The sequence below is a fragment of the Pyrinomonadaceae bacterium genome, from assembly GCA_036277115.1.
Taxonomy (GTDB): Bacteria; Acidobacteriota; Blastocatellia; order Pyrinomonadales; family Pyrinomonadaceae; genus UBA11740.
The window spans coordinates 1-57,671 of sequence record DASUNM010000024.1 but is presented as its reverse complement, the minus strand read 5'-3'; the positions used below and the strand labels follow the sequence as shown (position 1 = coordinate 57,671).

Below are 57,671 nucleotides of genomic sequence, written 5' to 3'. Positions count from 1 at the left end.
CTCGGTGACGTCGGGATAGTAAACAGGTACCGGAATGATTTTGAAGCCGGCATTCTGCATGTACTTCGGAACGTAAAAGGCGGGTTGATCGGAGTGTGCTTCGGTCTTGATCCCGAGGACCGCGATGCTCTTAGTTTCCAGGAGCAGTTCGCGCATTCCGTTTGCGTCGTTGATGAGGTTGTCGCGCCAGTTTGAAGTCATCGACAGCAGATTAACGCAGCTAGTTGCGGATCATCAAAACGTCGTGCCTCGTCTTGCCCGCGCTAGGCACGCCGTTAGCTCGGCAGTCTGTGTGAAGCCGCACTCTCCGTTCCGCTGACGCTCACAGGTCGCCTTTTGATAACAGGCGAACTCCGGACGGAAGATGCAGGGACTAACGCGGTCGCCATCTGCACAGATCTCGCTGGAACAACCCGTTTTGATACAACGCCCGGCGCCCGGCGTGGGGCCACCTACTTCCGATCCCAGACGCATATAGAACTTTGTTGCTTTGAGTGTCTGGGCGCGGCCCGCGGGTCCGCGAACCGGAGAGAAATAACCGGCCACTATTACGCCGCCTGGATTAGTCATCGCCGCTGCCGCTTCAGAACCGTCGGCGTCAGTCGCCGACAGGTCGACTCCGGCGACGTTCGTGGTGACATTAAAATTCAATCGTGTCGCCGAGTGTGAAAGACAGGGGTGAGTAATGCATCGCACGCCGCGATCGCGTGCGCGGTAAAGCGTGCCGGTTGCAGCTTTATCACTCGGGCTTTGCCATGATTCACTAACGCGCAATGCGCCCAGGTTGCCGAACCTTGGGAAACTCCGCGCGATGATGTCGCCGCGCACCAGCGCCTTGCCTGGATCGACTTCCGGCTGACCGCTCCAATCGATCTCAGCGACATAGCACTCAGACATCCAGCGACCGTTCGCGCAACGCGTCCGCGATTGATTGACGCGCTTGACGAAATACCCGCCGCAAAGCGGAGAGATACAACGCCGCCTATCTTGCCGGACGAGGAAATAGTCTAACGACTCTGGCACGAGGGATTTTGTTTCGTGATTGTTTGCTGAGAGCCGCTCTGGCTCGGGCTGATGTGACGAGCCGGAGGTTGGCGGCCACATACCGACGGCGAAACTCAGAATCGCAATTACGGCAATGAAACTAACTTTCTGAACGTGACTCGTCGTAATCATTTCGATAATGCCTCCATGACGAATGTGAGCCGCCCGCGTTAATTCGAATCAAGTTTAGCCGCCGTGGGATGCCTTGGCTGATAAAGGCCGAGCTTGCCTCCGCCCGGCAAAGTTATTTTCGTGAGCAAACCCCACGGCGGTTCCTGCACTTCGGAACACCGAACGCCCTTCGCGGCCAGCGCCGACATCGTGGCCTTTAGATCTTCACACATCAAGTAGAGCTCGTGCTGATCGTTCTGCTCGCCCGGATGGCACGCGACTTCCGCCGGCGGCAAGGCGAAGATCAGCCAGCCACCACCCGCGTCAACCGAATGAAAACCGAGGACGTCTTTGAAAAACGAGCGATCGGCTTCCGCATCCTGACTGTAGATGATGACATGCGCGCCATTGATCATGACCTGGAATCCTTATCCTCATTTGGTCTTTGCACTTGTATCCGCCGCATAACGATCGTGCAAATGCACCGGGTCACGCTTCCGGTGAATACGGATGTTGAGCATCTCGACGAATACCGAGAAGCCCATGGCAAAGTAGATGTAACCCTTCGGCACGTGAACGTCGAAAGCTTCGACGATCAGGTTCAAGCCGATGAGCAGGAGAAAACTCAACGCCAGCATCTTGATCGTCGGATGTTTAGACACGAAGCGGCTCACCGGCGAAGCGAACCACATCATGAAAGCGATCGACACCACCACCGCGCCAATCATGATCCCGATGTGATCAACCATACCGACCGCAGTGATCACCGAGTCCAGGGAAAACACCGCGTCAATAATCAGGATCTGAATGACCACACTGAGGAACGTGGCGCTGACCTTGGCCGTTGCATGCCCATGAGGCGCCTCGAGGCTTTCGTGAATCTCGAAAGTCGCTTTGCCAAGCAGGAACAAACCTCCAACCAGGAGAATCAGGTCACGACCCGAGATCGCCTGTCCCAAAACTGTGAAGAGCGGCGCCGTCAAGCCGATTACCCATGAAAGGGAAAACAGTAACGCCACCCGTATCACCAGTGCCAGACTAAGCCCGATGAGCCGCGCGCGCTTTTGATCTTCAGCGGGCAGTTTACCCGCGAGGATCGAAATGAAGATGATGTTATCGATGCCGAGAACTATTTCCAGCGCGACCAGCGTTAAGAAAGCGACCCACGAAGAAGGGTCGGAGAGCCATTCCATAGAATTCTGTTCCCCTTTCGGCTGACATATTACCACTCAGCCAACTGGTTTAGTTTTTCGAAGCTGTGGAATTTCAGGCTGTGACGCAACAAGCTGCGGAGCAGCACAGATAGTTAAGCCCAGGACGAGGTTTTGCCTCGCTTTGGACTTAGCTAAGACCGCTGCTTCGCAGCTCGAGCCGCTACCAGGCCACCGCGTATCTTCCCCGGCGTGGATCGGCGCCGCCGGAAATCACGCCCGACTTCACGTCGTAGACAATGACCGTCGGCGCTGAGCCGGTCCCCCAGGCTGATTGCATGTTTATCTTGTGGCCGCGCGAGCTGAGCGCGGACGACACCTCCGCCGGTATCCGCGCCTCGAGGTTCAGCAGGCCGGCGCGAAACTCATGATTGTCGAACGAGCTGATGTAGTGCTGCGTGTCGAAGCGCGGCGCTTCGACGGCCTCCTGCGGACTCATCCCGAATTCGACGATGTTCAAAAGCACTTGCAGCAAAGCCTGATCCTGATTGTCGCCGCCGGGCGTGGAAAGAACCATGAACGGCTGGCCATCTTTCAGAATGAGCGTCGGCGTAAGCGTGATGCGCGGACGTTTGCCCGGCGCGACGACGTTGGGACTGTTCGGATCGATCAAAGCGGATTGCAGTCGCTGGCCCATCAACACGCCGGTGTCGCCGGCCACGACCGCCGGCAGCCAGGCGCCGCTCGGCGTCGCGCTGAACATGTTGCCGTCCTTATCGATGACGTTGACGCAGGTTGTGTCATTCGCTTTCAACAGCTCGGGTACGGGCGCAGCGTTGTGGGAAATTGTCGTCGCCGACGCCAGCAACGGCCTCATGTTTTCAGGGTCCCCCGGCCGCTGGGCTAATGATGCTGTTTCCTTCTCGATCAAATTGCGCCGCATCGCGGCGTAACTTTTTGAGAGAAGTTGTTCCGTGGGAATCTTCACAAACTTCGGATCGCCATAGAACCTATCGCGATCAGCAAAGCCAAGCTTCAAAGCTTCGGTGACCGTGTGAATGTATTCAGGCGAGTTGTGCCCGAGCTTTTTCAGGTCATAACCCTCGAGCAGGTTCAGCACTTCAATCAGCATCGGACCCGCGGCCCAGAAGCCGGTTTTGAAAATCTGGTAACCGCGATAGTCGCCGCGTGTCGGGGCGCCGACGGTGGCGCGCCAACCAGCCAAATCCGACGCGGCGATCAAGCCGCCGTTTGCCTGCATGTAGTCGCCGATGCGCTTTCCGATTGGCCCGCGGTAAAAATGATCACGCGCGGCCATCAACGCGGCGTGCCGGCCCTTGCCTGCATGGCGTTTCTCAGCTGCAATGATCGCGCGCAGCGTTCGCGCCAGGTCGGCCTGCACAAACACGTCGCCAACTTTCGGTATCTGGCCGTGCGGCATGAAGATTCGCTTCGCGTCCGGCCACTGCGACAAAACGGGGCCGCGCGTCTTGATGTAGTCCACGCGCAACTCATCCAATGGAAAACCGTCGGCAAGTTCAATTGCGGGCTGCATCACTTCCGCTAAAGACTTTGTCCCGAACTGATCCAAAGCGACTACGCAGGCATCAAGCACTGCGGGTACAGTCGCGGACAAAGGTCCGGTTGACGGAATTACTCCGGATCCGCCCCCCGGCATCGTCGGTCGGTCCGACGCCTTCGCTTCCTTACTCCGATTAGCGAAAAATTCGCGCGTGGCTTTCGCGGGCGCAGTGCCCATGCCTTCGATTACTACGACTTCGGATTTGTTGACGCCCCGAGATGCGGGGGTGGCGCCACGCATTTTGATCAGAATGGGAACTTCGCCTCCGAACGAGAAGTGCGAGAATTCGATCACCGAGGCCGCCAAAATAGTGGCGACGCCGGCATCCACCGCGTTGCCGCCGCGTTGGAGCATGCGCATGCCGGCTTCCACTGCGAGTGGATGGCCGCCCGCAACCACTCCGCGTCGGCCGCGCGCCACGGGCCGGAAGGTTTGTGCAGTGGGGCGCGGCAGGCCGGTCAGTAATGTGGCAAACAGAGCAAACAGTGTCAGAGCAACGAGTCTCGACCGATTCTTCATTAAGGCACCCCCAATTTCGGGAAGATTCTTATGCTTCTCACCACATCCAGTCAACAGCGCAAATTGTTTTTAGAACATACGTTCACAAGTTCTTCGCAATATTTCTGCAACCCTTGGCATTTAGAAAGGGTTTAGCATCCGTTCATTCATTGATTCTCCTTGTGAGAACTGAGACTGAAGGGTAGGGCGCCAACTTTGGGGGAGGTTGGCGCCCTTGCTTTTTTGCGTTGGCCACTCTTGCAGTTTTTTTCGTTCCGGCCATAATCCGTCTTTCCGGCTGGCCACATAACATCATGGAAACTGCTCCTTACGGATCATGGGAATCGCCCATTACTTCCGATCTTATCGTTCAAGGGTCAATCGGTTTGTCTCAGGTCAGACTCGACGGCGATGACATCTATTGGATCGAACTGCGACCGTCAGAAGGCGGGCGGCAGGTCATCGTGCGACGGACGCCTGACGGGCATAACCATGATCTGACGCCCCGCGAGATGAATGCCCGCACGCGTGTGCACGAATATGGCGGCGGTGAGTACCTGATCCACAAAGGCGACGCCTTCTTTTCAAACTTCACTGACCAGCAGCTTTACCACCAGCCCGCAGGCAACGCGCCGCGGATGATTACGAGCGACAGTGCGGGCGATGCTATGCGTTACGCGGACAGCGTCTTTGACGAAAAGCGCAAGCGCTTGATTTGCGTACGCGAAGATCACACCGCGAAAGATCGCGAGGCCGCCAGCACAATCGTCGCGGTGTCGCTCGCCGGCAACGACCCAGGCCGGGTGCTGATTTCCGGGAATGATTTCTATTCCAGCCCGCGCATCAGTCCTGACGGGTCAAAACTGGCGTGGCTAACATGGCACCATCCGAACCTGCCCTGGGACGGCTCAGAAGTTTGGGTCGGCGAGTTCGCCGCGGATGGCAGCATCCGCAATCAGCGTCGCGTGGCGGGCGTAGCGGATGAATCGATCTTCCAGCCCGAATGGTCGCCGGACGGGAGGCTCCATTTCGTTTCAGATGTATCGGGCTGGTGGAACATCTATCGCGCGAATGACGACGGCTCAGTGGAGTCTATCTGCGAAATCGAAGCCGAGTTCGGCGCGCCCCAATGGATCTTTGGCCTCTCAACCTACGCCTTCGAATCTGCTGATCGAATCGTGTGCGCGTTCTGTGAACGCGGTATTTGGAAGCTTGGTCTACTCGACACCAGCACTGGAAAACTCGAGCGCCTCGAAACGCCTTACACGGAAATCTCTTTTGTCTGCGCCGCTCCCGGCCGCGTTGTTTTCCGGGCTGGTTCACCGACTGAGCCTTTCGCGATCCTCGAGATGGATCTCGCGACGCGACAGGTAAAGGTGCTCCAGCGTGCTAACAAGATCGAGATTGATCCGGGCTATATCGCCGTTGCCGAACCGGTTGAGTTTCCGACTGAGAATGGCCAGACCGCGCATGCTTTCTACTACGCGCCGACGAACAAAGATTTTGCAGCGCCAGCCGGCGAACGGCCGCCGCTATTGGTGAAGAGTCACGGCGGACCAACATCCGCCGCGATCGCGGTGCTCGCCCTCGGCATTCAATACTGGACCAGCCGGGGGATCGCGGTGCTGGATGTGAATTACGGCGGCAGCACCGGCTATGGCAGCGCGTACCGCCGGCGACTGAACGGCAGTTGGGGCATCGTTGACGTCGATGATTGCGTGAACGGTGCGCAATTCCTGGCCAATGCCGGACGGGTTGACGGCAATCGTTTGATGATTGACGGCGGCAGCGCAGGCGGTTACACGACTCTGTGTGCGCTGACGTTTCGCGACGTCTTTAAAGCGGGCGCCAGTTACTACGGTGTCAGCGACCTGGAGGCCCTGGAGCTGGACACGCACAAGTTCGAGTCACGCTATTCACGCTCATTGATCGGCCCGTATCCCGAGCGCCGTGATCTTTACCTCGAGCGCTCACCGGTGCATTTCGCGGATCAACTTTCCTGCCCGGTGATTTTCTTCCAGGGTTTAGAGGACAAGGTGGTGCCCCCCGAACAGTCGGTAATGATGGTCGAAGCGCTTCGGAAGAAGAAGGTCCCCGTCGCCTACATCGCGTTCGAGGGAGAGCAGCACGGTTTTCGCCGCGCTGAAAACATTAAGAGATCGCTGGACGGCGAGTTGTACTTTTACTCACGCGTATTTGGATTTGAACTAGCGGAAGAAGTCGAACCGGTGGAGATCGAAAATCTGTCAGCACCGTCGCCTTCTCACGCACCAAAACTATGACTCTCATTCACACCTCCCTTCAGCGAGCTGGCGAGGATGGCAGGTGCAACGAACTCAGCAGCCGGGCGCGGCTTCCCACAAACCGTTAAAACAGTTTCGGGCACGGCAAACGAGCCTCTCACACCTCGCTGAAGCGAGGTGAATAACACCCGTCGCGTGTGCTATGAATCTCTGACTTGCAAAAAACCGCAGGGGACTCTGACCCACAAAGAAATAGGCCGCGTGGAGAGCGAATCTTCACGCGGCCTTGTTATTGGCAGTGATTGCTCACTGCCGGTTGTTTAGCGCCAGCCGCTACGGAAGCGCTTCTACGATGATGAAGAAGCGGAACGAACCGGTCTTTTCGACACCGAGCCTGAAGTTAATCAGTATCGAACTGCCGTTAGTCAGCGGCGTGCCGGTGGTGATCGTGCCCGACGACAGCGTCGAGTTGTATCCACCGCCGATGGCTTGCGCCGGAGGCGTCTCCAGCGTGGTTGCCTGCACTGCCACCGTGCACGGAGGCGAGCCTGCCCCGGCCGCGGTACACGTTGCCGAGTCGTTAACCGGACCGATGGTGGACTCAATGACCGAGGTCAACGCCCGCAAATCGGCAGTGGGACCGACCGGCGCTAGCGCCGTACTCATGTCCACGATCCGGTAACGCAAGCGCGTCACGTTACCGCCGGTGTTGTTCACCACGCGATGCCTGATGACCATCGTGCCGAAGGTGCCTTCCGGAGCCGAGCCGTTGCGGGTCCGGTTTGGTTCCGCCGCGGTGCCGACCGTGCCATCCAGCCGGAACACGTCAATGCCGCCGGTACCCGGATTGTTTGCGTTGTCACGGCGAATCGGTGACGCAATGTTCTCCGGTCCCGGAGCCCCCAGCCGCTGCTGACCCGGAGCAAAGTTGGTCGCCGCCGTATCCGCCAGCCAAAAGTCAGCCAGGTTGTTGTTGGTGTCCTTCGGAACTCCGGGCACCGTGCAACCCAGACCCTGTTGCCAGTCGCACATCTTACGGAAGAAGCTGTGCTCGGTCGTGGCATTGCCGGCAACCGACGGTAGCGTATCGGCTTCGCGCAACAGGTTGCAAACATTGCCTGTATTTAGACCGAAGCCCACCGCATCCAGCCGGTTCGCTGAAGAGATGCCGGCCAAATCCGAAGTCGAGAACAACCCGACATTAGCGTCAGTCTCGATATCGGCCGTCATCGTGAGATTGCCGGCGGCAGCGCCTGTCCCACCATAGTTGGTCAGCGTGTAAGCCGAGCCGACAAGCAGGTAATGGCCACGCGCCGGGATGATGGTGCCATTCGGAATGACGCCGAGGAGGACAGGTGTGGCGTTGCAGTCCGCACCCATCTTGTACACGCCGTAACCCGCCGACGAGTCAGTAGCGGCCACCGTCAGCGGCGAGTTCGAGTTGTTGTAGATCTCCACGAAGTCGTCGGCCGAGCCGCCCGGTCCGGACGTGCGCAGCTCAGATATCAGAACTGCACCCGCCGTATTCGCCGACTTGATTGTACCGGTGGCGTTGCCGTCGATGAGCGTGCCGCCCGTTTCACCGGAGAGCAGGACCCTGAAGGTCTCGTCCGGCTCAGACACAGCATCCGAGCAGATTGGGACGTTAATCGCCTTAACCTGCTGGCCGGCCGTGAAGGTCACCGTCCCGTTAGTCGCGACGTAGTCTCCGCCGCTGCCGCAGGTGCCGGCGACGGCCTTACCTACTCCCGCCGGTTCGTCCTGCGTAGTGAAGTTCACCGACACGGTGCCGACCGCTGGGGAATTCAGGCTCACCGTGAACACCATGTCGATCGTGTTCGGGCTCGCCGGTTCAATCGAGCTTCCATCGTTGATCCTGATCTCGGTCGCCACCTGAATGTTGACCACATCAGTGTCGCTCAGCGCACCACCGCTGCCGGTGTTGCCAAGGTCGTTGGAAGTGATCGTCAACGTAGCCGGACCGCTGAAGCTCACGTTCGGAGTGTATGTCAACCCGTTCAGCGCCGCGTTGATGTCGGTCAGCGTGCCCTGGAAGGTCATCGTCGCGTCCGCCGTGCCATCGCCCGCACAACCACCGCAACCGAAGTTAAGTCCGGTGGTGCCGTTGAGGGTCAACGTGCCGTTGGTGGCCGTCAGAGTTACCTGGACCGTGCTCGTTCCCGCATCGGCATCGGCTACCGAGATCTGGTTGCCGTTGCCGATCGAGAAGATTAGCGGCGTGTTCGACGCCGTGCCCTGCGGGCCCGGCACCGTGTTGACCGGCGCGTCGTTCGCCGCGCTCACCGTAATCGTGAACGATTGCGGCGCGCTTTGATTGACGTTGGGCGGCGTATTGCTGCCCGTGTCCGTAGCCACCACATCGAACGTCGCCGTACCGGAGGTGTTGCCGGTCGCGGTGTAAGTCAGCGTGCCGGCATTGTCGATGGCCGGTGTGCCGCTGAACGTGAGGCCGCCCGTCGAGCCGGTTTGCGTCAACGCGTATCCGACTAATGTCTGGGTGCTCTCGTCAGTCGCCGTCGCCGGACCAGGTTGGAAGTTGCTCGCGAAGCTGGGCACGCTTTGCGCGCCGGCATCCTCGGCCACTGTCGGACCTGCCGCGAGGGTAAAGGTCGGCGCATCGTCCACCGCGTTCACCGTTATCGTGAACGTCTGCGGCGCGGACGTGTCCGTGCCACCGCCGTTGTCACTCAAGGTCACGCTGAAGCTCGCCGTGCCGTTAGTGTCGGCGTTGGTCGTGTAGGTGAGATTGCCGGTGGACGTATCGATTGCCGGGCCGCTCGCGAACGAGAGATTGCCCGTCGTCCCCGTCGGCGTAATGTTAAAGGTCAACGTCTGCGTTTCGCCCGGCCCAGCCGAGATGCTGGTGGCAAAGCTGTTGACCGTCTGCGCTCCGGCGTCTTCATTAACCGCCGGTGGATCAGCCGCGATCGTGAATGACGGCGGATCGTTGACTGCCGTCACGTTGAAGCTGACGGTGGCGTTGCCGGTCTTCGGATCTGACACGAGGTTAGTCGTGCCGTCATCGGTGACCGTGTAAGTAAAGCCGGCCGGGCCGGAGTAATCCGCTGTCGGCGTGAACTCCACGTTGGTGCCGTTGATGGCTACCCCACCACCCGTCGGACTGCTCACCGCGGTGATGTTCAGCGTTTGACCGCTTTCATTCGCCGCCCCCTTGTTCGTGTCATTGCTGAGCAGGGTCGCGAACGGAATCACATACGTGCCCGAGTCTTCCGCGACATCCGAAACCGTGTCGTTTGTCGGGACCGGCGCATCGTTGACCTCCGTCACCGTCACCACAAACGTGTCCACCGCGGTCCGGCCATTCGTCGCCGTCACGGTCACCGTGATGGTGGCCGTCCCGTCCGCCGGACTATTGGCATCTGCCGCCGGCGTGATATCCAGCGTGCGCGTTGAGCCCGATCCGCCGACCAAAATGTTGGCGTTCGGAACGAGAGTCGTATTGCCGGAAGTTGCCGTCACCGTGCTGATTAACGCGCCCGTCCCATCACCCAGATTGAAGGTGATCTGCGGCACCGCCGTGTCTTCAGCCGTCGTCTTGTCGGTAATGTCTTCCACCGATGGATGCAGCTCGAATGCGCCGATGTCCACCGTTTGGGTCGTGTTCGCATCAGCCGAATCAGCCGTGCGCGGATAACCCACGCCCCGCTGATCGACCGGCAGAGTTTCGGCAACGTTCGCATCGCCGTCGAGGTCGAACGTGTCCGTCGGCAGGTTGGCGTTACTGCCTGCCTCAACTGCGGGGCCATTGGCCACTAAGGCGTGCGTCGCCGTTAGGCCGCCGTTGGTCGCGAGCATGGTATTGAGCACGGTCGTGATAACAATCGTGCCAACGCCTGCGTTGCCCACGATGTTACCGTTTGTGCCGTGCGTCAGGCCGCCGGACGTCGCGGCATCACCAACCAGGTTGTTGGAACCCGTGACCACGCCCTCTATATCGTTGGGCGTAGTCGTGCCGCTGCCCTTGAAGTTGCCTGCCACAATCGTGTTGTGCAGCGTGACTGTCCCGCCCTGCTGGCGTACCCCACCGGCGCCGCCAAGCGTGGTGTCGTCATTGTCCCCGTGGTTGCCGGTGATGGTGCTGTTGATGATCGTCGCCGTGCCACCCAGCACATCCACGCCACCACCAAAGCCGTTGGCGTTGTTGCTGCTGACCGTCGTATTGATCAGCGTCAGGCTAGTGGCTGTCGCGGTGTTTTGGATACCACCACCGTCCGAAGTCGCTGTGTTGCTAAAGATGGTGGAGTTGACGATGCTCAGCGTACCGTTGTTGAGCACACCGGCGCCGTTCGCGGCACTGCCCCCGGTAATACTGAGACCAATGATGCTTACGGTCTTGCCCGCGCTGATATCGAACACCCCACTCGTGCCGCCACCGCTCACGGTGATGCTTTCACCGCTACTGTTCCTGATGTTGGCATTCTTGGCGGCCACCAACGCACCTGTCGTTAGGGTGATAGTGTGCGGGCCCGTCCCTGGATCGATGTTGAAGGTGATGTTGTTGTTCGGTGCACTGCAAACCGTCGCGATCGCTTCACGCAATGAGCAGTTCGCGTCGCAAACGCCGTCGTTTGTATCGGCAATCGTAGTGACCACCGGGTTAATGGCGCACGCGTTGACCACCTGCGCAAGCGGGGCTGACGTCGAGCCTTCGAAATTCCCGTCGCCGGAATAGACAGCCTCAATGTTGTGAGTACTGCCGGCCGACAAATTGGAAACCGCGCATGGCGCGGAGCCACCGCTTAGCGCCACGTCGTTACAAATGACCGCGTTGCCGTTGGAGGTGTCAATAAAGTCCACCGTTCCGGTCGGATTAGGTGTTTGCGCCGGTGTCTCAACTACCGTTGCCGTGAAGGTGACCGTATCACCGTCATTCGACGGATTAACATCCGAGACCAGGTTCGTGTCGGTATCGAACAGATCAATCTGCGTCGCTGTCTTGTCTGCTGCGCCGCCGACGTTCGGATCGTCAGTAAGCACGCTCGCAAAGTTGCTGCCGGAGACTGTGCCCTGGTTCTCAACCCGCGGCGGATTAAGCAGGGTCAGGTTCGGCGGATTCTCCACCGTGACCTGGAAGGTGATGGTCACACTACCGCCCGCGGGCAACGTGCCTATGTTCGCCATGACTGTTTCGCCCGCCATCGGCGCAGGCGCCGCGGTCGCGTTTCGAGTCGCGAGTTTCGAGAGCGTTGCATAGTGGGCTCTAAGGCCCGTTCCTTCGTCACGCGTCGTGTTTCGAGTTTCGAGCTTCGAACTTGCCGCGTGATGAGTTCTAACCTCTGACCTCTGATCTCTGCTGCCCTCTGAGGCCGCATGTTGAGTTCTGACTTCTGATGCAGATTCGGACGTAAGCTTCGCCATAGCAACCGGAACGGCAACCTCGGCAATTCGTCCAAGCGAAGTAACCGTTGAACTAACCAGGCTGCTTGCATCCAGCCGCGCCGCGACCGATGTTTCAGTTGTTGGCGAGTCGATCTTAGCTACTTCGTAGCCTCGATTCAGGTTTGCCGGCTTGAACATCGCCACGGTACTGATTGGTCCCGCGATTAGGGCAACGCCTGCGCTGGCACCCGCGCTCCCGGTGTTGTTGTGTGCCGGGTTAGTGTGCGCCTCCGTCAGCTCGGTGGTTGCGTTGGCGCTAGCCGGCGAGTTGTCAACTAATTGATGTGTCGAGGCCCCGGTTTCTAAAAGTGTGATGTGGAAATTTTGTAGCTCGCCATTCGGCGGAGCCGCCGGAACGGTATTTCCTCGGATGTCGGCGCGCAGTGTGTTGCAAACCGCCAGACAGTTTGACTGCAGGAAGATCGCCGCCAGCGAGAATCCTGCGTTCTCAGGCGTGACTCTAAAGTTGATGTCGACGTTGTTGTTGGTAAGCGTTGCGTCGAGTCCACCGGTGCCGTTACGCGAAATAATTTCCATGCCTCGCCCGTTCGGCGTTTGCCGAATGGTGTTGTTGTGAATGGTCACCGTGGAGTCGGCTCCGCCATTGATGTTTACGCGGAGACCGTTACCGATGCGCGAACCAGAGTCGTTAATCGCGGCAGTGCCGATCGCGTTACCTTCGAACCTTCCGTTCAAAGTTCCACCGGTCGTGGGCGCCTGCACTGCAGAACTGAAGAAGTTAATGGCGTGGCTTTCGTGGTTCCTGAACGTATTATTGATGACCCGGTAAGTGACGTTCGCGGTACCGTCGTGGTTAAGATCCAAACCAAGATTATTGTCCTGAAAAGTGTTGTTCTGAATATTCGCCACGGTAATGGTGGCAGTCGCGCTCGCGTTTGGCTGCATCTGCATGCCGTCCGCGAACTGATTCCGAAGGACGCATCCGTCCATGGTGAAGCTGCTGAGGGTCGACGAGCCGCGGATCTCAAAATTAAAACCACTATTTAACTGCGAGTCATCAAAAACGACCCCGGTTACGTTCCAGGTGGACGTGCCGCTGCTGATCGTGGCGCCGAAGTTGTCGTGCGGAGTCGGTCCGATAAATGAGTTGGTAAAGCTGATCGTGCCATTTACAGCGGTGCCAGAGGCGAAGTTGATGTCAACACCCTTGTCTCCAGCTGCGCCGGCACTGTCGCTAATATATGACTTATTTAATGTGAACCCACTGATTGTATTGATGTCCAGGCCATCGGTGGCCGGATTGAGAATTCGGAGACGGGAAAGCGAAATGTTCGTCGCGTTGTTAATCAGAACCCCTGCCCCCGTTGAGGTTTGAATTGTGCCGCCCGTGCACTCGGCGATGACGGGTGCTGTGACTGTGGCCGGTGTGCCGACGGCGTTGACGGTAACCAAACCGCCGCACCGGTCAGAACCGGTTACTGTGCCCGCCAAGGTGAAGCTACCGTTCGTATCCAGAATCGCAATTCCATTTGTACCGGCGCTCGAATTCACCGTGGTAAGCGTCATCCCAAGCGTTGTCAGTCCGCCGGGACCGTCTATGTTAATGGCGCGGTTATTGGTGGTGTCGACAGTGCCTGACGTGTTGTTGATTGTGCCATCGGCGCCGGTGGCGACAATGCCTGGGGCGCCGTTTGTGAAAATGCTGACTGCGCCCAGGTTGTAAGTGCCTGTTCCGTTAGCAATCGTTAGCGCCTGATTAGTCATCCTCGAGCCACTCGTGCCGAGAATCATGCCATTCGAAAACGTAACATTGCCGTTAGCGTTGTTGATGTTGATGCCCGTGCTCGATGCGCCGCCCGTGATCGTTCCGGTTTGAAAGGTGATCGTGTTGCCCGTAGTCCCATCGATATTGATAACTCGCTGCGCATTGTTTTGGGTTATCGAACCGCTATAAGTAACTGTAGGATTGCCCGGCGTAGTACCGACGTTGAACGCAGGGCCGGCGGTGGGGCTCGTGATTGTTGTACCGGTTCCGAAGTTGAAGCTTCCTGCCGAAAGATTCAGGATGTCGATTCCTGCGTCGCCGCCGGCAAGCGTGGTCGTGCCCGTGAAGTTGTAGCCGCCCCCGCCGCCGCCGGTGCTGTTGGCGTTGTTGAATTGGAGGCCTTGACCAAGCGACGCGTTGAGCGTGCCGCTAAAGGTAACTGGACCGGTACTCGAGTGACCGCCCGAGATCGTCACCATTGGCGCGGCGGCGGCCTGGGTGATGTTGCCGCTGTAAGTAACCGAAATGCTGCCACCGTTAATCTGGAAGGTCGAGCCCCCGCTAGTTCCAGTAAGCTGACCGCCTCCGAGATTTGACGTACCCGTTACAGTGGTCAAACTGACTCCATTGGCGCCCGCCGTTGAATTGATCTGCGAAAAGTTCGCGTTGAGCGCGATGTTGGCCGCGATAATCGCTGGGCCGCCCGCGGTCGTATTGGTGATAGAGCCGGTCGCGGTCGTAACGTTGATGGTTCCGTTACCGCTGGCATTCAAGGCTGTGCCGTTATTTCGTGTGATGCTTAACGAATTAAACGTCATGCTCGCGTTTGCCGCGGCGACCCAATTTACTGCGGTAGCGCCTGCGCCTGTGGACGTAGCACTGGTCGCAGCCTGAAAATTGATAGCATTCGTGGCCGCGGGGGCGCTGACACTAATAGCGCTGCCAGCGCTGCTTAAAGTCGCCGCGCCCGTGACCGTTACGTTGCCGCCTCCGGCCCCGTGCAGGAAAGCTTCGTTGGCGCTTCCTGAGATTCCCAGTGTTCCAAACGTCCGGGTACCTCCCGAATTGTTCTGGAACGAAACGCCATTTGTTCCTCCCGTGACGGAGGTAGCACCGAAGTTGAGATCAGCCGGCGTAGTGCCGATGAGAATGCCCTGAGTTGTGCTGCCTGAAACCGTGGTGGATCCGAACGAGAACGAGCCGGCTCCTGCGCCGTCTGAATCGGTGACGCCGGACAGACTAATGCCCTGGGTGGCGCTCGATGTTGAGGTGACACTTATGAACCCGCCGGTGTTTGAGAGCACGCCCGTCGTCAGACTTAGAGCTTGCCCTGTACCATGCAGCAATACGTCCGGCGAACCACTGTTGCCTACCACTAGTGTGCCGAAACTCGATCCGGAGATTTTGGTTCCGGTACCGACATTACCAACCCTAAAACCGCGCAGTGTGTTACCCGAATTCAGGTTGATCCCGTTGACGTTTGCTCCAGTAATATTGACGAAGACGCCGTTGCCGGAATTCATTACCGGCAGCTGATCCGTGCCGCTCGCCGCAGGGAAGCCAGTCAACGTCGCCAGGCTCGCCGTCGCATCCTGCCCGATGAACTTCTGACCGAGGCGGAGAGTAGCCGGACCCGCATAGTCCGTCGCACTCTCATAGATGAAAATCCAGTCGTTGTCTCCGGGCTGTCCCGCTCCACCCAGGTTCGCCGCAGTGAAAGCTGCGAGTGATACGAACGGATGGGACAAACGTCCGTCGCACGGCGCGCCGGGACAAGCTCCCGCATTGTTGTTGATGAACCAGATCTCGTTAGCGACCGTGATCGTTACGGTTTCAGTCGCCGTTCCGGGGCCTACAGTTGAATGCGCGGTGTAAGTGAACGTGTCCGTTCCCGAGAAGCCGACGGGCGGGTCGTAGGTAAAGCTGCCGTCAGCAGCAATGGTGACGTTGTTAGTGCAACCACCAGTACACTGGGTGCTGGATTTGGTCTCAGCGGTAACCGTCATCCCCGAGTTGTTCCCGGTGTCAGGATCGATGTCGTTAGCGAGCAAGTCGGTTGAGCCATCAGGAATTGAAAGCCGTACGTTCCCGATCGCGTTGTACCTGTCACTAACAGCGGCGACGGCCGAACCGACTACGAGGGTCGTATGCGCGTCGATAATGTCGGTGAACGTGACCCCGGTCGCATCGTCCGTGGGGCTCACTGTTCCGTTGTTCTTGATATTGACCGAGTAATTGATCGTTCCGCCCGGCGCGACTGTGGTTGCCGTTGCCAGTCCGTCATCCTTGGTCGCGACAATCACTGGCGCGAGCGCTGGCGCTTCCGGCGCGGGTTTCGGAACCGGGGCATTGGCGAAGACATTTTCCGGCGCCGCCGCCGTCTGTTCGCGATTGTCTGTTGCCTGCCGAGCAGTTTCCGGCCCCCGGCTATTTGGTGCTGACTCGCGTCGCGAAGCGGCCGCTAGCTGCACAAACGGCATCATGATCAAGAGCGCCGAAAGTAGGGCAGCGTTGAATACTCTGAGACCGCTATTTCTGGTCGGAAGGGACGGTTGCGTCATTGGATTTAACTCCTGGTGGCAAAAAGGTAATATGGCAGGCAAACGAATCGGGAAAATCCGAATCGCAAGAGTATTACAAGCTAATCATTTGGTCAATAACATAGTCGAAAAGTTTGCTAATAAGTCTGTTGACGGGTGCGGTGGGCCAATTTGCCCTTGAGGGTGGAAATCTGCCTGGTGGGAGACTCACCGCGCTGATGGTCGATAGTTGACCACGGCTTACTGCTTACTGCTTACTGCCTTCTGCTCACTGCTCACTGCTCGCGCCTACTAGTTTCCCGGTGTCGGACTTGCTTGCTCTTGCGCCTTCTTCATGCGCTCTTTAAGTTTTTTATCGGCTTCCAGGTCTTGCATCTCCATATGATTGAGGCTTCCGCCCGGGCCACCGCTAAACACGCGAATTGAGAAATCAACGCAAGTGAGCGCTTTCTGGTTGTCAAAACCGGCGTACGTTTCCCACTGATCGACAGCAGGAAGATTCTTCCCCTCCACAAACTTTTCTACAAATTTGTCGACGTGGGGCCACTCTGGGCCATTGTAACTAACGTAAAATTTTGAGACGCGTCCATCGAACAGCGAGAAAGTAATCTGACTGATCCCGGCGAACTCAGCCTTGGTTTCGTACTTCTCCGGTCGGACAAGCAAACTGTTAGTGTTGAATTGGTTAGGCGGGCGCGATAGCCGCGCGCTTACGGCAGGATCATCTTTGCTGCCGGGGAACAACGCCAGCACTTCATCCGGTGTCATACCGAGGCGTATGCCGTTCACGCTTGGCGCTGCGGAAAGAGTGAGCGTACACGGCGGTTTGTCTTGAGTGATTGAACTGCTCGGAGACGTTAACGGCTGACTGATTGATACGTTGGCCGCATTAGCCGCAGGTGAATCGGCTGACTTCGACGCGGAGCATGCAATCGAGATCGCAATCAAAGCGATCGAGGTCAGTAACACCTGCGATCGCAGGTGAGTAATCCGTAATTTCATGGTTCGTATGATGCCATGATCGGGAAAACAGCACCACCGACGTGTTGTTTATGGAGTGCGGCGACTGGTCCCCGCTTTCGCGGGGTCCCCGCTTTTGGTGCCGATAGCGCTGACAAGTCAGCGCACTCCAAAATAAAACCGCCGGGCGATCTTTCGATCGCACCGACGGATTTTTCTTTGCTCCCTACTGCTTTCTGCCGTCTGCTACCGCTGGTCTATCCTCGCGGTGGAAATACTCCTTGCAACGCGATGCAAAAATAGAAAGTCAGGTAGGGCTGCAAATTGTTGTGTGGCTGATCGCCACCGGCCGGCGCCAGCGCATTAGGCGCCATCGAGATCAAGGGCGCGCCGGCGGGCGGCAGGTAAGGCGTTGCGCCCACCGTCCGCGCAAAAACGTTGCCTCCCGGCAAATTTGTATCCCCGACCGGAGCTTGGGCATTGATCGCATGCGTGTGCGCAGGTATCTCAGACTCAAGCAACGTCACGGTCTCGCTGCCCCCAGTCTCCCCCAGGTCGTGCAGCGAGAGTCCTGGTCCCTGTCCGGGATGCATCGGCGCGCGACCCTGCAAATCCGGAAGGGCAAAATTGGACTTACCGTTCCCGCCGTAGGTTGTGCCGAGCAACGAAAAAAGCGCGGTGTTCTGTGAGAGCGGCAACAATTGCCCATCGCACCAAGCCCAGCCTTTGGGCGCGAAGTTAAAGGGAAAGATTCTGATTTCTGCTACAAAAGGATCTGCCATGACAAGTCTCCTTAATCTGCACGAACTGTAGAATGACTCTGCACGCCTGCCTCATCAAAAAATCATGTTGGCGACGGGAAAATCCCGAACAGCGAAATGATGAAGTCAACACACAAGTACGGCTGAAAATTAGTGTGCGGCTGACTGCCACCAACGGGACCAACCGACTGCGGCGCCATCGGCGAGCCTCCCGCAGTGCTTTGATACATGTCGAAAGTGTTGGTCTGGGCCGTGACATTGTTACCCGGATTCGCATCGTTAGAGATACTGGTCGTGCCGAGCAGCGAATGTGAATGCGCCGGTATTTGATTGACGGTGAGGGTAATCTCCTCAGCCCCGCCTGTCTCGGCCAGGATAAAACCATTCCCCTGATGGATCGGGATTCGGCCGCGCAAATCGGGCAAAGCAAACGTTGACTCGCCGTCGCCGCCGTAGGTCGTACCGATTAACTGGAACAACGTTTCGTTCTCAGAGATGGGCAGCAGTTGGCCTTCGCAAAACATCCAGCCGGCCGGGGCGAAGTTGCCCGCAAACATTCTGATTTCACCGACGTATGGTTGTGCCATCTTTGTTCTCCTTTAGTTGGGCGACGGGAAGATCCCTTGTAACGCTATACAAAAAGACAAGGTCAGGAACGGCTGCATATTCAAGTGGGCCTGGCTACCACCGACGTTCGATACGGCCTGAGGCGCAAAAGCAACCAATGAACCGTCGGGAGCGTGATACGCCTGGTTTGGCGTTGGCGCTAACAAATTACCCACTGGGATTAGTGCCGTGCCATTAGTGCTGGTACCACTCAACACGTGCGTATGGGTCGGCAACTCAGAAATGCTGAGCGTGTGCGCCGGCTCGCCACCTTTTTCACCCAGCGTATGACCGCTGCCCACATGGATCGGTGTGCGACCGCGCAAATCGGGAAGCGCAAAGTTGACACGTCCATCGCCACCAAAGGTCGTGCCCAGCAAACTGAAGAGCCCCTGGTTCTGATTAATGGGCAGGAGCTGGCCGTTACATAACGCCCAACCCTTCGGCGCAAACACGAAGCTCATGATGCGAATTTCAGAGAGAAATGGTTCTGCCATATTTTTCTACTCCCATCGAGTAAGTCGGAATTATTCCACACGAGGCTGGAAAGACAGGCCGTTCGGGGGAAAAAGCCGCGAAACTCGGAAAGATCAAAGCCGGAAAATGCTGTTGAAATCTGAAGCGGCGCGCATTCTATGCGCAAGCTTTAAAGATTGCAAGCACATTTTTAGCAGGCCAGAAGAAATCCGCGGATTAAGTCGCGAAGTTGTTCAAGGGAGTTCCTCTCATTTGATAAAACAGAACCGACTCTTGAGAGGAAGGTCTTCATGGGGCGCGGGTATGGCGCATTCTCAGTGTCGCATTCTCACGTCGAACAAGTGGCCGCTTATATCGCAAGCCAGGAGGCGCACATCAAAAGACGTCCTTCGGTTACGAACTCGAGCAGTTTGTGAAAAAATACGGTTTGCACTGGCGCGAGGATTGAGATCGATATTAACGGTTGCGGAATTCTTGGCTGACTCGTTAACTCCCGGCTGAAGCCAGATGCCAATAAGAAGGACCGACTCTAAATCCGATGATGACTAATGACACCCAAATAGCTTTGCCACGCGGCGGAGCCTTAACCCTTCGTCGTGTAACGGCTGACGACGACGCTTTCCTGCTCTCGGTTTACGACAGCACGCGCGCTGAAGAACTGGCGCAGGCCGAATGGGCTGAAGGACAACGCGAAGCATTTCTCAAGTGGCAGTTCGACATGCAACGGCGCGAGTACGAAGCGCGCTTTCCTGACGCGGAGTACAACGTGATTCTGATCGATGATCAGCCTGCAGGACGTATCTGGATCGGCCGGAGAGAGGAAGAGATTCGCTTATTGGACATCGCCATACTTACGCCGTTTCAAAACCGCGGCGCCGGAACCATTCTGCTGCGAAAACTAATGGATGAAGCAATGGTGACCGGCAAGCGTCTACGTCACATGGTCTTCGTGCTGAACAATGACGCCCATCGGTTTTACGAGCGCCTGGGATTCGCGGTGATTGACGATTTGGGTGGGTACAAACACATGGAATGGAAGAAGTGATGAGTGATGAGTCACGAGATTGCGAGCTACAACCCGAAGGGTTGAAAGATAGTAGCCGGAGGTCGAAGCGCAGCGAAGACCTCCGGGAATGAAATAATCCTCTTAGCACCTCGAAGAGGTGCCAGACATCAGCCAGGCTACAAGAGATATTTCTGCTCCACCATTCATTCCCCGAATAACGCCACCGAGGTACGAGTCAGGCGCGGCCGCTATTCAGTCTTGATCAGGGGTAATCTTTCTTTTGTTGAGGAGACGATGTGGTGGTGCAAATTAAAAACGTTGAGCCCATGGGAGTCTCCGTCTGGCACCCTTTCAGGGTGTTTGCGTGTGGGATAGTTTTCCGGTGGTCTTCGACCACCGGCTACTTGCTCTCAAGCCCTCCAGGCTGAAGCCCGCCCGCTACCGCAGGCGGCTCTGACTAGGTGCGGTAGTAATTGAATACCGCCTCGTAGCGGAAACGCTTGCTGTCGCCCGCGATTGGGGTGAGAAAAATATCGAACTCACCCATCTGCTCGTGTCGCAGTTGATAGGTTCGCTGCTGAAGTAACAAGTCCGGCGGGCCGTCGAAGAACGCTGAAAAGCGCTCCATTCCCGGTTGCTCACCCTCCAGCGGCGTGTAGGCTTTGACTTCCGCGAGGGTGAGACTGAGTTCGCCCTGGGTTAACGCCACCGTGAATTGCGTGCCGACGTGTGTCGAGAATTCTCGTTCCGTTAGGTTTGTTGACATTGATCGTGGAGGGAAACCGTTGAAACGGTTTCATGAAATTTCTCTATGCCTTGTCCCAGCTCGCTGAAAGCGAGGTGTTAATGAAAGAGCTTACCGTCTACTGCCCACTGCCCACTGCCCACTGCTCACCGCTTACCGCTCACTGCTCCACCGGCTTATCGGCGACAGTGGCCGGGCCCCCACCCTTATCGTCACCGCGCACGACGCCGGATTGATCGATGAAGAAGGAACGCTTGCCGGATTTGCCGTACTCAACCGGCGTCGCCACAGCTTCAAAGCCGTGCGCATTTGTCGAGATGACGAACCGGTAGCCGTATTTGTCTAACATTTCCTTCCCTAACATCTTGTGCTCGACGAGCTCGTCGATGTTGCCATAGCTTCCGTTGCCCGCAGTCTTTTTGTAATTCTCTTCTCCGTTGGCAATCAGGTGCAGAACGCTGATGGCTATCATCTCGTTCATTTCCGGCGAGCCTTCCTTCATCGCCGACATCGCCGCGCTGGTCCCGGCGACCATCGCCAGAATCAGGTTCTTCGGCAGATGCAGCTCATGGAGTGAGCCCAGCCCTTCGTGCGAAAGCGTGTAGGTGATCGCACTCGCCTTTGGAGTCAGCTTCATCAGAAAGTCACGCATCGTCTGATCCATCGACGCCGCCTGCTTCCCGATTTGCTCCTGATATCCCTCCATCAGCACAGGCGAAACATAAACTTCACCCAGAGTCTGCCGCGACTGCCAGTGCCGGGCGCTGCGGAACGTATTGTTTGCACCCAAAGTAGTGCCGTTCATGTTCGCATCCACAACCTTACGCACGGTCTCTGAATCCGAAAGCACCAGGAAGTTGCCGACGAACGCGTAAGAGAAGATACCGGCATAGTTGACAATCTCACTGTCGCCGCGGCGTTCGTTCTGCGCCAAAAAGTTTGCTTCGCCGATACCCAGACCTTCGAACACGCGCGGCATCATGCGCCGCGCCGCATCTCGATTCTTAATGCCGATTAGAACGATCGGCATTGGTTCTGGCTTGTTCTTATCTTTCGGATCGCTGGAACTCTTCGCTGGCGGTGTCGGCACGCCCATCACGTTTGCCATGTTGGCCTGCTTCAGAGACGTTCCGATCGCCAACTCGTTTCCGAGGACCGGCAACAGCTCTTCAGTGATCTTGAAGTTTGCCTTCTTCTCGAATTGCGCGAATGCGTCCATGGCATTCTCAGCCGTGACGGATGCGTTCAGCAGTCTTGATTGCTTCAGATTCGCTTCGGCCTGTTTCTTCATTTCACGATACGTGCTGCCGAAATCGATCGAGGCCGTGACGAACACTTCAGTGTCGTCGGGAAGAATCGACGCGGCTTCGGACGTCACGGCCGGTCCCGAGATCAGTTGCGGCACGAACGGCAGCGGCAGCATTTTCGCGCCATCCTTTTCAATCAGGATCGCGCGCACCGCATATTCATCGTTGTTGAGCGCCAGCGCGACGCCGATCGCCTCAGGCCATTGTGGCTGTCCCTGGCCCAGCATGCTCAACATGCTGCCGATCTGGTTCGAAGCCACAGTTTGCGCTTCCTGTTCTTTTGTCGGCGTCGGCGTTGGTGAAGCCGCAGGACCGGCTGAGAGCACTGCCGTGACCTTCGGTCCTTGTGCGGTGACCTCCACCGCTACGCCCTCGGCAGTGGTCTGCGGTGAAGGGCTCGCCTCTTCGGCGAGTCTTTCCATCTTCTCTTGTTCGAGGGCGATGCGCTCGCGTTCTTCGTCCGAAATTACCGGCGTCGGTGAGGACTTCGGCGCGTTTCGGTCTTCCAAAGCGACATTGAAAAAAAGAAACAGCGGCTCGGCCGCGAACCGATCGCGCGCTACACGGAAGTTCTTATCTTCGGAAAGCAGCGCCGTGTCAGGCGGATGCAGTTTCTCGATCTTGAAAGCCCGGTCGCTGATTAAAACCAGCGAGCCCGCTTGCGTGAGCACAAACGGTGAGCGCATCTCGCGCGGCACTGGAGAGGCCTTGGGTTTCGCTGCTACCGCCGGCGCGGGTTTAGGGTTCGCCTCAATCGATTTAGCAGGATTTTCCGGTTTCGCTTCAGCTTGCGGAGAACTCTCGGGCGTAGGGTCGTCAACCGGGACAGGCGGCAGGACCGTCGGCAAAAAAGTCTCGAGCTTCGGCGCGAACTTCGCGGCTTCGTCCGCCGATGCGAATTCCAGCGCGGCCATGGTCGAAGGAATGTCAGTGCGCACCGGCCACGTCGCCATCATCAATCGCGAACCCGCCAATGGTTCGGCATTGTCTCTGAGAAACTTGACCAGCGATCTTAATTGCGGCCCCGGATCAGCAAGCTTGACGATCGGGTCGATGATCTCGCCTGCGCCTCCAGTCGTCAGCAGCGTCCCGACGTTGCGCACTTCGACATACATTTTGTAACTGTCTGTCGACAACAATGTGTCGAATGTTGGCTCTGGTTTGGTCCTGGCCTCCGGCTGCGGCGGTGGGGCTGCTGGTTGCTGCTGCGCCCGAACGGGTGCGGTAAAAATGGCGAGGAGCAGTGTGAAAGAAACGATCCTTGAAGCACGGCGACGGAAGGAGGAGGATTTCATGAGCGGAACCTCGCGAACGAACATTCGGGCGCACGGAGCATATCAGATCGCCGGACGGCGCGGAATAAGTTCAGTCACTAGTCGTTGCCGTAGCGAATCTCCATCCGGCGAATGCGCGTGCCGGCGGCAATCAGAACCAGCGCAGTGACAATCAGCAGTCCCGGAACAGAGATATAAGCGGGCGTCGGCTCAACGATGACGGCGAACGGTCCTTCAGAGACCGGCACCGGCACCAGCGAGTTCAAATAATGAATGACGCTGACTTTCTTCAGGACTGGGGGCAGCAGAAAGTTGATCCATTCCCAGCCGTACAGCATCAGTGACGGAATGATTGGGTTTCGAAAGAACAAACCGACGACGATGAAAAAGGCGCCGTAGCCGATGCATGCGAGCAGAGTGATTCCGGCGTACGTCAACAACTGCGACATCCCTCCGCCTTCAAAGAAGAAGCGCATGCTGGCGGAGTAGAAATGCGGGAAGAACATCAGCAGCATCGATATCACGGTAACGCCAACAAACAACACCGCCGAGGTCACTAATCCCGAAATGTACTTGCCGGTGATGAGAACTTCGCGATGGACTGACGAAAGAAAATAATAGTGCAGGCTGCGATCGACGATTTCGCCGCGGAACAGGTTCATAAAGATCCAGGCGCAGCCGAAAAAGACAACCGTGCGCAAAATGAAGCCGTTGTAGAAAACTGAGAAGACCGTTGGATACTGTGAAAAGTCGAGCCATTGACGCGATAAACCGTCCCCTGTCAGCACCGCGGCGCGCAGGATCGCGATTAGGCTGAGAAGTCCGATCGGCATCAATGCCAGCAGGTAAACCAGCACGGCGCGTTTGCCGAAGAAGTTCTTCTTCAGCTCGAGCCGCATAATGGCCGCGATTTGCCGCAACCAGAGGCGCAGAGGAGCCCGCTCCGTTGTCTTAGTGATAGTTGCTTCGGCTGAACTCATAATTAAGCGGCACAGACTTCAGTGCGATCCAATCAAGTATTCGTAAACCGCGCTCAGATCATCATCGGCCGGCGCGACAGATTCGATCTCAACTTCACCTTCCGCGACGACTTCATTTAGCAATAAATAGAACTTGTCTGGGTCGCGCGTCTTCACGAACAACCCGTGCCGATCATCGTGCACGCGCGCTTCGACCAAATGGTTGCTGCTGAACATGCGCGCGGCGAGCACCGCCGGTTTATCGCAGCGAATCAGGACCTGCATCGGATGTTCAGTGTCCATCTCATCGCGCACGCCGTGAATCCCGCCCTCAGCCACAACGTAGCCGTTGTTCAGCAAAACAACGCGGTCCGACATCATGTCCACTTCGTGCAGAATGTGACTGGAGATGATTAAGTGCAGGCCTTCCGCCGCTAGTTGCTTGAACAGCGCAATCGTTTCCGCGCGCACCATCGGGTCGAGACCGTTCAACGGCTCGTCCAGGATCAGGACGGATGGCTGATGCGCGATCGATTGCGCCAGGCGCACGCGCTGACGCATGCCTTTGCTGTACCCGCCAATCTTTCGATTCCCGGCCGGCATGAGATCGACGCGCTCCAAAGCTTTATTGGTCAAGTCTTCAGCTTCCGCTTTTGTATAACCAGAGACGAGCAGAAACGAGCGGATGAACTCGCGGCCCGTCAGTCCGCGGGGAAACGAATCGAATTGCGAGCAGTAACCAAGCTTCCGAAACAACTGCTCAGGCCTATCTGTCGGGATGCCCAACACGTTGACCGAGCCGCGCGTCGGCCGCAACAAGCCCGTCATCAGATTCATCAGCGTCGTCTTCCCGGCGCCGTTCGGCCCGACGAGACTGGTAATGCCGGGCGGAATCGAAAGCGTCACGCGATTCACGCCGAGTATCTCGCCGTAAAACTTCGAGACGTTGTTGAAGACAATTTCGGAATTCGAGTTCATTTCACGACTTCGTACGCTTTAACTTTTCGCGAGAGCAGTGCCAGACATGCCGCGCAAATCAAAAACAGCACCAGCCACGATGCCCACAGCGGCGGTTCAGTCACCAATATCTGTGAGTCACGGCCGCCGAACTGGACCGTCTGCCGTTGAAATGTCCCAAACAGACCCGCCCAAACGTTCCAAATCAACGCCTGCAGGGAAAAGATATTGGCCCAACTGGTTTGAAAGATCTCATTAACAATCGCCGCGAACGTGGACGGAATGAAGAACGCAGCGAGCAGCGCCGCACGCGACGCGACGCGCCAACGCACCCAGGCGGAAATTGCCTGCGTCAACAACGCCAGTAAAAGAATCCATACGAAGCTGCCCATGAAAATCGCGCTCGCGATCGGGATGTTCTGTATAAACCACGTCCAGCCCTCGAGATAGCTCTGCAGCAGAAACAGGAGCAGCCCGGGAATCCAGCTCATCAAAGACAGCAGAATAATGACGATGGCCATTTTGCCCACGACGTATTCAGTGCGGGTAAATGGCCGGCAAAGATAGAGCGGCAGGGCGTTGTTCGTTAGATCGCGCGAGACCTGTGACGGCCCGATCAGCATCGCCAGGAAAAATCCGAGATAGCCCTGCGGGACAACCACCCAATATTGAAAAAAGGCCGCATCGATCGGCAGCAGGTCGCGAACGTTGATTTGCCACATCGCCAGCACATTCGCGTTGTGGTGCAGGTAAATCAAAATCGCGCACACCAGCGGCCACACAAACGACAGCAGGAAGATGCCGGTGAAGATCTTTGAACGAAACACGTCGCGAAACGCGTGACGCGTAATGATCAGAAAGCGGCTCCACTCAGGCGACGTCACGCCTGTATATCGTTTGTATGTACGTTCGATTACCGCCATGGCTGTTTCGATTGACTCATTGATTCACTGATTCAATTAACCGATGTATCAACTGTTTCCGTTCTCCATCGCTTTCAGGAAGATGTCTTCGAGCGAATCACGCTTGTAGCTCAGCCGCCGAATCTGCAAATTTGTTTTCGCGGCGAGCCGATACAGATCGCGAACCTCTGTGTCGTCCTGAAGGATCAACTTCACGCGATGATCGCCCGTCACGGCATACTCGCAGCCAATCTCGCTTACCGCCGCGACAAACGGCTTTAAGTCGCCGCGCGTCTCGAGCATCAGGAACTTCTTGTTCGCGCGCCGCTCTTCTTCCAGGTTGCAATAGACGACCAGTCGTCCGTCTTTCAGGATCAAAATCTCTTCGCAGCACTCTTCAACGTCACGCAGCAGATGCGACGACAGAACGATGTTGGCCTGACCGCTGTCGCGAATCTCGCGAATCATCTTGATCATGCGCAGGCGCGCCGGCGGATCGAGACCGTTCGTCGGCTCGTCGAGAAAAATTAGTTTCGGTCCGTGTACGATCGCCTGCGCCAGTTTCGCCAACTGCTTCATGCCGAGCGAAAACGTATCGACATTGCGATAGCGCGCCTCGCCCAGGCCGACAAAGAAGAGCGCTTCATGCGCGCGTTCGAGGGCGGCGGCCGGCGGCAACCCGGACAACTCAGCCATGAACCGGACGAAGTGGACGCACGACATCTTCGCGATGAACGAGTCGCGCTCAGGCATGTATCCGATCAGGCTTTTTATTTGATTGGCATCGGCGCGGATGTCGCGCCCGAAGATGTGCGCCGTTCCCGAAGAGGGCTCGTGAAACCCGAGCAGGGTGTGAATCAGCGTCGTCTTGCCGGCGCCGTTTGGCCCCAGCAGGCCGATGGCGCGCCCGCGCAGCTCACCGTTCAGTTCGCGCAGGATGGGCCGCCCGCCGAACGTCACCGACAACCTCTGCAGATCAATAACCGGAGGTTCGGCGTTCGTAGTTTGCAAAGCTGGGTTTGATGCGACTTCGTCTGCCATTCGTTTTGAGTGTCCGCAATGCGCGGACAAGACCGGGACCGTTCAGGAAAAGTAAGAACGAAGTCCAGAATAACCCTACGAACAGCCGGACGAAAAGGTTTCCCCAAGTATCGAGGGCGAAGATCGAGATTCCGAGCGCGATCAGTGTCAGTCCGTTAATGAGAACTTTCCGATCGGGAACGGATCGCGAAGGTATAGTGATCGGCATGATTGGCTCCGTGAACTGAAATGCCAGAAGCCCGAGGAGTTGGAAAACTCCTCGGACCTCGTGACGCGATTAAAGTGTTACTTCCCGGTTCCCTTTTCGAGCACGCTCTGCAGTTCGAACGCGCTGGGCATTCCGAGCAGCGTCGCCGGGCTCAAGCCAAACGGTCCGCCATTGGTGTTCGCAGCGACTTCGATGTGATCGCCATACGCGTAGGCGTAAAGCAGCGTTGGCTCCATCGTCGCGGCCATGGCGAGCGCCTTGCTCGGGCCGGAGGGCAAGTTCCCTCCTGCCTTAGCGAAAGGCTGCACCAGCGGCGCCAGGTTCTGATAGACAAACGCCGAGAAGTTCACGTTGCCGTCGGCCGGCAGGCCCGCGGTGAACTTCGCCGAATTCTTCAGCGTCGATCCTGAGTCGTGATACCGCAGCGCCTGTTCGATCAGCGCGCGCGTCGGGCCCGCAATCATGTAGCCGTTCACGAACACGTAGTTCGCTTCGACTCCGAAGTCCTGCGACTTAAGGGTGTAGAACGTGCGGCCACCGCTGTCTGCGCGATCCCAGGCCAGACCTTTCTTGCCTTCCCTCGCGGCCTCTTTGTTGATTTCCACCACGACACGCTCGAGTGTCTGTTGCAGGCGGGCCGGGTCGTTAACCTGGATTACCAGCTTCCACGAAGGCGTCGGCAGAATTGGGCCGTCAATCGCGAAGGCGTACTCACCACCCAGGGGCGCCGCGAAATCGCTGCGCACGTTCAGGCCGTGCTCACGCTCCAACTTGTCGAGATGCGTTTTGACGTCGGGCGAGCCCAGGTTGATCACCCGCAGCAAGTCATCAACCACCGCGGTCGGATTCTTGATGACAAAGCCGGCCACCAGATTCGCGTCGGGCGAGATGTAATCGAGCGAACCCATCGGGCCAGGTTGCGCCAGCCACGAAGTGATGCCGCGGTCGGTCTGGTCGTAGGAAAGCATGGCGCGCGTGTGCGTCTTGCCGTTCGTCACTTTCTGATCGAGCACGAACGAATTCAGATTCATAACGCCAAGTTCGTTGAGCGCCTGATCGTGCTTGACTGCGTTGTCCGAACTCTTGGACTTCGTACTGTGAAGCGGGCCAACTCGCGCGACGACCTTCTCAAGGTCCGCCGCCACGACAATGCCGGCGCCTTCGCGATAGACATCCGCAATGCGGTTGCGGAAAGCGCTGGACATGAACGAGGTCTGCGGCGTCGTCGCAACCCGCTGCAACTGATCGAGCTTAGGAGAGCCGACCAGCACGTCGCCGTTGATCCAAACGTAGATTTCTTTGCCAATTTTGTTGGCCGGGTTGTTCGCGGTCGGCTGGGCCGTATTCGGATCGTCAACCCACACAATATCCGGCCCCTTCTTGCCTGAAGTGCTTAACTTCTGCACCTGGGCATCAACGAAAGCGCGGAAGCCGGCGGCGTTCTTCAACTCGGCGAGAATCAACGGCTGCACGGGCTCGCCTTTTTCGTCCATGGCGGCGCCGACGGCAATCTCTTCACCAAGCTGATCGCCGAAGTCGCGAATCGCATTGATGGCGTTGTTCATGCCCGGATCGCGACGGTTCTTAAACCACTCGCTCAGCGCCGGGTTCTGCTGAATTTTCTCTTCGATGATGCGGTTCGACTCGATGATCGTCGCGGCCAGATTCGGAACCGCCGCGTACAGCACCGTGTTCTCGGGCATCATGTCGAGCAGACGTGTCGAGTGACGCACGCCGGGTTGCGCCACGGCATTCAGGTCTTTGTTCAGCGCCGACAGCGCTTCCAGAGTCTGTGCGTACTTGGCGGCATTCTTACTCCAGGCAACCTCTTCCTTCACCGGCACGGTTTGAATCGTCGCGCTGGTGGTGGCCTGCTCGCCGGCTTTCAGAACGCGTTCTTTACCGTTGTGATCAAGATTAACTGAACCCTCAACCACGCTTACGCGCGAACCTTTCGTGCCGGCATTCGCTGAAAAGATGGTGCCGGTCACGGCCACCAGCGAATCACCGGTGTCGAGGAACAGACGATCCTTCTGCTTGGCGGCTTCGACAATTACGCTTCCCGAACCAAGATAAATAGTGGTGCCGCGCAACGTTTGATTGACCGAGAATTCCGAACGATCCTTCATCTCGATCAAAGTGCCATCGCCAAGCCGCACCGTCGCCCGCGCGTCTTTCGCGGTACGAATCACCTGCCCGCGCGCGAGCTTCGCGCCGTTTGTCAGCGGTTGTGTCTTCGTGTCTTCGACGAGATACACGGCGCCGTCAGCGGCTTGCACGGTCGCGTCGATTGAGCCAATCGGCATGTAGCGTTCAACCAACGGCCACGCGACCAGCCCCAGACCAATCACGAGCGTTGCGGCAACCGCCCAACGCAGAACGACTGGATTGAAGCTGTAGCGGGACGCCTTGCGCGTTTGACGTCGCGGCGCAACTGCGGCCGCAACACGCGTGGTGCGCGCTTCCTTCAGGGCCCTGCGGCACGGAATGCATTCATGCGTGTGATCGACGAGGAGAAGCGCGCGCGCTTCCGACAGCTCGTGTCTCACATAGGCCGGCATCAGCGATTGAAAATCAGCGCAGCTTTCGATGTGCTCAGAAGCACCCGCCGTCACCGAAGCTTCGCTTGCCGCGACGCCGGACTGCGAAGACATTCGCATCCACACGCGCTCGGCAGCGTCGTTCACCATCGCCGATTCGATCTGCTCGCCACGAATCTCAGTCGCGACCTTGTCCAGCATGTTGTCGAGTTCTTTGTTTTTCATAACTTTCGCTCCAAGGATGATTCCAATCTCAAATCCCTTTCGTTTAGAGGCGGGCTACTGCCCGCCAATTCGGAGGGCGGTAGCCCTCCGCTAAACCTTTGAGGGATGCTTTTGCAGATAACTCCCAATCTCTTTTCTCAGACGCGTGCGTGCTCGATGCAGGGTCACGCCGACGACCAGCGCCGAAGTTTTCATCATCTGCGCAATCTCGCCGTTGTCGTATCCTTCGAAATAACGCAGCGCGAACATCTGACCTGCCGTCGGCCCGAGTTTTGAAACCGCTTCACGAATCAACTGCCGCAGCTCGCGATCTTCATGACTCGCCTCAGGATGTCGCCGCGACACTAATTCGATTGCCGCCGCACCGTTCTCAACATCGTCGAAGGCCACAGCCTTCGAACGTTTCCGCGCGCGCAGCAGGTCGAGCGACGCATTGACTGCCGCTCGCGCAAAATAACTTTCCGGATTGTCCGGGACAGTCACGCCTTCTGACCCGCGTGCCAAGCGGAGGAAAACCGTCTGCAAAACATCTTCAGCATCCGCCGCGCTGCCCGTGACCCGGTGAGCCGCGCGAAATACGCGGTCATGATGCTGCTGAAAAAGTGTCTCGAGAGAACTGTTCGCTTCTGCGGACATGGTTGGCATTGCCTTGGAACCGGATGTCTTTATGCGATTCCCCAAAATAGAATTCTCTGTGTAATCGACGGATGGCGTTACAACTTTGAGCGGTTTCACGGCGGCTAGCATGTTTGTAGAAAATCCCCTTCCGCCCATAAAACGCCGCGCGTCCGACGATTATTAACACCCGTACGAACAAAATCGAAGAAAAAGTTGCATTTGCAGCAGTTACGGCCACTTTGACGCTCCCGGCCGCGGTTCATATAGTTATACGAAGTGACCCTGCTACTTAGCGTGCTGTCCTCCGCCCTGGCAATTTTTGCGCTCCAGGATAGCGTCGGTGTCCTCGCCCGAATCTGGCAGTACCTCAACCAGCCCTACCGAATTGGCAGCGTCGAGATTGTAGTCACCAGACTGGTCCAGGGCCTGCTGATTCTGATTGTTGCGATCGCGCTGTCCCGCACGCTCAGCCGTCTGCTTAAGCGCAGTATTGAAAAAAGGGCATACCTCGATCCCGGTCTCCGCTACACGCTGGGAAGAGTCACGCAGTACCTCATCGTAACTCTTGGCGCGCTGATGGCTCTGAAGGCGGCCTTCAATCTGGATCTAACTTCGCTCGCGGTTATTTTCACAGCGCTGTCGGTAGGCATTGGCTTCGGTTTGCAGTATATCGCTGCAGATATTGCCTCGGGATTCATTCTCCTTTTTGAGCGGCCGGTGCGCGTTGGCGATCACATTACCATCGCTGAAGACGAAGGCGACGTGCAGAGCATCAACCTGCGCACCACCATTGTCGTTACCAACGATCGCGTTTCGATCATCGTGCCGAATTCACGCCTCGTAAGCCAAAGATTAATTAACTGGTCGTATGGAGATCCGCGCGTACGTATTTCGATACCGGTGGGCGTCGCGTATGACTCAGACATCGATCTCATCACGCGAACTCTGCTTAAGGCCGCCGAAGATGTTGATAACGTTTTGAAAGATCCACCGCCAAAAGTGCAGTTCCTCAAGTTCGGCGATTGGTCGCTCGACTTTCGTTTGCTCGTGTGGACAAATCGCCCGCGACTACACCCACAGATTAAGAGCGATATTAATTACCGCCTCGAAAAACTCTTCCGCGAAACAGGCATCGAGATTCCGTTTCCGCAGACGGAGTTCCGGGTGCGCGAAGGCGCGCTGCCTCTGGATACAGGTGACAGATCAATAACGGACGACCGCTCTGGCGAGTGACCCAGTGGCACAGACTTCAGTGAGTTTCCGATTGAAACCACAGACTGAAGTCTGTGCCACCGATACTTGCCCCAACTTCCCCGACAAGTTACGCTGTTTGCGTTACTGAGTGACGATTCATTCATTCCATGGCTAGTCCCGCAAAGCGAGTCACTTCGCGCAACTCCAGCACCGATAAACGTGCCGCCATTCTGCGCGCCGCCACCCAGGTCTTCGCGCGTAACGGCTATTTCAATTCGAAGGTCGCCGACATTGCACGCGAAGCCGACGTGGCGGACGGCACCGTATATCTCTATTTCAAAAGCAAAGATGAAATCCTGCACTCGATTTTCGATCAGAACATGGCGGAAGCGATTGCCGCCGCGCGCAAACTGATCAAAGAGGTCACCGACCCGCGCGAAAAGCTGCGTCGCATTGCTTCACTTCACCTGGAAAGACTGGGCGCGGATCGCGATCTTGCCGTCGTGTTTCAGGTGGAGTTGCGTGGCTCGACGAAGTTCATGGAAGAGTTTTCCGCCGCCGGCTTTGCTGAGTACCTGGGCTTACTGCACGACATTTTCGAAGAAGGCCAGCGCGCCGGCGTGTTTCGCCCGGACCTGAACGCGACCATCGCCGCAAAGATACTCTTCGGAGCACTCGATGAGATGGCGACCAACTGGATTATCTCGCACCGCAATTACAAACTAGAGCCGATGGCTGATGTGGTGATGGATGTTTTTCTAAACGGCGTTGGTACGCACGCCTCTGGCGTGCAGCAGGCCGGAGGCATGCGTTCCAAATGATCGAGAAACTCTCCCAATCACCCTTCAGTCCGCCGCGAGTGCCCCTCACGTCTGACGACCCGACGACCCTTCCTGAAGTTTACGAACGCCTGGCGCGCAACCATCCGAAACCGAACACGCTGAATTACAAGCGCGACGGAGCGTGGCATTCGATCTCAGCCGCGCAGATGTTGCAGCGCGCAAAGCACATCGCGCTTGGTCTCAATTCCCTGGGCATCGCCAAAGGCGAACGCGTCGCGCTGCTTTCCGAAAGCTGCGCCGAATGGGTTTTGACCGATCAGGGCTGTCTGTTCGCGGGCGCTATCACGGTCCCGATTTATCCGACGCTGACGCCGCCACAGGCGCAATACATTTTGAAGGACTCAGGCGCGCGAGTTCTGTTTGTTCAGTCGCGAGAGAAATTGGCGCAAATGGAGGAAGTCCTGCGCGATTCTCCCGAGGTTTCGCATGTCGTGCTGTACGAAGACAACGCCGCGGGCCGCGCCAATACGTCCAGCCTCTCAGATCTCGAAAACAAAGGCCGAGACGTGCACCGGCAGACACCTTCGCTGATCGAGGAACTCGCACGCGGGGCGAAGCCGGAAGATCTGGCGACGATCATTTACACCTCAGGAACGACGGGCGAGCCAAAGGGTGTAATGCTTTCGCACTCGAACATGGTTTCGAATCTGATCGATTCGTCGAACCACTTCGCGTTTGGCGTGAAAGACACAGCCCTTTCCGTGCTGCCTTTGTCGCACGTCTTCGAACGCCAGGCGATGAACATGTACCTGCATCACGGCATGAGCGTGTACTTCGGCCAACTCGACAACCTGGGCGACTACCTGCGCGAAATTCATCCGACAGTCTTTGTCGGCGTACCGCGCATTTATGAAAAGATCGTCGAGCGCGTGCAGGACAAAGCAGCTTCCAAAGGAAAGTTGAACGGCGCGATGGCGCAATGGGCGATCGGCGTGGGCCGGGAATGGGCGCAGCACCATTCGGACCGCAAGCCGATTCCGTTTCCGCTTTCGTTGAAACACAAACTCGCCGACGCTGTGCTGTTCAAGAAACTCCGCAACGCGATGGGCGGGCGAATTCGCATCCTGGTTTCCGGCGGCGCCGCGCTGTCGAACGACATCGCGCTCGCATTTCTCGGCGCCGGTTTGCCGATCGTGCAGGGTTATGGCTTGACGGAAACTTCACCCGTGATCACTGCGGGCCAGCTTCAATACATTCGCGTCGGCACGTCCGGGAAACCGGTTCGCAACGTCGAAGTGCGCATCGCCGCCGATGGCGAGATCGAAACGCGCGGGCCGCACGTAATGCAGGGCTACTGGCACAAACCCGAAGAAACGCGCGCGGTGATGACCGAAGACGGCTGGTTCAAGACCGGAGATATTGGCTGCCTCGATACAGACGGCTTTCTCACGATTACGGATCGCAAGAAAGAGCTCCTGAAAACGTCCGGTGGGAAGTACATCGCCCCGCAGGTTATCGAACAGTTGATCAAAGGCTCGCGGTTCGTAAGCCAGGTGGTCGTCATTGGCGACAGCCGCAAGTTTGCTTCAGCGCTGATAGTTCCGGCTTGGGATCAACTTGACGCCTACGCGAAGCTCAAGGGCCTCGACCTGCGCACGCGCGGCGATTTCTGCCACAGCCCCCGCATCATCGATTTGTTCGAACGACAGATTGCCGCGCGCACGGAACACCTCGCGCAGTTTGAAAAGATTAAGAAAATTGCGGTGCTTGAACACGAGTTCACCGTAGATAGCGGCGAGTTGACGCCGACGCTGAAGGTGAAACGGCGCGTGATCGATCAGAAGTATCGAAATGTGATAGATCGTCTTTACGAAGACCAATAACAGGAGAATCCGAATGTCTAAGAATCGTCGCAGCCTGGTTCTTCAGAACAATTCATTGGCGATGTGTCTTTCTCCCCTTCCCGCACGCGGGTTGGGGGTGGGGTTTGTCGCGCTCGTCACTTCTCCCCCAACCCCATCTTCGCTTGCTGAGAGGGGGCGAACGAACAAGAAGCCGACTCTTTGTAAAAAGCCTCGCAGTCTCATTCTAAGTCTGGCCGTTTTCGCCGCTGTGCTTTGCGCGCCGCTGCACATTTCTTTTGTCGCGCGCGCCCAAACCAAGACGCCCATCAGCCATGAGACGATGTGGCAATTGAAGCGTGTCGGCGCGCCCGCGCCCAGCCCGGACGGCAAATGGGTTGTGTTCTCGCTGGTTGAGCCCGCCTATGACGAAAAGGATCAGGTCTCGGACCTTTGGATCGTTCCCGCGGATGGCAGCGCAAAGCCGCGCCGGCTGACGTTTACCAAGAGCGGCGAGAGCGGCGTCTCCTGGAGTCCCGACAGCAACCGGCTCGCATTCTCAGCCAGACGCGAAGGCGATGAGGTCGCGCAGATCTACATCATCAATGTGGCTGACGGCGGCGAAGCCGTGCGTGCAACTTCACTTTCGACCGGAGCGCGTACGCCGGAATGGCGACCGGACGGAAAGGCTCTGCTCTTTACCAGCACGGTGTATCCCGGCGCGGCGGATGACGAAGCGAACAAGAAAATTGCGGCTGACCGCAAAGCCCAGAAGTATCGCGCACGCGTTTATGAAGGATTCCCAATTCGCAATTGGGACAGGTGGCTGGAAGATACGGAAGCCCATCTTTTTGTCCAAACTCTGGAACCCGGAGCGAAAGCCAAAGACATTTTCGCGGGAACGAAAATTGTGAAAGAGCCTGGCTTCTCAGGCAGTCTCACCGATTCGGGTGAAGAGTTTGGCGCGGTGTGGACACCGGATGGCGGCTCGATCGTATTCGTAGCCACCACCGTTCGTAACGCGGCGGCATATGCGCCGGTGAACACGTCGCTGTTCAAGATTGACGCGAACGGCGGCGAACCGCTGCGACTTACGGGAGGCAACGACACTTTCGCTCGCCCCATGTTTAGTCCGGACGGCCGCGCGCTCTACGCCATCTCGACCATTGAATCGAACGGCAAGGTCTACAATCTCGACCGGCTCGCAAGGTTCGGATGGCCGAACATGGGTTTCCTTCGCCAGCCCATAATCCTCACGAAAGATTTCGATCGATCGGTGGGAACTTACGCAGTAACCCCCGACAGTCAATCGGTTTACCTGTTGGCTGAAGAAGCGGGCAACGAAAAGCTCTTTACGGTGCCGGCTAACGGCGGCGAAGTTCGTCTGGCGATGGAGATGACGCGCGGCGTCTACACGAACCTGCGCATTCCGCGAAAATCCGGGTCCACGATTATCATCGCCAGCTGGGAAAGCGCGATGAATCCGCCGGAAATCTTCCGGCTCGATCTGAGTGAGAAAACCCAGAAGCCGCTTACGGAATTCAACGCTGAGCGCGTTGCGCAAATCGACTGGCAGCCGTTGCGCCACTTTTGGTTCACCAGCCGCGCGGGCAAACGGATTCACAACATGATTGCCCTCCCGCCGCGATTCGATGCGAAGAAAAAGTATCCGCTGCTCGTGCTCATGCACGGCGGACCGCACACGATGTGGCGCGACAACTGGGGTCTGCGCTGGAACTATCACATGCTCGCGCGGCCGGGTTACGTCGTGCTGCTGACGAACTATTCAGGCTCGACCGGTTTTGGTGAAGCGTTCGCGCAAAGCATTCAAGGTGATCCGTTGAAGGGTCCGGCACTCGAGATCAACGAAGCCGCCGACGAGACTATCCGTCAATTCTCGTTCGTCGATGGAACGCGACAAGCGGCGGCGGGCGCGAGTTATGGCGGACATCTCGCCAACTGGCTGCAAGCCACGACGACTCGCTACAAGACTTTGGTCAGTCATGCCGGTCTGATTAACCTCGAATCACAATGGGGCACGAGCGACACGATTTATCATCGGGAAGTCGGCAGTGGCGGACCCGTCTGGGAGCAGGGCGCGGTTTGGCGGGAACAAAATCCGATTCGCTTCGCGGCGAACTTCAAGACACCGATCCTGCTCTCAGTCGGTGAGAACGATTTCCGCGTGCCGCTGAATCAGACGCTTGAGAACTGGAGTGTGCTGCAGCGTATGCGCGTCCCGAGCAAGCTAATCGTTTGGCCCGACGAGAACCATTGGATTCTTAAAGGCGAAAACAGCAGGTTTTTCTATCAGGAAGTTCACGCCTGGCTGAAGAAGTACCTGGGAGCGCCTAACGAACGGATTGCTGAGTAGCCTGAAGTCTACCGCGGCCAGCCGCCAATCTTAATTTGAAATGCGTCGAGGATTTTGTCGGCTGCCTGCTTAGCGGTCTCTTTAATCTCGTAGTCTGAGAATACCGCGCGGCGCGCTGAGGGACCCGTTACACCCACGTTTCCCAAACTCCCGGTTCGGTATTGCGCGCGCCCCGAGCCTTTAAGTTTCGCCGTGCCGGGTTCATAGATCATGTAAGTCACATAGAGCTGGGCGTTCTGCGCCGAAACGTCCGCGCCGTAATCAGCCCGTTCATTACGAACCTGCAACCAGACGACATATCTAACTGTCTCGGCTTTGGCCGCTTTCAAACCCTCGCTGCGTGTCATTGGCTGGTTCGCCACCGTGACCGCCACGTCGTTCGCTTGCGCGAGCCGGCGCACACACTCCTCGAGAACGATGTCCGAACCTCGGAACGGCACTCCATCAAAACCAGTGGGAACATCAATACCAACGAACAGCTGAAACCGCGCCGGTGGCTTCGGCTTCGACAGCTCTTGCGTGGGACTTGCAACCGGCGGTGGCGCGGGCACGGGCGACTTAACCCCGCTGCGCCGCCCGGATTGAGCCGCGCCCACGGCCGTTGACGCTATCAAAACTGCCAAAATCAGCACCAGCCTGCGCGGGGAAGAAGTACTCATCTCGCGCGGCATTCTAGCACCGGCGATTTCAGAAGGACAGGATTTCAAAGTCTGAAACACGGCTGCCGCAGTGCTCCCCTCGCAGTGACTTTTCTCCCCCTCCCCGCCTGCGGAGAGGGGGTTAGGGGGTGAGGACGCCACGCGTCTTAACCCCCACCCCCTAACCCCTCCCCGCAAGCGGGGAGGGAGATATACAACGTCGGCTGGGTGACTCGCATGTCAGACTGTGGAAGTTGGGTCGCGACCTGAAAAGAAATTCCACGGGTGGCTGCACTCTAATTCGCACCGCGCTTCAGCGCGGTGCAACGAACGACAACTGGATTCGGAAACAGCTTAAACGGTTTCATTTTCCGAACTCACTTCAACTCACCGCGCTGAAGCAGGTGTGAATTAGAAGAACCCCCAGCTTTCTCCTCGCCAAACGGATCATCTACACTGTTCGCTGACGCCCGATGACAGAAGAATCTTCTCGCCAACTAATCGTTACGCGCATGCGCCAACAGGCGCGCGAGATTCGTTCGTTTGATCTAATGCCTGCCGGCGCCGAAACGTCGCATGAGATCGTTTTTCGTCCGGGCCAGGTAGCCATTCTTAGCGTCGATGGACACGAGCCGGCTTATTTTGCCTTCGCGGGCGCGCCGGAAGATCGCGAACTGGAGATTCTCGTTAAGCGGACCATTGGAGCCAGCGTCGCGTTATTCGATCTGACAGAAGGCGACACGATTGAGCTGCTCGGCGTCGCCGGCGACGGATTCCATTTGGACGCGCAGGTCGGACGTGACGTAGTTTTCGTTGCGATGGGCACAGGTGTCGCGCCGCTGCGTTCAGCGCTGCGACACGTTTTGAACCGTCGTGAGAGATTTGGTCAGCTAGTCGTGCTGTACGGCGCGCGCACGCCCGACGAGTTTTGTTATCGAGACGAGATCGACGATTGGGAAAAGGCTGGAGTCGAGTTGCGTCAGGTGATCTCGCGTCCCGACGGACATGATTGGTCAGGGCCAACCGGCTATGTGCAGTCGTTGCTGGATCACGTGTTGGCGGATCTGAAATCGCCGGTGGCTTTGGTGTGTGGCTCGCGCGAAATGATCGCGCAGACAAGAGATCGTTTGGAGCAGATGGGATTCCCGCCCGAAGATATCCTGACGAACTACTGAAATAGTCAGAACCACCTGCGGTAGCGGGTTAGATGTGGCAGGGCGAGTTATTTTCGATTCCAAGATCAACCACCCGCTACCGCAGGTGGTACTGACTTCATGTCGGCGCTATCTGCGGATTGATTACCGGCTTCAACTTCGCGCGTCGTTCCTGCTTAGTGCGGTACATCGCCTGATCGGCTTTCTCGATGGCGGCGCCGAGTTCATTCAACGAAACAAATCCCCAGACTCCCACGGAGACGGAAACCTTAGCCGGCGCGTTGATCCACTTTTCCGCATTGCTTTCCAGAACCGAATTCAGCGCCTCCATGCGCCGGCGCGCTTCCTTCTGATCAAGCTTGAACATCAAGACCATGAATTCGTCCCCACCCCAACGGAACAGCATATCGTCGGCACGAATCAGCGAGCGCACGGCGCGAGCCACGGCGCGAATCGCTTTGTCACCAACGCTGTGACCGAGCGTGTCGTTAATCGGCTTCAGATTGTCGATGTCGATAATCGCGACACAGCCATCCACATCCTGCGCTTCGCCGCCCTCGCCGCGGCTCAGCAGCGAATGGAACGCGTGCCGATTCAGGGCTTCCGTCAAGGGATCCATGCGCGCCGTCATTTCGAGCTGGTCGTGCGCGTGCGTTAACTTCGCATTCGTCGCCTCGACTTCGCGCCGCACGCCTTCAAGCAAAACCATGATCGTGCCAAAGCCGAGCAGGATTTCGAGAATCAAATCGAAGATCGAGGTGTATTGCAGGTAGCTCGCCGGCACCGTGAATTTCCAAAGCCCTTTGCGCGCGGCAAACACGGGGACGTAATGCAGAAAATCAATGGCCAGCAGAACCAGCGCGGCGAGCATGACGCGCAATCCGGGGCTGCTCTTTACGCTTCCGAAAGCCGGGCGCAGCGACAAGGCTGAGAGAGCAAACAACGCGGCAAAGATCGTCGCGTGCGCCATAAAGAGGTCATTAAAATCGGCTGATAGAAAAGGCAGCACGGCGGCGACGATGACGGCCGCGCCCCCGACGAAAATTGCGCGCCGGTTTAGTCGCGCGCCGGTCGCGTAGTGACGACAGCCCGCGATAAACAAAAGACCGAACGCGTACTCGCCGAGAAAATAACCTGAGAAGAAAAGTTTCTGTCCCGAACCAACCTGAATCCCGATGAACAGGCTCACCAATGCCAGTGAGAGACACAGCCAGGCGGCCGCCCAGTAATTTACGGCGGCGCTCTTGATCGATCCGCGCATTGAGATCGTCAGCAACGCCACCAGCACGATGCCGACACACTGAATTGCCAAGCCAACGTTTGCGCTCATAGGGGATGTTCCATTCGTGTGAGATACATCCGGAACGGATGCGCGAAGAAGGGGAGGCGACCCTGCTCGCCAAGGTGGATTGTACGAAATCGAGGCGATGGGGGCTAGAATTTTGTTAAGTGAGGCGGTAGCCCGACCGTCAAAGAGGGCGTCTTGGTTGTTTCAGGGCCTAACGGTCGAGCTACTCGCCACGACTTACCGCTGCATTTCACTGAGCAATTTCTTATTCAGGTCCGCATCAATCGTCGCGAGCACGCGGCTTTGCGTCATCGCTGCTGCGCGATCACCAATTTCCAGATAAGCGAGCGCGAGATTGTAATAAGCTTCCCCATCCTTCGGTCGCAGCCGCGCGGCTTCATGATAAGCGTCGATCGCTTCCGTGAATCGGCCGGCGTAGAAGTACGCGTCGCCAAGTTTGTTGTGCGCGTCGGCTGAGTTCGGCCGCAACGCCAATGCCCGCTGGTACGCGCGAATGGCTTCATCGTTCCGGCCCTGCTTCACTTTGCAGTAGCCAATTTGAATCCACGTTTCCGCGCGCCGGGGATTCCGATTCGCCGCGGTCTCGAAATAGTTGAGAGCGTTCTCGTAATTCCCCAGCCACATCGAATCGATCCCGCCGCGATACCAAAGATCGGCGAGCGCTTCCGGCTGATTGGATCGGTTTCTCGTTCCCACCTGATCGAACGAGATGAGGGGCCCGGACTGAAGCGAGGCCACGCGCGCCGCACCCAAAGCGAGATTGATGTTTTGGCCGTTGGTGACTTTGACCGTCACGATCCCGATGACCTGTCCGCGCATGTTGAAAAGAGGGCTGCCACTGTTTCCATGCGAAACGGGCGCGGTGATTTGAATGATGCGTCCTAAAGCGGGGACTTCGCGGATGGCGGAAACAATGCCGTCGCTGATCGAACCTTCCAGGCGCAGGGGATTTCCAATGACGAAAACCTGCTCGCCTTCTTCCGGCAGAGTCGTAGCGAGTGGTAACGGTCGCGAACGTTCGGCGGGCAAGTCCACACTCAACAGCGCCAGGTCGGCCTCATCGTCGATCGCAAACGCGCCCCTGACTGGATACGTGCGCCCTTTCCCTTCGAGCGTGCGAACCTCGACGCGGTGCGCGTTCCGCAAGACGTGCACGTTGGTAACGACCTCATTCGGACGAATGAAGAACCCGCTGCCGCTGATTAGCGGCTCTCCCTTTGAGTCGTAAGTTAAGACGGAAACGACGGAAGGCTTTACGCGACGCACAAGTTCGGGAAGCGACTCTGTTTGCGCAGTCGCGGCATTGGCCCGACCATCAGGGAGGACGCCAGCATTTTGCGCGTGGATTGACGCACCGAAGACAAATAGAGACAAGGAAACTACGAGGCGGGGGAAAGTTCTGTTCAAGGGGAACCTCCTTGCGTAACCAAAACGACTGAAGGTACTCAGTCCCAACGCGTCGGGACTTCGTTGTTTTATCGGGGAATCAACGCTGGTCGGGGAAGCGTCGAGGCCGCCGGGGGCGGCGACCTCGCGCGGATAATAGCGCAAGAACCCGGACTTGGAAAGAAAAATACTATTCTCTTGCGGGATTTCTCGCTTCCCGCCTGAATCTCTCCAGTTTGGCTTGCGCTGAAGGGTCCAGCCTGATGCATTCCGCAAATGCTTTTTCGGCCTCCGCGTCCTGGCCCAGGCGCAACAAAACTGCGCCAAGATTACCGTACGCTTCAGCCAGATTGGGATCCAATTGGGTCGCTTTCTTTAACGCGGCGGCGGCGCCAATGAAATTTCCCTTCGCATACAACGCCGTCCCCCGACAATAAGACGCCCGCGGCAGATTAGGCTCAAGGCTGATCGCCTGATCGCAGTCGGCCAAGCCGCCATCAATGTCTCCAATTTCCTGACGCACCTGGCCACGACTGCTGTAGAACGCCGCCTTGCGAGGGTCCAGGGCGATTGCGCGCTCAATATCCTTGAGCGCCGCGGCCAGATCGCCCTTGTCGAACAGAAGGTTGCCGCGATTCTCGTAGGCGGGTGCATTATTGGGTTGCGCTTTGATGACGCGATTAAAGTCAGCCAACGCGCTGTCGAGATCGCCTTTCACCCAAAGCATTACGCCCCGATTCGAGTAGACCTGAGTTAAGCCGGGATTCAGAGCAAGCGCCCGATCGCAGTCAGCGATCGCCTCCGCCAGTTGTCCTTTTCGATAATGCGCCAGGCCACGACTGCCATATGCGGCGGCCACCAAAGGACTGACAAAGGTCACCGCGTCCGTGGGCGGCGCTTCGTTGAATTCCGACCTTGCCCGCCGCTTGTCGTCATCACTACGAGCGACGTTCAGCACAATCACTTTTGTGAAGTTGGCTATTGCGCCGTCGAAATCGTCTCTCGCGAGACGTTGTTGGCCGCGCTCGAACCACTGTGCTGCCGGTTCGCGAGGTTGCGCCCCAGCCGTCAGTGAATTCCCCCACACAAACAACAGGATTACTACTAAGTTTCTCAGCATTGTTTTGAGCCCCTCGTGGTTCTGCCAAGTTTTCAAACACAATGAGCGCCTCTCTGCACTCATAGAAATGACAGTGATCGTGGCGTGCGGGATGTTGAATTCGAATCAACGCACTACCGCATGACACGCCGGTGGCTGGGCTCACTACAGGGTGGATGGGCTCAATTGATGGGGGCTGAATTTCTCGCGAACCGGTTGATTCCCTGGGAAATGTTCGGCTCGTTAAATGCCTGGGTGATTAGTTAAACGTTATGCGAGGGTCAAAGGTGCCGTAAATTATGTTAATTGTTGTAAACAAAACCGGCGGGGCTGTGACACCGCGCCGGTTTCTTTTTGCATCGGCAGGCTAGTTTCCTGCTCAGCGTTTCTTAGTGGCTTTCTTTTTCGCCGCCGGTTTCTTCTTGCCGCCCTTCTTAGTTGCGGCGGATTTTCCTTTTGCAAGCGAGGACAGGCTTGATTCCTTCTTGGTTGCCCTTGAAAACCTTCCTTCTGAATGTTGGACAGGATTTATTCCTTTGCTCGGCATGTTTTATCTCCTTGAGGAATACGCCGGCTGAGACCGGCGGTGAAATCCACAACATCCTAACCCAAGGTAAGTTCAGTTTGGAAAAATTCCTGCAGGCGCCCGGTACTCCTCGTCCCAGCCGATGTACGGCACATCAGTCGCGCCGAGGATGTACTTAACGACGGTCCAACGGCCGCGGACTTTGTGCAGTAACGCGCTGATACCATCGTCGAACATACCCAGCCGCTGAGCTTCCGCGTAAGACGTCTTGCTGTAATCAAGCTTTCCCCCGCCGGGCTTTCGCGGCGCACCCAACATGAAGGCCCAGTCGTCCTGCACCTTGAGATGGTCAATGTTAAAAACGACACTTTGTTTCAGCTTCTTCTCGACGGGAACCCGCAAAGCGTCCGTGATCGCCTTTCGTTCCACGGATCCTTTTTCAGGTGTGTACTGGGCAAAGGTTGTTGACGCACAAAGCAGCGTGCTGAAGAAACTCAACACGAGTATTAAGCAGAATTTCGAAATGGAATTTGTAGTTTTCACGAGGAAGATTTCAGCACGCAGGCTCATGTCAAATCAAGCTGGCAAGTTAGAAACCCGCGCGCAGGGCGGGGCGGTCTTGCGTCGTTCCGGTGTCGCTGATTGGCAATCGGAAGGTAACTACCATTGAAGCGATCGCGCAGGACCCGTCCCCGCGCGAGCAGCTCGCTTGAGGTGCAAACAAGGGCAATGTGAGGTTCGAAGAAAAAACCGGCGGGGCTTCTCAGCCACGCCGGTTTGAATTTACCCGCCCGCTAACGCAGCGGTTCTGACAAATTGCCAGCCTACTCTTCGCTCGGCTCCCCAACCTCCACCGTCTCTTCCGGTTCACTAACCTCACCGACGATGTCGCCATCCCCGATGGTCGGCGTCACGGTGTGCGGTGATGGAGGAATCTCGATACCGCCGAGAACTTCGGGAAATTCTTCTTCGCGTTCCGACTCTCCGATCGTCTCGTCGCGTTCGATATCGACGTTCCGGTAGTACTCCATGCCGGTGCCGGCCGGAATCAGACGGCCCATGATCACGTTCTCTTTCAGCCCGCGCAGGTAATCGATGCGGCCGGAAATCGCCGCCTCGGTCAATACGCGTGTCGTCTCCTGGAACGAAGCCGCCGAGATAAACGAATCGGTCGAGAGCGAAGCCTTGGTGATGCCCAGCAGGAGAGGTTCGGCCTGGGCCACCTCGCCCTTCTCGCCCTGCACCCGTTCGTTCTCATCGCCGAAGCGGAACCGATCGACCTGCTCCTCGAGCAGGAACTCGGTGTCGCCGACTTCCTTAATCTTCACCCAGCGCAGCATCTGACGAACAATCACTTCGATGTGCTTGTCGTTAATGTTCACACCCTGCAGGCGATAGACCTCCTGAATTTCGTTGGTCAGGTATTCCTGCAAACGGTTCATGCCGAGGACGCGCAGAATGTCGTGCGGATTCAACGGACCATCCTGAAGAGCCTCGCCGGCGCGGACGCGATCGCCTTCCTGCACGTTGATGTGCGTACCGCGCGGGATATCGTACTCGCGCTCTTCGCCGTCGTCGCCGGTAATAATCAGTTTGCGCTTGCCCTTTGAGATGGGGCCGAGCTTAACCATACCGTCGATTTCCGACATGACCGCGGCTTCGCCGGGACGGCGAGCTTCGAACAGCTCGACGACGCGCGGCAAACCGCCGGTGATGTCTTTGGTCTTGGTGGTTTCGCGTGGAATCTTGGCGATCACGTCGCCCGGCTCCACGTCTTCGCCGTCGTTCACCATCAGGTTCGCGCGCACCGGCATCTGATACGTCTTAAGTATCTTGTTGCTGGCGTTGCGAATTTCCATACGCGGCTGTTTCTTTTCGTCGGGCGAATCCTTGACCACCATGTGCGAGAGGCCCGTCACCTGGTCGGTCTCTTCTTCATAGGTCACGCCTTCCTTCAAGTCCTGGAACTTCACGTGGCCGCCGACTTCCGTCAGGATGGCGAACGTGAACGGATCCCAGGTCGCAAGCAATTGGTCTTCGGCGACCTGCTGGCCGTCTTCAACCAGGATGTGCGCGCCGTAAACAATCTGATACCGGGCCACTTCGCGGCCGCGCTCGTCGATGATCGTCATGGCGCCGTTGCGGTTCATGGCCACGCGCTCGCCCTTGCGGGTCTTCACGGTTTGCAGCTCGACGTACTTAATCTTGCCTTCGACGCGAGCTTCGTGCTTCGAAGATTCTTCCAGACGCGCGGTGCCGCCGATGTGGAACGTACGCATTGTCAGCTGCGTGCCGGGCTCGCCGATCGATTGCGCTGCAATGACGCCGACCGCTTCGCCAATGTCCACCGGCCGGCCGGTTGCGAGGTTGCGGCCGTAGCACTTGATACAGCAGCCACGACGCGATTCGCACGTCAATACTGAACGAATGCGAACGCGCTGCACGCCTGAGCGTTGAATTTCAGCCGCCAGGTCTTCGTCGATTTCCGAATTGGTCTCGACGATTACCGTGCCTTCGACCGGGTCGATCACGTCATCCAGAGCGGTGCGGCCCACGATACGATCGCGCAGGCTTTCGATTTCCTCGCCACCTTCGATAATCGCCGACGCTCCGATTCCCTTCAGCGTGCCACAGTCCTGCTCGCTGATGATGACGTCCTGGGCCACGTCCACCAGACGCCGCGTCAGGTAACCCGAGTCGGCCGTCTTCAAAGCCGTATCGGCCAGGCCCTTGCGCGCGCCGTGCGTCGAGATGAAGTACTGCAACACGTTCAGGCCTTCGCGGAAGTTTGATTGGATCGGCGTCTCGATGATTTCGCCCGAGGGACGAGCCATCAATCCGCGCATGCCGGCGAGCTGGCGAATCTGCTGTGCCGAACCGCGCGCGCCTGAATCGGACATGATCAGGATCGGGTTCATTTCGTTGGACGCCTTTTCACGATCGTCCATCGCCTTGAACATTTCCTTGGCGACCTTGTCGGTTGCTTCTGACCAAATCGCGATCACCTTGTTGTAACGCTCGCCGTTGGTAATGACACCGTCGCGATACTGCTGCTCGACGGTAATCACGTCCTTTTCGGCCTTGCCGACGATCTCAGGCTTCGACGGCGGCGTCACCAAATCATCAATGCCAATCGAGATGCCGGCCTTCGTGGCGTACAGGAAGCCCAGGTTCTTCAGATCGTCGAGCATCTTCACGGTCATTTCATGACCGAGCCGAATGTGCGAATAGTTAACCAGCGACTGTAGACCCTTCTTGCGCAGCGTGCCGTTGATGTACGGCAAGCCCGAAGGAATCGCATCGTTGAAGATGACGCGGCCGACAGTCGTGTTAATGACTCGCTTCACATCTTCCTGGACCACGCCGCGCAGGATGTCCTGCGTATCGTGTTCCTGGGTCAGATCGATCAAGTCACCAGTGACCCGCAATTTAATCGGCGTTTGCGTCGTGACATATTGCGAGTCGAGTGCGAGGAAAACTTCTTCCATCGACGAGAACACGCGGCCTTCACCCTTGGCGCCTTCCTTCTCGCGAGTCAGGTAGTAAATTCCGAGGACAATGTCCTGCGACGGCACCGCGATCGGCTGGCCGCTGGCGGGACTGAGAATGTTGTTCGAAGACAGCATCAACACGGCCGCTTCGATTTGCGCTTCCGGCGAAAGCGGAATGTGAACCGCCATCTGGTCACCGTCAAAGTCCGCGTTGAAAGCCGTGCAGACCAGCGGATGAATCTTAATCGCCTTGCCTTCGACCAGCACCGGCTCAAATGCCTGGATGCCCAGACGGTGCAGCGTCGGCGCGCGGTTCAAGAGCACCGGATGCTCGCGAATAACTTCTTCGAGGATGTCCCAAACGACGGGCTCCTGACGCTCAACCATTTCCCGAGCCTGTTTGATGGTCGCGGCGTGCTGCTGTTTTTCAAGCTGGTTGTAGATGAACGGTTTGAACAGCTCGAGCGCCATCTTCTTTGGCAGACCGCACTGGTGCAGCTTCAATTCCGGACCGACTACGATCACGGAACGGCCTGAGTAATCAACGCGCTTGCCGAGAAGGTTCTGACGGAAACGCCCCTGCTTCCCTTTGAGTGTTCCTGACAAGGACTTGAGCGGGCGATTGTTCACGCCGCGCAACACGCGACCGCGACGGCCGTTGTCGAACAGCGCATCGACCGCTTCCTGAAGCATGCGCTTTTCGTTACGCACGATGACTTCCGGCGCGCGCAACTCCATCAGCTTCTTCAGACGGTTGTTGCGATTGATGACACGACGATACAGATCGTTCAGATCCGAAGTCGCGAAACGTCCGCCATCGAGCGGCACGAGCGGCCGAAGCTCAGGTGGAATCACCGGAATCACATCGAGAATCATCCAGTCCGGATGATTACCCGACTTCAAGAACGAGGTGGCAACCTTGAGGCGCTTGGAAAACTTTAGTTTCTTCTGCTGCGAAGTCTCTTCGCGCATGCGGCGACGAAGCTCGACCGCGAGCTCTTCGATGTTGACCATCGAGAGCAATTCTTTAATCGCTTCGGCGCCCATCTTGGCGACGAACTGGCCGGGATAGTCGCGCGTCAACTCGCGATAGCGCTCGTCAGTCAGCAGCTCGCGCTCTTTGAGTTCCTTCAGATCGCCGGTGTCGATGACGATGTAGGATTCGAAATAGAGGACCTTCTCCAGCTCGCGCAGCGGAATGTCGAGCAAGTGCCCGATGCGGGACGGCAGCCCTTTAAAGAACCACACGTGCGAGCACGGGCTGGCGAGATCGATATGACCCAGACGCTCACGACGAACCTTCGCCTGCGTTACTTCAACCCCGCACTTGTCGCAGATCACCCCGCGGTGCTTCATGCGCTTGTACTTGCCGCAGAGACACTCCCAGTCCGCGACCGGCCCGAAAATTCGCGCGCAGAAAAGTCCATCGCGCTCAGGCTTGAACGTGCGGTAATTAATCGTCTCAGGCTTCGTCACCTCGCCGTGCGACCACTGCCGGATTTTGTCCGGTGAAGCGAGCGAGATGCGAATCGCCTCGAAATCAGGCGCGAGTTGCGTTTTCTCTTGATGAAATCGAAACATCTTTTCTCCCGTTTATGGGTCCCATTTGTCCCATTGGTCATATCTGTCCCATGGGACCCATGAGACAGATGGGACGTATAGGATCTATATACCGCTCGTAATCAGTGGTTCAGCAATCGTGTCGTCCGGCGTGCCGTCTTTCTTCACCAGCTCGACGTCGAGGCAAAGCGACTGCAGTTCACGCACGAGCACGTTGAAGCTTTCCGGCAAACCTGGATCGAAATCCGCTTCGCCTTTGACGATCGCCTCATAAATCTTCGAGCGTCCGGCGACGTCATCAGACTTCGCCGTCAGCAATTCCTGAAGAATGTGCGCCGCGCCGTATGCTTCCAGCGCCCACACTTCCATTTCGCCGAAGCGCTGTCCGCCGAATTGCGCCTTGCCGCCGAGTGGCTGCTGCGTGATCAGCGAGTACGGCCCGATCGACCGCGCGTGGATCTTGTCGTCCACGAGGTGCGACAGCTTGAGCATGTATATGTAACCGACGGTCACCTTCTGCTCGAACGCATCACCCGTCAGTCCGTCGTATAACACCGCCTTGCCGGAAGAGCTGACAATCTCAGGCAGGCCCAGTTCAGCAGCACGCGCGCCGGCTTCGGCAAGCTTCTGCTTGATTTCCTTTTCAGTCGCCCCGTCGAACACCGGCGTCGCGAAATGCAGACCGAGCACGCGGGCGGCCCAGCCCAGGTGCGTCTCGAGAATCTGACCGACGTTCATGCGCGACGGCACGCCCAGCGGATTCAGAACGATCTCGACCGGGGTTCCGTCCGGCAGGTAAGGCATGTCCTCTTCCGGCAGAATGCGCGCGATCACGCCCTTGTTTCCGTGGCGGCCGGCCATCTTGTCGCCGACCGAAAGCTTGCGCTTCATGGCGATGAACACCTTCACCATTTTGATAACACCCGGTGAAAGCTCGTCCCCCTGGCGCAGCTTCGCAATCTTCTCTTCGTAGATGTCCGAGAGAATCTTGACCTGCCGCTCAGTGCGATCTTCGTAGGATTTGACCTCAGTCGCAGCGTCCACACGCGAACCGGCGATTTGCGCCTTGCGCAGAACCTTCGCCTCAATGCTTCCCAGCATTTCGCGCGTAATCGTCTCGCCCTTCGGAATGACGACTTCACGATGATCGGTGAGGTCGGCCGAAAGTTTGCGCCCTTCGAACAACTCGTAAATGCGTTCGTTGCGCTGCTCGTGCAGGATGCGGATTTCGTCTTCAAGGTCGCGTCGCAGGCGTTCTTCTTCGGTAGTTTCAATGGCCAGCGAGCGCGGATCTTTTTCCTGGCCCTTGCGCGTGAACACCTGAACATCGACGACGGTGCCGTCGATGCCCGGAGGCGACACGAGCGACGCGTCTTTCACGTCCGCCGCCTTCTCACCAAAGATCGCACGCAGCAGTTTCTCTTCCGCCGTCAGCTGCGTCTCGCCCTTCGGCGTGACTTTACCGACGAGGATTGAACCCGGTTTGACCTGGGCGCCGATGCGGATGATGCCGCTCTCGTCCAGATCGCGCAGCATGTTCTCGCCGACGTTCGGAATGTCGCGCGTGATTTCTTCCGGTCCCAGCTTCGTATCGCGCGCTTCAATTTCCAGCTCTTCAATGTGAATCGAGGTGTAGTAGTCCTCTTTCACCAGCCGCTCAGAAACCAGAATCGCGTCTTCGAAGTTGTAGCCGCGCCAGGGCATGAACGCGACCAGAATGTTCCGGCCCAGGGCCAATTCGCCGCGATCCGTGCAAGGCCCGTCCGCGATGACCTGGCCTTTGGCGACGCGCTCGCCAACGTGAACGATCGGCCGCTGGTTGATACAGGTATTCTGGTTCGAACGCTTGAACTTGATCAGCGTGTAGATGTCCGCGGTCACTTCGCGCGAAATCGTGCCGTCCACATTGTGATCCGCTTTGACGATGATGCGTTCTGAGTCGGTGTAATCGACCACGCCGTCCCGGCGCGCGATCACGACCGCGCCGGAATCTCGCGCGGTCACACTCTCCATGCCTGTGCCGATGTAAGGCGCTTCAGCGCGCAGCAAAGGAACCGACTGGCGTTGCATGTTCGAACCCATCAAGGCGCGGTTCGCGTCATCGTTTTCGAGAAACGGAATCAGCGACGCAGCCACCGAAACAAGCTGCTTCGGCGACACGTCAACAAATTCGATCTCATCGCGATGCGCGAGAATGAACTCGCCGGCTTTTCGCGCGGCGTTGCGCTCGTTAACGATGTAACCGTTCTCGTCCAGCTCGATGTTGGCCTGGCCGACGACGTGCTTGTCCTCTTCCCATGCCGTCAGATAGAACGGATAGGGTTCGTAACTCGCTTTACCGTCCGCGCCGACACGCTTGTTGGCTTTCTCAACATCTTCCTGCGACACGTGATCATTCGGCTTGAACTTGGTGTCGCCGCCGTTTCTCACGCGCACAAACTCAGTCACCACGCCGTTGACGACTCGCCGATACGGCGATTCGATAAAGCCGAACTCGTTGATGCGCGCATAGCATGACAGAGACGAAATCAGACCGATGTTCGGACCTTCAGGCGTCTCAATTGGACAGATGCGGCCATAGTGGGTCGGGTGCACGTCGCGCACTTCGAATCCCGCGCGCTCACGACTCAGACCGCCCGGTCCAAGCGCGGACAAACGCCGCTTGTGAGTAATTTCTGAAAGCGGATTCGTCTGATCCATGAACTGCGACAACTGCGACGAGCCAAAGAACTCGCGCACCGCGGCCGTGACCGGCTTCGCGTTGATCAGGTCGCGCGGCATCGTCGTCTGCATTTCCTGATGGATCGACATCTTTTCCTTGATCGCGCGCTCCATGCGTTCCAGGCCGATGCGGAACTGATTTTCCAGCAGCTCGCCGACCGCGCGCACACGCCGATTGCCCAGGTGATCGATGTCGTCCGCCTGATAGATCGGTCGCTTCTCGTCATCGACGGGATTGCGGCGCATCTTCAGGACGTACTGCACCACCTCGAAGAAGTCGCCCGCCTGAAGCAACGGATCCTCAATCCGATCCCGCTCGGGCTTGCCCATCTTAATGTTGAACTTGAGCCGGCCCACGCGCGAAAAGTCGAACTTCCGCGGATCGAAGAACATGCCTTCAAGCAGGCGGTAAGCAGTCTGAACCGTCGGCGGATCGCCGGGACGCATCTTGCGGTAAATCTCGAGCAGCGCATCGACCGGCTTGGTGATGGTGTCCTTCTTCAACGTTTGCGAAACCACCACGCCCACGTCATCGCGTTCCGGGAATAAGATTGGGAAGCTTTGCACGCCGGCCTCGATTATTTCCTGGAGCTTGGTGGCCGTGATTTCGTTGTTGGCTTCGACCACGACTTCGCCGGTGTCGGTGTTGACGATGTCGGCGGCAGCGTAGGCGCCTTCGAACTGCTGGGGATCGATTTCAACTTCGCCGATGTTGGCTTTGCGCAGACCCTCGAGCGAAGTGCGCGTGACTTCCTTGCCTTTGCGCACCACCGCATCACCGCCGCGGCCTTTGATCTCGAAATCAACCTTCATGCCGACGAGATTCGTGCGGCCGCTTTCGGGCACCTGCACCATCAGACGGCCATCTTCGACGCGCACTTCGTCCACCACGTAGAACGCGCGCAGCAGGTCTTCGTCTGAGTACGTGGCGTTTTTGACCAGGTCTTCCAACAGCGAGTCGCCGAAGGCTCTCTTCTTAAACGCGTCGCTCAGCCACACGCCCAACGCCCGCAGGAAAATGGTCGCCAGGAACTTGCGCTTGCCGACGCGCACGTACAGCAGGTTTTTCTGATCGTATTCGAACTCGACCCACGAACCGCGGTACGGAATGATCTTGGCGATGAACATCGCGCCGCGTTTGAAGAAAACGCCGGGGCTGCGATGCAACTGCGAAACGATAACGCGTTCGGTTCCGTTGATGATGAACGTGCCGTTGTCGGTCATCAAAGGAATTTCGCCAAAGAAGACTTCCTCTTCCTTGATGTCGCGGATCGACTTGATGCCGGTATCCGGATCTTTGTCGTAAACGGTGAGGCGAATCTTGACCTTCAGGGGCACGCTGTAACTCATGCCGCGCTCCTGACACTCCTGCTGATCGTGCTTGTGCTTCAGGCCGACCGGCTCGCCGCAGTTCGGGCACAGTTCCGGACGCACCGAATTAAAGGTGCCGCAGACGTGACAGAGAGTCTCGCCCGGGCGCAACGGATCCACTTTGATCTTCGCCGCGCAGCTCTTACAGGCGGCCCGCAGGTACTGGAGACCTTCAAGGTTGCCGCACTTACACTGCCAGTTGCCGATTTGATACTCAACGAAATCCAACGTCGCGGTTTCGCGGAAATCAGAAATCGGAAATACCGACTGGAACACCGATTGAAGACCCGTGTTGATTCGCTCTTCCGGCAGCAGGTCCATTTGCAGAAACCGGTTATACGAATCGCGCTGAATTTCAATCAAGTTGGGGATTGGCACCGCCGTCTTGATCTTGGAAAAGTCCTGCCGCTCCGGCGCCTGACTCGTACGTCGTCCCAATCCCGTGTTCGTTGCTTCGAGAAGATTTGCAGACATGAATGCTCCTGATGTCGATGTGCGACGAATTGCAAGTTGAGGTCGCGCGCTTACTTACGTGCAAAGACACGTAATCGCGGCCGGGACGCACAATTGCCCGGCCGCTTCAAAAAGTGAAACGCGCTTGCATTCGTTAAAGTTTTTCGGGAGTAACGCCAGCCCCTCAATACTCCACTACGTTAGCCGCCCAGTGACCAAAGGTCAAGCTAAAGGCTTGGTCTTTGGCCTTTGATCTTATGTCTTTGGTGTGGATTTGGACGTCGCCGCCTCGTAGCGACGAAGACCAAAGTCCAAAGCCCAAAGGCCTTCTTTTCTTACTTCACTTCAACGGTAGCGCCCGCTTCGGTCAGCTTGGTCTTGATCGTTTCAGCTTCTTCCTTGGACACGCCTTCCTTGACGGCCTTGGGGGCAGCTTCCACGAGGTCTTTCGCTTCCTTCAAGCCGAGCGCAGTGACTTCGCGAACAACCTTGATGACGTTGATCTTGTTGCCACCGATCGCCTGGAGGACGACGTCAAACTCGGTCTTCTCCTCAGCCGGAGCCGCAGCCTCACCACCAGCCGCCGCCGCCGGTGCTGCGGCCACCGCCGCCGCTGCCGCGGAAACGCCAAACGTCTCTTCCATCGCTTTGACGAGCTCGGAAGCTTCCAACAACGTCAAGCCCTTAATTTGATCCACAATTGCCTGAATGTCAGCCATGATTTGTTACCTTCTCCTGTATCGCTTTGTCGCAAGCCACCTGAAATCTGAGATTTCAGATTTGAGATCTCAGATCCAATTCTGGCCTGCGAATTTCTTCGGCATCCATCCCGGCTGCATCGCCGCGATTTTTGCCTTCCCCGGCCGTCCACTGACAATTAGCGACGGCCACAACTTAATTTCGAATGAAGCGGCACAGACTTTAGTCTGTGAGTGAAACACGCTGCGGAATCACAGACTGAAGTCTGTGCCACTCCCCAAATTCTTCTTACGCGCCTTGCGTTTCTTTCTGGGCACGCACCTGATCCATCACTACCGCGAGATTGCGCGGCACCGCCTGAATCACGGTCACCAGTCTTTGCGCCTGCGCGTTGATCAGGAACAGCATCTTCGAGATGAGTTCCTCACGCGACGGCAGATTTGCGATTGCTTCGACCTGTTTCAGCTCCAGGACCTTTCCTTCGACAAGGCCGACTTTGAAACTGAAAATCTCAGCGTTCGCTTTCGTAAATTTTGAAATCGCTTTCGACAAGCTGACCGGATCAGTCGTGCTCAGCGCCACACCGGTCACGCCTTTGAATTCATCAGCGAGCGGCTCAAGCGGTGTTCCGGCTGCTGCCTTGCGCGCCAGAGTATTCTTGACGACTGAATAAGAGACGCCTGCTTCGCGCAATTGCCGGCGCAGCTCCTGGTCCTTGGCCACGGTCATTTTCTTGAAACTGACCAGCATCGCCGCGTGTGCATTCTTAAACTGTTCAGCCAGCGCGTCGAGATCTTCCTGCTTTTGTTTCCTTGTTTTCATTGCAAAACTCCTATCTCGCGAACGCGGTTTCATCGAGCAGAATGCCCGGGCTCATGGTTGACGCCAGGTTCACTTTCTTCATGTACTTGCCTTTGGCGGTCGACGGTTTCGCCTTCGCCACGGCGTCAATCAAAGCGCGCGTGTTCTCGACCAGCTTGTGCTCGTCGAACGAGACCTTGCCGACACCCGTATGAATCACCCCGGTCTTGTCGACGCGGTACTCAACCTTGCCGGCTTTAGTTTCCCGGATTGCAGTCTTCACGTCCGGCGTGACGGTGCCGGTTTTCGGATTCGGCATCAGACCGCGCGGGCCGAGCACCTTTCCCAATCCGCCGACAAAACGCATCATGTCGGGCGTGGCGATCACGGCGTCAAACTCGAGCCAGCCGCCTTTTATCCTGGTTACCAGGTCTTCGCCGCCGACAAAGTCCGCGCCCGCCTCTTCGGCTTCGCGAATCTTGTCGCCCTGCGCAATGACTACGACTGTCTTGGTTTTACCGAGACCGTGCGGCAAAACGATGGTCCCGCGCACCAGCTGATCGGCTTTGCGGGGGTCCACGCCCAGCCACACCGTCAGCTCAACCGTCTCGTCAAATTTCGCAAACGCGATCTCTTTCAGCTTCTTGACCGCGTCTTCCAGATTGTACTTGCGCCCATCTTCGAGCTTCTCTAAGGCGGCGCGATATTTCTTTCCGTGCTTTTTCATTTTCTTACTCCGAGGTGCCGACGAAGAATTGCGAATTTCGGATTGCGAAATGCGAATTTGCAGTCGCGTTCGAAATGCGCTTTTTTTCTTCTCCCTCTCTAGACTTCAACCGCGAAATTCGCAATTTGAATTTCGCAATTCGAAATTATTCCACCGTCAGTCCCATCTGCCGGGCCGTCCCTTCGATCGTGCGAATCGCACTCTCGAGGTTCGTCGTGTTCAGATCGGGCATTTTCGTTTTCGCGATCTCTTCAATTTTCGCCCGCGAAATCTTTCCGACTTTTTCCTTCTTCGGATTGCCGGCGCCTTTTGATATACCCGCGGCCTTCTTCAGCAGATCGGCTGCCGGCGGCGTCTTGGTCTCAAAGGTGAACGAGCGATCGGCGTAGACCGTAATCACGACCGGAATCTTCATGTCCGGATCCATCTGCGCGGTCTTTGCGTTGAAAGCCTTGCAGAATTCCATGATGTTCACGCCGTGCTGGCCCAACGCCGGGCCAATCGGGGGCGCCGGATTAGCTTTACCGGCCGGAACCTGCAACTTGATGTAACCTGAAATCTTCTTTGCCATTACTCTTCTTCCGTAAAGGTAACCTTCTCCACATCCAGGAAATTAAGCTCAACCGGCGTCGAACGTCCGAAGATCGTGACGGTCACCTTCAAAGTGGATTTCTCTTCGTTAACTTCCTCAACCTTGCCGGTGAAGCTTTGGAACGGACCCGATTTGATGCGCACTGTTTCGCCCGCCGCGTACGAGAACTTCGGCTTTGGCTTCTCAGCGGCCGCGGCCTGCTGATTCACAATTTGATCGACTTCCTCGGCGGTCAGCGGTGTCGGGTGTTGGCCGCCCACAAAGCCGGTCACCTTCGGTGTCGAACGAATCGTATGAAAGACATCGTCAGGAATATGGCCCTTATCGTCGCAATCGATTTCGATCAGCACGTATCCGGGATAGAACATGCGCGACGACTCAATCCGTTTGTTGCCGCGCATCTCGACGACGGTTTCCGTCGGAACCAGCACTTCACTAATCGCGGCTTCCAGAGGCGTGCCCGCCACACGAGCTTTCAGGCTTTCGCAAACCTTCTTCTCGTGCCCGGAATACGTATGAAGAATGAACCACTGCTTCATAAGATCGTTTTCAGCCTCCCAGCGACTTGCGCAGGTTATCAATCAGAAATGTCCAGATGCGGTCGACCGCAAACAGATAAATCGCGAAGAAGACCACAGCAACCAGGGTGATCAACGTCGTGTTCCGCACCATCACCAGCGTCGGCCACGAAACGCGACGCATTTCGGCGCGGGTGTCGCGGAGGAATTGAGACGTCCGCTGGAAGAAACCCGTGCGCGGGCCGGCGAGTCCACGCTCGCGTCGTACCGCTCGTCCTTCAGCGCCCTCGCCAAATGCGGCTGCGCGCGGGCGTGGAGTACCGATCGGTTTTTCGACGGAGGTGTCGCGCGCCGGCGGCGGCTCGGCCATCCCCATTTCGTCGTCGTCCTCTTTCCGTGTCGCCACTGCTCTCCTTACTCAAACTTTTTACCGGTGTCTGGCAGGGGTACCAGGATTCGAACCCGGACTTTCGGTTTTGGAGACCGACGTGCTAACCGTTGACACTATACCCCTGCAACGGGTGTCAGTAGTCGGGTGTCAGATTTCGGCTGTTTCCGGCACCCGGCGCCTGAACCCGGCGCCTTACTTGGTTTCCTTGTGCGATGTGTGCTTGCGGCAACGGCGGCAGAACTTACTGAACTCCAAACGCTCAGTCGTTGTCTTCTTGTTCTTGGTCGTTACGTAATTGCGGCTTTTGCAATCGGCGCACTGCAACACAACATTGTCACGCGGCATAGCTAAAATCCTTTAACTCGTTCTTCTTCCTCGGACCTAAAGGTCTTTATGTGTCGGTCGGCCATATGGGCCTCATGAGACCTATGGGACTTATGCGACCTATTCCACAACTTCAGCGACGGTGCCGGCGCCGACGGTGCGGCCGCCTTCACGAATCGCGAAGCGCAGGCCTTTCTCCATGGCAATCGGCGCAATCAGCTCGATGTCCATCTGAATGTTGTCCCCGGGCATCACCATTTCGACCCCTTCCGGCAGATGTGCGACGCCAGTAACATCGGTAGTTCTAAAGTAGAACTGCGGCCGATAGCCCGTGAAGAATGGTGTATGGCGTCCGCCTTCTTCCTTCGTCAGCACATACGCCTCCGCCTTGAACTTCGTGTGCGGTGTGATCGACCCGGGCTTCGCTATTACCTGCCCGCGCTCGATGTCCTTGCGGTCGATACCGCGCAGCAGCAGCCCGACGTTGTCGCCGGCCTCGCCCTGGTCGAGGAGCTTGCGGAACATCTCGACGCCGGTGCAGGTGGTCTTCTGGGTGGGACGGATCCCGACGATCTCGATCTCGTCGCCGGTGTGGATCACACCCTGCTCCACCTTGCCGGTGACGACGGTGCCGCGACCGGTGATCGAGAACACGTCCTCGATCGGCATGAGGAACGGCTTGTCCAGATCCCGCTCCGGCTCGGGGACGAACGAGTCGACGGCGTCCATCAGCGCGAGCACGCCCTGGGCCGCATCGGCGTCGCCTTCGAGGGCCTTGAGCGCCGAGACGCGGACGATGGGGGTGTCGTCCCCGGGGA

41 protein-coding genes and 1 tRNA gene (1 of these 42 running past the window's edge) are annotated in these 57,671 nt (G+C 57.4%); 8 read left to right on the top strand and 34 right to left on the bottom strand.

Annotation, left to right across the window (positions count from 1 at the left end):
* The 5 genes from VFX97_13850 to VFX97_13830 all read right to left on the bottom strand — a co-directional run.
* Positions 1-201, bottom strand: the beginning of a protein-coding gene (locus VFX97_13850; GenBank protein HEX5704281.1) for a CoA-binding protein. The gene continues 243 nt to the left of window position 1, outside the view; 201 of the gene's 444 nt are visible here — the first part of the coding sequence; the start codon lies at positions 199-201; its stop codon lies off the left edge, out of view.
* A 33-nt stretch (positions 202-234) separates the two neighbouring features.
* Positions 235-1,176: a DUF6748 domain-containing protein gene (locus VFX97_13845; GenBank protein HEX5704280.1), complete on the bottom strand. Its 942-nt coding sequence runs from the start codon at positions 1,174-1,176 to the stop codon at positions 235-237.
* Between the two features lie 38 nt (positions 1,177-1,214).
* Positions 1,215-1,571 carry a hypothetical protein gene (locus VFX97_13840; GenBank protein HEX5704279.1) on the bottom strand — a complete coding sequence of 119 codons (357 nt, stop codon included), beginning with the start codon at positions 1,569-1,571 and terminating at the stop codon, positions 1,215-1,217.
* Between the two features lie 18 nt (positions 1,572-1,589).
* Positions 1,590-2,348 (bottom strand): TerC family protein, encoded by a 759-nt coding sequence (locus VFX97_13835; protein ID HEX5704278.1) that lies wholly within the window; start codon positions 2,346-2,348, stop codon positions 1,590-1,592.
* 181 nt (positions 2,349-2,529) lie between these two features.
* On the bottom strand, positions 2,530-4,407 hold the full coding sequence (locus VFX97_13830; protein ID HEX5704277.1) for a gamma-glutamyltransferase family protein: 1,878 nt from the start codon (positions 4,405-4,407) through the stop codon (positions 2,530-2,532).
* Positions 4,408-4,700: 293 nt separating this feature from the next.
* Here VFX97_13830 and VFX97_13825 point away from each other — a divergent pair, with 293 nt between their 5' ends.
* Positions 4,701-6,668: a S9 family peptidase gene (locus VFX97_13825; GenBank protein ID HEX5704276.1), complete on the top strand. Its 1,968-nt coding sequence runs from the start codon at positions 4,701-4,703 to the stop codon at positions 6,666-6,668.
* Positions 6,669-6,962: 294 nt separating this feature from the next.
* Here the strand turns inward: VFX97_13825 and VFX97_13820 are convergent, their stop codons facing one another.
* From VFX97_13820 to VFX97_13800, 5 genes are all read right to left on the bottom strand, one after another.
* Complete coding sequence (locus VFX97_13820; GenBank protein HEX5704275.1) at positions 6,963-16,337, bottom strand: Ig-like domain-containing protein; 9,375 nt, start codon at positions 16,335-16,337, stop codon at positions 6,963-6,965.
* A 270-nt stretch (positions 16,338-16,607) separates the two neighbouring features.
* A complete protein-coding gene (locus VFX97_13815) occupies positions 16,608-17,318 on the bottom strand; it encodes a hypothetical protein (protein ID HEX5704274.1) in 711 nt (236 codons plus the stop codon).
* A 215-nt stretch (positions 17,319-17,533) separates the two neighbouring features.
* Positions 17,534-18,058 (bottom strand): tail fiber protein, encoded by a 525-nt coding sequence (locus VFX97_13810; GenBank protein HEX5704273.1) that lies wholly within the window; start codon positions 18,056-18,058, stop codon positions 17,534-17,536.
* 62 nt (positions 18,059-18,120) lie between these two features.
* Positions 18,121-18,624 carry a tail fiber protein gene (locus tag VFX97_13805; protein ID HEX5704272.1) on the bottom strand — a complete coding sequence of 168 codons (504 nt, stop codon included), beginning with the start codon at positions 18,622-18,624 and terminating at the stop codon, positions 18,121-18,123.
* A gap of 12 nt (positions 18,625-18,636) precedes the next feature.
* Entirely contained in the window at positions 18,637-19,140 is a 504-nt protein-coding gene (locus VFX97_13800) for a tail fiber protein (protein ID HEX5704271.1), read from the bottom strand.
* Positions 19,141-19,658: 518 nt separating this feature from the next.
* Here VFX97_13800 and VFX97_13795 point away from each other — a divergent pair.
* Positions 19,659-20,165, top strand: a complete 507-nt coding sequence (locus VFX97_13795) for a GNAT family N-acetyltransferase (protein HEX5704270.1) — start codon at positions 19,659-19,661, stop codon at positions 20,163-20,165.
* Between the two features lie 418 nt (positions 20,166-20,583).
* Here the strand turns inward: VFX97_13795 and VFX97_13790 are convergent, their stop codons facing one another.
* The 8 genes from VFX97_13790 to VFX97_13755 form a co-directional block, all read right to left on the bottom strand.
* Entirely contained in the window at positions 20,584-20,892 is a 309-nt protein-coding gene (locus VFX97_13790) for a hypothetical protein (GenBank protein HEX5704269.1), read from the bottom strand.
* Positions 20,893-21,031: 139 nt separating this feature from the next.
* Positions 21,032-23,473 (bottom strand): hypothetical protein, encoded by a 2,442-nt coding sequence (locus tag VFX97_13785; GenBank protein HEX5704268.1) that lies wholly within the window; start codon positions 23,471-23,473, stop codon positions 21,032-21,034.
* 77 nt (positions 23,474-23,550) lie between these two features.
* Positions 23,551-24,432, bottom strand: coding sequence for a hypothetical protein (locus VFX97_13780; protein ID HEX5704267.1), 882 nt, complete (start codon positions 24,430-24,432; stop codon positions 23,551-23,553).
* 18 nt (positions 24,433-24,450) lie between these two features.
* The gene (locus VFX97_13775; protein HEX5704266.1) at positions 24,451-25,389 is read right to left on the bottom strand and encodes an ABC transporter ATP-binding protein; all 939 of its coding nucleotides are present in this window, start codon (positions 25,387-25,389) and stop codon (positions 24,451-24,453) included.
* Positions 25,386-26,291, bottom strand: coding sequence for a hypothetical protein (locus VFX97_13770; protein HEX5704265.1), 906 nt, complete (start codon positions 26,289-26,291; stop codon positions 25,386-25,388). The genes VFX97_13775 and VFX97_13770 overlap by 4 nt, the downstream gene beginning before the upstream one ends.
* A gap of 48 nt (positions 26,292-26,339) precedes the next feature.
* On the bottom strand, positions 26,340-27,311 hold the full coding sequence (locus VFX97_13765; GenBank protein HEX5704264.1) for an ABC transporter ATP-binding protein: 972 nt from the start codon (positions 27,309-27,311) through the stop codon (positions 26,340-26,342).
* 285 nt (positions 27,312-27,596) lie between these two features.
* The gene (locus VFX97_13760) at positions 27,597-30,284 is read right to left on the bottom strand and encodes a FecR domain-containing protein (GenBank protein HEX5704263.1); all 2,688 of its coding nucleotides are present in this window, start codon (positions 30,282-30,284) and stop codon (positions 27,597-27,599) included.
* Positions 30,285-30,374: 90 nt separating this feature from the next.
* Positions 30,375-30,920 carry a sigma-70 family RNA polymerase sigma factor gene (locus VFX97_13755; GenBank protein ID HEX5704262.1) on the bottom strand — a complete coding sequence of 182 codons (546 nt, stop codon included), beginning with the start codon at positions 30,918-30,920 and terminating at the stop codon, positions 30,375-30,377.
* Positions 30,921-31,178: 258 nt separating this feature from the next.
* On the opposite strand from VFX97_13755, the gene VFX97_13750 reads away from it, so the two are divergent.
* The 4 genes from VFX97_13750 to VFX97_13735 all read left to right on the top strand — a co-directional run bounded on the left by VFX97_13750 (position 31,179) and on the right by VFX97_13735 (position 37,093).
* Entirely contained in the window at positions 31,179-32,135 is a 957-nt protein-coding gene (locus VFX97_13750; protein ID HEX5704261.1) for a mechanosensitive ion channel domain-containing protein, read from the top strand.
* Between the two features lie 128 nt (positions 32,136-32,263).
* Positions 32,264-32,917 (top strand): TetR/AcrR family transcriptional regulator, encoded by a 654-nt coding sequence (locus VFX97_13745; protein HEX5704260.1) that lies wholly within the window; start codon positions 32,264-32,266, stop codon positions 32,915-32,917.
* Positions 32,914-34,761 (top strand): long-chain fatty acid--CoA ligase, encoded by a 1,848-nt coding sequence (locus VFX97_13740; GenBank protein HEX5704259.1) that lies wholly within the window; start codon positions 32,914-32,916, stop codon positions 34,759-34,761. Before VFX97_13745 ends, VFX97_13740 begins: the two co-directional genes overlap by 4 nt.
* A gap of 13 nt (positions 34,762-34,774) precedes the next feature.
* Positions 34,775-37,093, top strand: coding sequence for a S9 family peptidase (locus VFX97_13735; protein ID HEX5704258.1), 2,319 nt, complete (start codon positions 34,775-34,777; stop codon positions 37,091-37,093).
* An 8-nt stretch (positions 37,094-37,101) separates the two neighbouring features.
* Here VFX97_13735 and VFX97_13730 read toward each other — a convergent pair whose 3' ends face one another.
* Positions 37,102-37,752 (bottom strand): hypothetical protein, encoded by a 651-nt coding sequence (locus VFX97_13730; protein HEX5704257.1) that lies wholly within the window; start codon positions 37,750-37,752, stop codon positions 37,102-37,104.
* Between the two features lie 452 nt (positions 37,753-38,204).
* Between VFX97_13730 and VFX97_13725 the strand changes: the two genes are divergently transcribed.
* On the top strand, positions 38,205-38,906 hold the full coding sequence (locus VFX97_13725; GenBank protein ID HEX5704256.1) for a hypothetical protein: 702 nt from the start codon (positions 38,205-38,207) through the stop codon (positions 38,904-38,906).
* 97 nt (positions 38,907-39,003) lie between these two features.
* On the opposite strand, the gene VFX97_13720 is transcribed toward VFX97_13725, so the two are convergent.
* The 3 genes from VFX97_13720 to VFX97_13710 all read right to left on the bottom strand — a co-directional run bounded on the left by VFX97_13720 (position 39,004) and on the right by VFX97_13710 (position 42,700).
* Positions 39,004-40,215: a GGDEF domain-containing protein gene (locus tag VFX97_13720; GenBank protein ID HEX5704255.1), complete on the bottom strand. Its 1,212-nt coding sequence runs from the start codon at positions 40,213-40,215 to the stop codon at positions 39,004-39,006.
* A 195-nt stretch (positions 40,216-40,410) separates the two neighbouring features.
* Positions 40,411-41,601, bottom strand: coding sequence for a tetratricopeptide repeat-containing serine protease family protein (locus tag VFX97_13715; GenBank protein ID HEX5704254.1), 1,191 nt, complete (start codon positions 41,599-41,601; stop codon positions 40,411-40,413).
* A 169-nt stretch (positions 41,602-41,770) separates the two neighbouring features.
* Positions 41,771-42,700, bottom strand: coding sequence for a tetratricopeptide repeat protein (locus VFX97_13710; GenBank protein HEX5704253.1), 930 nt, complete (start codon positions 42,698-42,700; stop codon positions 41,771-41,773).
* 371 nt (positions 42,701-43,071) lie between these two features.
* Between VFX97_13710 and VFX97_13705 the strand changes: the two genes are divergently transcribed.
* On the top strand, positions 43,072-43,257 hold the full coding sequence (locus VFX97_13705) for a hypothetical protein (protein ID HEX5704252.1): 186 nt from the start codon (positions 43,072-43,074) through the stop codon (positions 43,255-43,257).
* 41 nt (positions 43,258-43,298) lie between these two features.
* On the opposite strand, the gene VFX97_13700 is transcribed toward VFX97_13705, so the two are convergent.
* From VFX97_13700 to VFX97_13645, 12 genes are all read right to left on the bottom strand, one after another.
* Positions 43,299-43,748: a hypothetical protein gene (locus VFX97_13700; protein HEX5704251.1), complete on the bottom strand. Its 450-nt coding sequence runs from the start codon at positions 43,746-43,748 to the stop codon at positions 43,299-43,301.
* Positions 43,749-44,029: 281 nt separating this feature from the next.
* Positions 44,030-48,277: a DNA-directed RNA polymerase subunit beta' gene (gene rpoC, locus VFX97_13695; protein HEX5704250.1), complete on the bottom strand. Its 4,248-nt coding sequence runs from the start codon at positions 48,275-48,277 to the stop codon at positions 44,030-44,032.
* 84 nt (positions 48,278-48,361) lie between these two features.
* Positions 48,362-52,669: a DNA-directed RNA polymerase subunit beta gene (gene rpoB / locus VFX97_13690; protein HEX5704249.1), complete on the bottom strand. Its 4,308-nt coding sequence runs from the start codon at positions 52,667-52,669 to the stop codon at positions 48,362-48,364.
* A gap of 467 nt (positions 52,670-53,136) precedes the next feature.
* Positions 53,137-53,520, bottom strand: coding sequence for a 50S ribosomal protein L7/L12 (gene rplL / locus VFX97_13685; protein ID HEX5704248.1), 384 nt, complete (start codon positions 53,518-53,520; stop codon positions 53,137-53,139).
* A 268-nt stretch (positions 53,521-53,788) separates the two neighbouring features.
* Complete coding sequence (gene rplJ / locus VFX97_13680) at positions 53,789-54,322, bottom strand: 50S ribosomal protein L10 (protein HEX5704247.1); 534 nt, start codon at positions 54,320-54,322, stop codon at positions 53,789-53,791.
* Positions 54,323-54,332: 10 nt separating this feature from the next.
* The gene (rplA, locus tag VFX97_13675) at positions 54,333-55,028 is read right to left on the bottom strand and encodes a 50S ribosomal protein L1 (GenBank protein HEX5704246.1); all 696 of its coding nucleotides are present in this window, start codon (positions 55,026-55,028) and stop codon (positions 54,333-54,335) included.
* Positions 55,029-55,173: 145 nt separating this feature from the next.
* Positions 55,174-55,599: a 50S ribosomal protein L11 gene (gene rplK, locus VFX97_13670; protein HEX5704245.1), complete on the bottom strand. Its 426-nt coding sequence runs from the start codon at positions 55,597-55,599 to the stop codon at positions 55,174-55,176.
* Complete coding sequence (gene nusG / locus VFX97_13665) at positions 55,599-56,159, bottom strand: transcription termination/antitermination protein NusG (GenBank protein HEX5704244.1); 561 nt, start codon at positions 56,157-56,159, stop codon at positions 55,599-55,601. The genes rplK and nusG overlap by 1 nt, the downstream gene beginning before the upstream one ends.
* A 10-nt stretch (positions 56,160-56,169) precedes the next feature.
* On the bottom strand, positions 56,170-56,544 hold the full coding sequence (gene secE, locus VFX97_13660) for a preprotein translocase subunit SecE (protein HEX5704243.1): 375 nt from the start codon (positions 56,542-56,544) through the stop codon (positions 56,170-56,172).
* Between the two features lie 32 nt (positions 56,545-56,576).
* Positions 56,577-56,652 (bottom strand) — tRNA-Trp (locus tag VFX97_13655).
* 69 nt (positions 56,653-56,721) lie between these two features.
* Entirely contained in the window at positions 56,722-56,874 is a 153-nt protein-coding gene (gene rpmG / locus VFX97_13650; GenBank protein HEX5704242.1) for a 50S ribosomal protein L33, read from the bottom strand.
* 99 nt (positions 56,875-56,973) lie between these two features.
* A partial coding sequence (locus VFX97_13645) for an EF-Tu/IF-2/RF-3 family GTPase (GenBank protein HEX5704241.1) occupies positions 56,974-57,671 on the bottom strand: 698 nt, incomplete at its 5' end.

Bases quoted from the DNA above. Each gene is read 5' to 3' on its own strand.
- VFX97_13760 (HEX5704263.1), bottom strand. From the start codon at position 30,284: ATGAAAAACAAAGAACTCGACAACATGCTGGACAAGGTCGCGACTGAG.
- VFX97_13825 (HEX5704276.1), top strand. From the start codon at position 4,701: ATGGAAACTGCTCCTTACGGATCATGGGAATCGCCCATTACTTCCGAT.
- VFX97_13725 (HEX5704256.1), top strand. From the start codon at position 38,205: ATGACAGAAGAATCTTCTCGCCAACTAATCGTTACGCGCATGCGCCAA.
- VFX97_13790 (HEX5704269.1), bottom strand. From the start codon at position 20,892: ATGTCAACAAACCTAACGGAACGAGAATTCTCGACACACGTCGGCACG.
- VFX97_13740 (HEX5704259.1), top strand. From the start codon at position 32,914: ATGATCGAGAAACTCTCCCAATCACCCTTCAGTCCGCCGCGAGTGCCC.
- VFX97_13775 (HEX5704266.1), bottom strand. From the start codon at position 25,389: ATGAACTCGAATTCCGAAATTGTCTTCAACAACGTCTCGAAGTTTTAC.
- VFX97_13735 (HEX5704258.1), top strand. From the start codon at position 34,775: ATGTCTAAGAATCGTCGCAGCCTGGTTCTTCAGAACAATTCATTGGCG.
- VFX97_13795 (HEX5704270.1), top strand. From the start codon at position 19,659: ATGATGACTAATGACACCCAAATAGCTTTGCCACGCGGCGGAGCCTTA.
- rpoB (HEX5704249.1), bottom strand. From the start codon at position 52,669: ATGGACCTGCTGCCGGAAGAGCGAATCAACACGGGTCTTCAATCGGTG.
- rplA (HEX5704246.1), bottom strand. From the start codon at position 55,028: ATGAAAAAGCACGGAAAGAAATATCGCGCCGCCTTAGAGAAGCTCGAA.
- VFX97_13710 (HEX5704253.1), bottom strand. From the start codon at position 42,700: ATGCTGAGAAACTTAGTAGTAATCCTGTTGTTTGTGTGGGGGAATTCA.
- VFX97_13745 (HEX5704260.1), top strand. From the start codon at position 32,264: ATGGCTAGTCCCGCAAAGCGAGTCACTTCGCGCAACTCCAGCACCGAT.
- VFX97_13845 (HEX5704280.1), bottom strand. From the start codon at position 1,176: ATGATTACGACGAGTCACGTTCAGAAAGTTAGTTTCATTGCCGTAATT.
- VFX97_13835 (HEX5704278.1), bottom strand. From the start codon at position 2,348: ATGGAATGGCTCTCCGACCCTTCTTCGTGGGTCGCTTTCTTAACGCTG.
- rpoC (HEX5704250.1), bottom strand. From the start codon at position 48,277: ATGTTTCGATTTCATCAAGAGAAAACGCAACTCGCGCCTGATTTCGAG.
- rplK (HEX5704245.1), bottom strand. From the start codon at position 55,599: ATGGCAAAGAAGATTTCAGGTTACATCAAGTTGCAGGTTCCGGCCGGT.
- VFX97_13730 (HEX5704257.1), bottom strand. From the start codon at position 37,752: ATGAGTACTTCTTCCCCGCGCAGGCTGGTGCTGATTTTGGCAGTTTTG.
- VFX97_13755 (HEX5704262.1), bottom strand. From the start codon at position 30,920: ATGTCCGCAGAAGCGAACAGTTCTCTCGAGACACTTTTTCAGCAGCAT.
- rplL (HEX5704248.1), bottom strand. From the start codon at position 53,520: ATGGCTGACATTCAGGCAATTGTGGATCAAATTAAGGGCTTGACGTTG.
- VFX97_13785 (HEX5704268.1), bottom strand. From the start codon at position 23,473: ATGAAATCCTCCTCCTTCCGTCGCCGTGCTTCAAGGATCGTTTCTTTC.
- VFX97_13810 (HEX5704273.1), bottom strand. From the start codon at position 18,058: ATGGCAGATCCTTTTGTAGCAGAAATCAGAATCTTTCCCTTTAACTTC.
- VFX97_13820 (HEX5704275.1), bottom strand. From the start codon at position 16,337: ATGACGCAACCGTCCCTTCCGACCAGAAATAGCGGTCTCAGAGTATTC.
- VFX97_13780 (HEX5704267.1), bottom strand. From the start codon at position 24,432: ATGAGTTCAGCCGAAGCAACTATCACTAAGACAACGGAGCGGGCTCCT.
- nusG (HEX5704244.1), bottom strand. From the start codon at position 56,159: ATGAAGCAGTGGTTCATTCTTCATACGTATTCCGGGCACGAGAAGAAG.
- VFX97_13800 (HEX5704271.1), bottom strand. From the start codon at position 19,140: ATGGCAGAACCATTTCTCTCTGAAATTCGCATCATGAGCTTCGTGTTT.
- rpmG (HEX5704242.1), bottom strand. From the start codon at position 56,874: ATGCCGCGTGACAATGTTGTGTTGCAGTGCGCCGATTGCAAAAGCCGC.
- VFX97_13830 (HEX5704277.1), bottom strand. From the start codon at position 4,407: ATGAAGAATCGGTCGAGACTCGTTGCTCTGACACTGTTTGCTCTGTTT.
- rplJ (HEX5704247.1), bottom strand. From the start codon at position 54,322: ATGAAAACAAGGAAACAAAAGCAGGAAGATCTCGACGCGCTGGCTGAA.
- VFX97_13805 (HEX5704272.1), bottom strand. From the start codon at position 18,624: ATGGCACAACCATACGTCGGTGAAATCAGAATGTTTGCGGGCAACTTC.
- VFX97_13840 (HEX5704279.1), bottom strand. From the start codon at position 1,571: ATGATCAATGGCGCGCATGTCATCATCTACAGTCAGGATGCGGAAGCC.
- VFX97_13765 (HEX5704264.1), bottom strand. From the start codon at position 27,311: ATGGCAGACGAAGTCGCATCAAACCCAGCTTTGCAAACTACGAACGCC.
- VFX97_13815 (HEX5704274.1), bottom strand. From the start codon at position 17,318: ATGAAATTACGGATTACTCACCTGCGATCGCAGGTGTTACTGACCTCG.
- VFX97_13720 (HEX5704255.1), bottom strand. From the start codon at position 40,215: ATGAGCGCAAACGTTGGCTTGGCAATTCAGTGTGTCGGCATCGTGCTG.
- VFX97_13770 (HEX5704265.1), bottom strand. From the start codon at position 26,291: ATGGCGGTAATCGAACGTACATACAAACGATATACAGGCGTGACGTCG.